Source organism: Veillonella parvula (genome assembly GCF_018366295.1).
GTDB classification, from domain to species: Bacteria; Bacillota; Negativicutes; order Veillonellales; family Veillonellaceae; genus Veillonella; species Veillonella parvula_P.
On record NZ_JAGZIJ010000001.1, the window covers coordinates 1 to 57,671 of the forward strand.

Here is a 57,671-nt window from a genome sequence, read left to right on the forward strand (position 1 = left end):
TAGTCCAGACGTAGGCAAGCCTATCAGTAACCTTCCTCCTTGGTTGTCCATTCTTAGGGATAGATTTAAGGAGGTGCTGTCGTGGAAACAATTTCAATTAGATTGACAGTTTATTTTGAAGATGGATTTTGGCATGGATTGTTTGAACAAGCGTATCAGGAAACTTATCAAGTTTGTCGTGTGACATTTGGTCAGGAACCGAAAGATGATGAAATTCTTGAGATTTTACAAACTCAGTTTGCTCGCTTATCTTTTAGTTCAGAGTCAACAGTCAAACAGTATGTGAAGATTAAGAATCCGAAACGCCTACAACGTGTTGTAAAGAAGCAGGTAAAGCAGAAAGTTTCTTCTAAGTCGAAAGAACTATTGCAGTTGCAGTATGAGGAAAGGAAAAAGATTTCAAAACATCAATCTAGTGTCCAAAAGCAATTCCTCAAACAAGAGAAATTTGAACGCAAGCAGCAAAAACGTAGAGAGAAGCACAAAGGTCACTAGTGACTTTCTCTTTCATAAAATAGAACAGCTCTTTTCGTATAAAAAGAGCTGTTTTTACTTGTACGCCGAATAGGCATAACTAAATCCCCAGTTAAACTGAGGTCAGTAAAAATTCTTAGAGAAAAGGAAAGAACCTCCTAGTGCTAGAATGGAGTTGGTCTGGCAACCACAACATTTCAACATAGGAGGTTCACTGTCAATGAATGACGTAAAAAGCTTATCACATAGTAAATGGAGATGTAAATATCATATTGTTTTTGCTCCAAAATATAGAAGATAAATAATTTATGGTCGGATAAAAGCTGATGTAGGTAAAATTCTAAGAGATTTATGTAAGAGAAAAAATGTAGAAATTATCGAGGCAGAATGCTGTCCAGATCATATCCATATGCTAGTAACGATTCCACCACATTTAAGTATATCGAGTTTTATGGGATATTTAAAAAGCAAAAGTAGCCTCATGATATTCGATAGACACGCAAATTTAAAATATAAGTATGGAAATAGACATTTCTGGTGTAGAGGATATTATGTGGATACGGTGGGACGATATGAAGGAGCGATAAAAAGTATGTTCGCAATCAACTACAAGAGGATATAGCACAAGATACATTAAACTTTAAAGAATATACCGACCCGTTTACGGGTGAGCCAGTAAAATAGGCAAAATAAAAGCCCCCGAGTAGGGGGTAGCCAGTGGTAATAGAGTGGTTGTCAGATCATTCAATGCCCTCTTTAGAGGGCCACCATTAGAGAAAGACCCTTATAGGGTCAGAGCAAACCACCCGTTCTACGGGTGGTTATGATTGTGTTGGAAATTCCTTTTGTATATGATGAATTGCAATAAGTAATGCGACAAAATTAAATCAATTTTTTAATCTCATGTTTAAACATGTCAAATGGTGTTTTAAACCTAAGGCATTTTCTAGGTCGATTATTAATCAGCACTAGTGCTTCTGTTAGTTTATCTAGTGTTACTTTAGCTAAATCGGTTTTCTTAGGAAAAAGCTCTCGAAGTAAACCATTACTATTTTCATTAGAGCCACGTTGCCATGCTGCATAGGCATCAGCAAAATACATTGGTATCCCAAACTCGTTTTCAACCTGTTCAAAGCACGCAAATTCTTTACCACGGTCCACTGTAAAGGTTTTAAGTAATTTACTTGTTAATGTGTTGTATAGGGAACTAATAGCTAAAAACATAGAATCCTTAGTTCGGTCATCCATTTTTATTGCTACATAAAATCGAGTTTTACGTTCAACAAATGTAGCTAAACAACCTTTACTTTGACCTCTAGAAGACACCATTGTATCTAGTTCCCAATGACCAAAAGTCTTACGGTTTTCAACTTCTTGAGGTCGGTCCTTAATGGTCTTTTTCACATTGAACCGTCCACGCTTTTCTTGTGTACCAGGCTTTTTGCCTTTCCGGCGAAGTACTGTTTCTGTTACAGCAAGAAAACCACGATGGATCCAAGAATAAATTGTTTTAAAGCTTAGAACTCCAACTAATTCAGCACCAACTATTTCTTCTGGAGACCAAGTTTGTTGTAACCTGGATTCAATTAAAGCCGCTAATTGAGGTGTTAACTTTGTTGGTCTGCCTTTATTAGCAGACTCACTAATTGCTAATTGTTGTGCTTTAATCGCAGAATATTCACCTTCAACGCGATTTAATTCTCTTGCTACAGTAGAATGGTGAACCCCGATTAAGCTAGCAATCCTACGAACAGAGTATCCTTCTCTTCGTAAAACTTCTATTTGACTTCGTTTTTCTATGGTAAGATGTATATAGCTCATATTAGAGACCTCCGTGTCATGTAGTTGTGGTTATTTACATTTTACACGAGATCTCCAATATGAGTCTTTTTATTTGTCGCAATATATTTTACAATTCATCAAATAAATAAAAATACACTATTTTAAGTATAGCATTGGAATATGTATCTGAATATTATCATGTTATGAATGCTACTTATATTAATATGAATTTTACTAATGGGTATGGAGTGATATGTAAGTAGGTTAAAGAGTTTAATTCATCTTTTATTGATTATGTGTTTTTCTAATATATTTGAGGTGATTACTATGGCAGTGTCTAATATGAGAGCTACATTACTATATCCAATAGAAGTAGTGTGGGATACAGTGACGAATCTAAAGGATTTTTCCTGGAGAAGTGATTTAAAAGATGTAAGAATTATAGATGAGAATAACTTTATAGAGATTACCAAGAATGGAGTTGAAACTTATTTTAGAATTACAGAATGTATTAAATACCAGTCATGGATATTTGAGATAGAAAATAAAAATATTAAGGGGGCTTGGGTCGGAAAGTTCTATGTGGAGGATGATAAAACGATTCTAGATTTTACAGAAACTGTTGTCTCTAAAAAACTAATATTTAAGCCATTTATAAGTTTGTATTTGAAACGACAACAAAAAATATATTTTAGAGATTTAAAAGCAAAACTGAATTGTGAAGAGTTTGAAGCTGTTAGATAATATTTATAAGATTAGTTTTATCAAAATAGAAGGTGGTGCGTTTTGTGGCTGAGATTAGATTTGAAAATCTTCGAAAGCTATTAAAGAGCATGATAGAAAAGTGATAAAGAGACTATCTGTCTATTTTCTAAGCGTCATGGTAAATAGACTATCTGTGGAATGCAATTTTTAAATGTGCATGGATTAAAATTTATTAATGTTCTTGTTATTTCGTTATGAAAAAGATAAATTGAGATTTTAGAATTGTATTTGGTATATGATAGCCTTTCGCTTATACGAGGGGCTTTTACTATACACTCATACTTATAAATATAATATAATGTAATTAGTGATAATCATTTAAAAAATATAGTTCATGGGAGAGATATATGATACAGTTAAAAGATTTAGGTACGTTTGAATCTGTGCCTAAAATAGTGACGGATATTATTGAGGGTAATCTACCTGCACTTGTGTCGGCGTTAGCGGCTGGTTGGGATATTCATGAAGTCATAGAAATTGATGAATATAGTGAGCATACACCTTTAGAATTAGCTCTTGTCATGTGTTGCTTGCCAAGTATTCAATGGTTAGTAGAACATGGTGCTAATCTTAATGATGAAGAAAATCCAAGTTTCTTATTAGCGGTACAGTATGGTAATAAAGAGAGTATAGACTATGTTGTGGCTCATGGTGCTAATATTCACGCTTTGAACCGTGTGAAAGTAGATGCTTTTCAAGCTGCTTTATATGGCAAGAAATATGAGAACCTACAAATTATTCATGACTTAGGTCATACGGTACAGAAGTATGGCGGTAAAGCTTTCAGAAATATCATTACAGATAGAAATTATGAGGTTCTAGATTTCTTTATTCATAATGGTGTAGATATTAATTACAATAAGCCTGATTCTGTATATCCCTTTAAGCCAACCCCATTGTGCGTTGCGGCTCGTTATGTGGATTTACAGATGTGCAAATACTTGGTAGAACATAATGCTGACGTTACCATCACAGAAAAGGATGGTATGCGTCCCTATAGCATTGCCGTTGAAAAAGGCGATATGGAAATGGCAGAGTATTTTAAATCCTTAGAGCCTACGGAGTTCCATGATATACAGAATAAAATAGATCAGTTAAAGCCATTTAAATTACCAAAAGCATTAGTGAATTTTTTAGAAGGTGAACATCTTTACTTTGAATTACCAGACTCCGATTTTATATCTATAGAGTTCTTCCCACTTATTGATACAATTCCATTTAAATTAGGTCGCCGTAATCTATTGCGTTTATCTAAAGAACTAGGCGAGTATAACGATTGGCAAATTGTATGGGACACTAAAACTAAGAAGATAAGTTGCTATGATATAGAACATCAAGAGTTACGAGAACTTTGTAAATTTGATGAATTTATGGCGGATATGTCAGGTCAATTAGAAACCTTATTTTAGTCTATATTGTAAAGGAGAGGCGATACATATGACGACAGATTCATTTGAGAAAACATATACAAATTGGTCAATTGATATAGGTACCTATAAATATGAAGGTATTACACTGAATGAAGTTGAGCAAAATCTATATGCTATTCAGGATCAAGAGCAAGATTTTGTGATTGTATCCCCATCAAATAAAATCTCAATAGATAATAAACAGTATAACTTTGTACAAGTTTGCTGTGATGAAGATACTGATTTATTACATATAGAACTTAGTGTAACTAATGATGGCGAGCAGGGCGCTATCATATATGGTAAAAATGAATTGGGCCATCAAGAGGTATTACAGATAATAGAAGATTTTATTGCACATCATAAGGTTCCAGCATTAGATAGCTGGGAAATCGTGTTAGATTTAAGACATAATACGGAAAGCTAGTAAAGGATATTGAAAATGACTAATCCAAGATTTGTATTATTTTGCCGTAGATGGCTGATATATTCTTAATGTTTTCCCCATTATGACGTATATGTGGAGCATATCATGTTATACAGACCGAATAACCTCTTATATAAGTATATTCGCTATCGATTTAGACGGATTCAGATTCAATACAATATGGTATATGATGTAACACCAGAGGAAGAAGATGCGATTTGCCGTGAGCTATTAAAAAAGAGAGCGAAGATATTGATTCCAGTTGGTATATTATATTGTCTGATCTTTGCTGTAAGTTTTGTTTGGCTATTAGGAACTAGTGAAGAATTAAACTCCTTAATGCAATGGGAGATAAAAGTCTTTGACTATGTCACACCAATTTTAAATACCATTGATTTTAAATGGTATGCATATTCCCTTGACTTATTGAGAGTAGCACTTATTTTAGCCCCTATAGCGATTATAAATGTATCTCCTTATATCATTTTTTCCTATATGGTTGATACCATTTTGATACGACGCAGGGTAAAAGCTTTAATTAAAGAATATTACAGTGATGAGAAACCATTTGGTTAAAATAATCTATTAACTAGGAGCGAGTATTATGAGTAATCTAAAAGACTTTGATTGGACCGGATTTTGGAACGATGTTGATTATGCATTTGAATCCTATATAGGTAAACCTGTTACCGATAAGGATATTAAAGATGCTGAAACTGAGCTAGGCTATACATTACCTGCAGCATATATTGAATTACTTAACAATCATAATGGCGGTGTATTGAATAAGAACTGCTTTATTAATAATGATGGTGAGTGTGTATATGTGACAGGCATATATGGCATTGATAGAGATAAAAAGAAATCTATTTTTGGAGAATTTGGCAACGAATTTTGGATGTCTAAATGGGAATATCCTCCTATTGGTGTCGTGGTGGCGGATACGATTTCTGGCGGTCACGATATGATTTTTCTCGATTATCGTGAGTGTGGTCCTACAGATGAGCCTAAGGTAGTCCGAGTAGACCAAGAAGGGGATTACTCTATCACTCTTTTAGCAGATAGTTTTGGGGATTTTATTAAGCAATTATATATAAGCATAGAAGACATTACGGATGAAGAGTTTCAAGCGTTAAGTGATGAGGATAAGGTAAAACTTATTAATGAACAAGAGGACCTAGATATTGATCGTGCTATGGAACTTTTAACTAATATAGGCATCGATAATTTATCTCCTATATTGTTAAGTACCTTAGGACGTATCTACAACAATAATGACCGTGCAGCAGAGGCTGTTGAGTTATTTGAACGTATTGATGAGTCTTACCGTGATTGGTCTTGGTATTATCGTAAGGGTTATGCGCATGCCTCTTTAGCACATGGTGAAAGTTATCATTCTGAACATGTGCAGCAAGCTTTACAGTTAATTGAAACTGCTATGAAAAAGACAAAAGAAGCACACTTAGAAAAACAATTGAGCTGGTGCTGTGAAGTGGTAGAATATATTTTATCTTTTATAAAGCCAAGTGAGTATGAAAAGGATTATCCTATGATTTTTGAAACGATTAAAACGTTCGTTAATAAGAGCCAAAATGCTGAAATTAATAAACTTGACGCAGAGCAACTTGAAATATCAGAGGATAACTATCCTTCTTACAGTGCAGTGCATTGGGTATTCAATAAAAAATCATATACTAAAGAGAATTTTTCTAAAGAGTTTAATCAAATATTAGAGGAGTATGCTGAGTATGGCGCTAAGGAAAGTGCATTAGCGCTATTAGAAGAGCCTGAAATTTTAGTGACTTATGAAGCATGGATAGAAAGTGAAAATCAGCTTCATAATAATGAACGTTTAAACGGTGAAGAGTTACTAGAAGAAGAAAAAGAAGATAACATGTGGCAAGTAGAAATCATGGCCCATATTACTGCTGATAATGGTAAATATTTTACGGGAGAAGAACTTACCTTTAAGTTACAAAATTTAATGGCCAATAAAGAATTAGGCGATCATATATTCTATGAAGGCATAGAATACGAGGGACATGAGTGCGAGGGACATGGCCTCATCGATAATGAAGATGGTATCCCTGTCTTTTATGTATGTTGTGGCAGCTAAGTAAATAACCCATCTTATAAATCAATCACCATTAAGTAAAGTTTATTGTTTTGTGTGTTGGTTAATATTACTACTTTAGAATGATTTCATATACATATTAATTGGGATGAAGGGATGCGTATTGTATGTCGTTAAGTGTTGAACGTTTTTTATCTTTTTCTGAAGAGGCGCAATTACAAACTATTAAAGATCTTAATGATATAGGACAAGAGGAGCTGATTATTGAGACATTAACTGGTGTGGGCATCGAGAATCTACCTGTACCTTTATTAGGTGAGCTTGGTAGAGCGTATAACAATAATGATAAACCGGAAGAAGCTATCAAGGTATTAAACTCTATAGATGAAGAGTATAGAGATGCTGTGTGGTATTATCGCTGTGCTTACTCCTATGGCGCTATTGTTTCTAATAATCATGAGGTTTATACATCCAATAATATGCAACATATGCTAGCACTTGTAGATAATGGTATACGCCTAGCTGTTAGTGAGAATCGAAATAATATAACAGGATATTTTTTTGAGATTATTGATATGTGTTATATGCAGATAGATTTTGAAAGGTGTGAGTCTGATTACCCAGAATTGTGTTCTGCTTATAGTAAATACGTAGCCGAAAAACAGAAGAATAGGAGAGGTGTATCTCAGCATCGGACTATAACTGTTGAAGAAATTAAAGAAACTGATGATATGTGGACTATTAATGAACCTGCATATTGGACCATAAATATTTATGGCTCTTATGATGATTATATAGAAACATCTAAAGAGTTTACATTAGAGCAACGATATCTTAATGCAATATGTTGGTATTTTGCTGAGGTCAATAATGGTGGTCATCACCAGTTTTTCTATAACTCTACAGGTATCGTATGGGAAGATACTTTAGTGGGGTTGCGTCTATTCAATATGAAAGAGTTGGCAGATAATTTCCAATCAGTACTAGATTTCTTTGGTGGTACTGTACCATTTGATAGAGCGGAACGATGGTACTTATTACAACAATCTGAGAATAATCCAGAATTCTTTGATTTTCTCGATGAAAAAGATGATGCAGTATATACATATGATGGTATCTTTGAAGATGTATTTGTACATGAGAACCCTCATTTATTTGTATTTGATGGAACCTATACGATTCCAAACTAATTTTGGAGATATATTTAGCTAGATATAATAGATACTTTCATTATGCTAGTTACTTTCACAAAGAATAACCGATGTATTAGAGGTATTACATGTTAGATAAACAAGGCGTATATGATTGTTTGCGTGACCATCATATCGATTTTGAAATTACAGATCACGCACCATTATTTAGTATGGACGATAAGCCAAATGTGCAGTTGCCATATCCTGATTGGGATGCGAAGAATTTATTTATACGAGATCATAAACGAGAGCATTACTATTTAATTACTGTTCGTGGATCAAAGCGTGTAGATTTAAAACAATTTCGTAAGGACCACAAACTTAAAAAAATTTCCTTTGGTTCTGAAGAAGAACTATGGGATATATTGAAGATTAAACCAGGTCACGTATCTCCATTTTGCTTGCTCCATGATGAGGACCGTAAGGTCCATTATTATATTGATGCGGACTACGAAAATAATGTAATCGGCATACATCCGAACCAAAATGATGCGACTGTGTGGCTTCAAGGCAAAGAACTAGTTAAACTTATTGAAGAGCATGGTACAACTATTGAATATATAACAATATAAGCTTAACATCCTATTTGTTGGAACTAATATTACTCAATATAGTTTTAATAGATAGGATGTTTTTATATGCAAAAGGACTCATAATCTTTTATAATAATGTAAAAGCATTTGTTATATAAGAGGTTTTATATGAAAGTTAAATTGATTCAACCACGTATGTTGAAGCGTCCTATGGATACAGATTTAAAAATACGTATGTCCCCACATTTAGGGTTATTAACTGTGGCTAATATTATTCGGCATGAGTGTGAGGTCACAATTGAAAATGAAAATATTAGAGAACTAGATTTTAATGATGTACCTGATTTAGTAGGTATTGCGGTGACTGTTGATGTATTGCCTAGAGCAATTGAAATTGCAGCTATATATAGAAAGAAAGGGGCTAAGGTGATTGCTGGTGGTATACATATTACGACAGCATTCGATACCGTACCTAAGGAGGCATTTGATAGTCTTTGTATAGGTTTCGCAGAAAATACATGGCCTCAAATTATAGAAGATGCTAAACATGGTCGGTTGCAATCTCAATATGTTTCTGCGCCTTTAGAATCTGGAGATGATATTGCATCACCTGCATATGACTTGATAGATAAGACCGATTACTTATGGTATAACGTTGTTTCTACTAGTAGAAGTTGTCCTCATAAGTGCGATTTTTGCTATAATAGCTCTGGAACACACCAATATATTAATCGCAATATAGAGGATGTGTTGGGAGATATCAAACGATTAGGTACAAAACATATTATGTTTATTGATGATAATTTTATTGGTAATATTTCTTGGACTAAACAGTTTTTAGAACGTATTAAACCTTTGAAGTTAAACTGGAATGCAGCGGTTACTATGAAAATAGGGCAACACCCTGAATTGATGGATTTAATGAAAGAAACTGGTTGTCAGAGTTTATTTATTGGTTTTGAAAGTATCAGCCCTCAATCTTTATCTAGCGTTCATAAAATGCAGAATAATCGTGAAGAGTTTGAACGACTTATTAACGAATTACATAAGCGTGGTATTATGGTTAATGCTAGCTTTGTATTTGGCTTAGATGGAGATACACCAGAGACTTTTAAAAATACGTTAGATTGGATTATTAGCCAGAAAATTGATACAATTACATCACATATTGTCACACCATACCCAGGTACTGAATTCTACAAGAGAATGGAAGCTCAAAATAGAATTTTTGATTATGATTTATCAAAATATAATACGTCTCACGTAGTTGTATCACCGTTAGGTATGTCTAAAGAAGAATTAGAAAAAGGCTATCTTTGGATCTATAAAGAGTTATATTCCATAAAAAATATATTTCGTCGCTTGCCTAAAACTATCAGTACAATACCAGCATATCTAACTTTTAATTTCTTTTACCGTAGATTTGGACAATTTACATCAAGAGTATGTGAGTTGTTAACTTATAAGCGTATTGGTTTGTTTGCCGAGAAGTTATCAAGATATATGTAAAGGAGTATATATGAATAAAAATTTATTAAAACGTATTGTACTAACATCTGCTATTGCCGTATTAGGTGTAAGTACATCTTTTGCAGCTCTTGTTATGGAACGGGATCAATCTGTAGATACAGCACCTAGCGTAGGTATGTATCGTTTCGAAGTACCTGTAGAGTTACAAGGCACTTATAATAGTGCAGGTGTAGCTAATCTGACAGCATCTATGGAAAAAGAACCTAATACATTGTCCATGAATGTGGCGCATGTAAAAGGTAATCCTTCGGAGTCTTATGTAGTTGAAATCTATAAAGATTTAGCTGCTATTGAAACACATCGCAAATCTGACCATTATCAAACATTTGTTAATGAAGTCGGTTCTAAATTAACAAATCGTAAGATGTACGATGTGCAGTCTGTACTTTTATTTGAAAAGAAAGAAGCATTATCCATTGTAAATGATGGTAAGGCAGTAGTGACCTTAACTGAGTTTACTGTTGATAGCAATGAAATCGATACGGTACAACGACAATATCAACTAGATATGGAACGTGCCGTTCGAGATGATGCGGGTTATAAAGCTGGTTATGTGCTTCGTGAAAGAAACGCAAAAAATCGCTGGTACGTCATTCAGATCTATAGCGATCAAGATGCTCTTACTAAACATTTGAACAGCCCAGGTTATCGTTTTATGATGAGCCAAATTCAAGGTAGTCTACAAGGGGTTACTACTAAAGTATTAGCTGGGGATATCCTTGTAAACCATGGTGGTCAATCATTTGTTAGACCTTAGTTTTTGATATAATACTAATCAGTAAAGTTACTGCTAGCATATTATGTGCTAGCAGTTTTTTACTATATAATAGGTTATAATCTAGTTAATTCTACTTAGGAGTTATATATGACACAGCAAGAACGATTACGCTATCTTTTAGAGAGATTAGTAGCAGAATATAAAGAGAAACATAAGGAACATATAGATATTCCCGTAAGTGAAGAAGAACAGTTTACTCTATTTAGAGCACTATGTAATATTCGTCCTGCAGGAGCCATGCCCGCTGAATGGATGAAGATAGAGGATGAATATTTAAATACATTAGCCCATGAAAAGGGCATCATCACAATTCATGATATGGAAGAGCGAGAGTCTCAAATCTTTTTATGGCAAGGTGATATTACTCGACTAGCTGTTGACGCCATTGTTAATGCAGCCAACAATCAATTGCTTGGATGCTTTGCGCCTAACCATAAATGTATCGATAATGCTATCCATACCTTTGCTGGTATTGAGCTTCGTATGGAATGTGCAAGAATGATTGAGTATTTAGATATGCCTGAAAAGACTGGTGTAGCTCGAATGACCTATGGGTATAATTTACCAGCAAAACATGTACTTCACACTGTTGGACCTATTATTTACGAAGAGGTAACAAATAAAGAGCGAAATGAATTAGTCTCTTGCTATCGCTCCTGCTTAGAGTTGGCTAATGCTTATAACTTACACTCTATTGCATTCTGCTGTATCTCTACCGGTGAATTCAGATTTCCGAATGAAGAGGCCGCACAAATTGCTATTGATACGGTGCGTACTTATTTAAAAGAAACTAATAGCAAAATACAAGTGGTATTTAATGTATATAAGGATATAGATTATGACATCTACAACAAACTATTGGGATAACTAACATACTCCTTTTGAAATTCATAAAAATGCTGTATCATTTAATAATGACATACAAAAGGTATTGAATGATTTGTTATCTTAAGAAGGAGTTAATGTACTATGAATTATAAATACACCTATGAAAGCCCATTAGGAACTATGGTTATGCTTGGTACATTATCATACTTAACAGATTTGTTTTTTGTTGATGAAAGTCACGCGCCTACGTATGATGATGCAGATTATATAGAACAAAAAACAGGCCCTTTTGAGGTGACTATTATGTGGTTAGATCAATATTTCTCTGGTAGAAAACCTTTTGTTACACCACCAATTGAGTTAGAGGGAACAGAGTTCCGCAAGTCTGTCTGGTCTATATTACAGACAATTCCCTATGGGGAGACTACGACTTATGGAGATATTGGTAAAAAGATTGCTACAAAACAAGGTAAAGAAAAGATGTCTGCTCAAGCCGTAGGGGGTGCCGTAGGGCACAATCCGATTTCTATCATCGTTCCTTGTCACCGTGTTATTGGCAGTAATGGACAGTTAACAGGCTATGCAGGGGGCATTGAACGCAAGAAATATATGCTAGACCTAGAGTCGGAGCATAAATAAAGTAATAGTAAATATAAAACATAGATAATAATAAAAGAGATTACTTCTATGTATAGTTAGACATATATAGAAGTAATCTTTTTTTGCGTTTAGATATATTTAGTTGTAATGTAAATAGATATCGTAATAATTAGAATACGAGCAAATACAATACTTTAACAATGTACTTATTTTAAATAAATTTGTTCTCTAAGGTACCAATACCGCTTATGGAAACTGTAACAATATCTCCTGGTTTTAACCAAGAATACTTACTTTCATTCTTACCTAATACTACACCACTAGGCGTACCTGTAAAGATAATGTCACCTTCTTGGAGTGTCATATATGTTGATAAGAAGGCAATAATGTTATAAGGCTTAAAAATCATTTGTTCTAGCTTTGCTTGTTGACGTATTTCACCATTTACTGTTGTCGTAATAGTAGCACTTTCAAAGTCAAAATCATCAGGAGATACAATATTAGGACCAATAGGAGCAAAGTGATCAAACGATTTGCCAAGGATCCATTGAGAACCTCTAAACTGTAATGTACGGGCAGATACGTCGTTACCAATGGTATAGCCTAAGATATGTTCCATTGCCTTTTCAGGAGATATGTTTTTACCAGATTTACCGATGATGATAACTAATTCTCCTTCATAATCGTAATGGAAAGTTTCGTCTTCAATAGTAATTGTATCATGATTACCTGCAAGAGCATTTGATGTTTTCATAAAGATTTCTGGAAAATCATGTGTAGCTAGACTAGTTTCAGCAATATGATCAGCGTAGTTAAGGCCAATACAAATGATACTTTTAGGATTAGGAATTAAAAAATGTTTATTTTCGTTCATAATAGGGACCTCCTAGTAAAATAGGATAATGTATATCTGAAATTATTATAATATAAATAGGGCGGCAGCTATACTGTAAAGAAACAATTTTTATATTCAACGATAGTATAGCTGGTGGCCTATTTGATAATATACATATCTATTAATATGTTACCTATGTATAGATGATATATCTTAATAGATACTATATCTGTATATATAATTTATCATCTCTATAGAATCTATTGAAAATACAAGATGATAGTGATAAGATTAAGTGTATATCAATATAAATGGAGGTTATTGTTATGAGCAAGAATATCGATTGGGATAATCTCGGTTTTGGTTATGTAGAAACCGAATACCGTTATTTGACTACATATAAAGATGGTAAATGGGACAAAGGTGGTTTAATTACTGATGCTAACGTTGTCCTTAATGAATGTGCTGGAGTATTCCAATACGCTCAAACTGTCTTTGAAGGGTTGAAAGCATACTACACAAAAGATGGTCATATCGTATGCTTCCGTCCAGATTTGAATGCAGAACGTTTGAATCAATCCTGTGAACGCCTTGTAATGCCTACATTACCTGAAGGTCGTTTCCTCGAAGCTGTAAAAGAAGTTGTAAAAGCAAATAAAGACTTTGTTCCTCCATATGGTCATGGTGCAAGCCTTTATATTCGCCCTTACATGATGGGTACAAACTCCGTTATCGGTGTAAAACCTGCTGATGAATATCAATTCCGTGTGTTTACAACACCAGTAGGCCCTTACTTCAAAGGTGGTGCTAAACCAATCAAAATTCGTATCACTGATTTTGATCGTGCAGCTCCTCATGGTACTGGGCATATTAAAGCTGGCTTGAACTATGCTATGAGTTTGTATGCTATCACTGATGCTCATAATAAAGGCTATGCAGAAAATATGTATCTTGATGCGGCTACTCGTACACATGTAGAAGAAACTGGTGGTGCTAACTTCATCTTTATTACTAAAGATGGTAAATTAGTTACACCTAAATCTGATAGTATATTGCCATCCATTACACGTCGTTCTTTGATGTATGTAGCAGAACACTACCTTGGTATGACTGTAGAACATCGTCCTGTTCGTAAAGATGAATTAAAAGATTTTGCTGAAATTGGTCTTTGTGGTACAGCGGCTGTTATTTCTCCAGTAGGCCAAATCGATACTCCAGAAGGTACCATTAATGTACCTGCTGGCATGGATGATATGGGTCCTATCACTAAAAAATTATATGACACATTACTTGGCATTCAACATGGTGAAATCGAAGCTCCTGAAGGCTGGGTAGTTAAAATTTGCTAATCCTTTAGTAGATTATATAATTTAATATGTAAATAGAAACTAATATGTAAATAAAAACGGCATCTATCATTTGATAGATGCCATTTTTTGTATTTTATTATTTTAATAAAGTAAATAAGATATTAGCAATAAACTTATTAGTAAAATAGTAGACTATTAGTTAGATTTTGCTCTACTATGCACCTTAGTCATAAATTTTTCGTTGTTAATAACAAATCGTTCATGTGTGCCACGACCAATAATACCAACACCATCAGAGGCTTCAATATCGAATGTTATTTTACGACCTTCTACAGCACTTACAGTAGCTTTTGCTGTTACTGTTGCGCCTAAAGGCGTAGGGGCCTCATGAGTAATAGATAGGGAGATACCTACTGTGCCTTCACCGTCCTCTAAATATGGCTGTACTGCAGCTTGTGCAGCTTCCTCCATAAGTGCACACATCGCTGGTGTAGCAAAGACCTCTAAAGAACCAGACTTCATTGTTTTTGCAATATTAGATTCAGTTACTATAACTGTTGCTGTAGCTGTTTGACCTGCTGATACCATATTATACCTTCTTTCACTTAGAATATTCTCATTATACTAGTATTATACATCTAAAGTTAATTATTATGCTATTAAAATATATATTTTGAAGATACTACCAGTTAAAAATAATTATTTTTAACTGGTAGTATCTTAGAAAATAGAATGTTTATAATCTAAAAACAATAGTTTTAACTGGTAGAAATTAGATAAATAGAGTATTAAAATTGCTATTCAAATTAGAATTAAAGAAATGTAACTAGTTATAACTCTTCTATAGAATACGTGATATAATGAAGCTAGTCTTTTTAATACGAGGTATATATGAGTAAAAGAAATTTAAAACCTTCTGGTGAAGGTTGGGTACAGTTAATAGCAGGCATAGGTTTTATTGTTTTATTAATTATTATAAATATTGTAGATCCTACATTTTATCCGACCATGTGGCACTTAGCAACAAGTGGCTCTATGGAAGAGGTAGCGGAGTATATTCAAAGTTTTGGCCCTATGGCCATGTTGGTGAGTATGGTCCTCGATATTTTTGTTAACGCCGTAGGCTTTTTACCGTCAATTTTCATATCTACAGCTAATGGTTTAGTATTTGGTATGTGGCCAGGGATCATTATTTCTTGGTTGGCTGAAACAATTGGTGTAGTCATTAGCTTTTATATTATGCGTTACTTCTTACGTGATACAGCGGACAAGTTGATTGCTAAGAGTACGGTATTGATGAAAGTAGATGATTTTTCCGGTAAAAATGGTTTTGTGGTCATGTTATTTGCACGATCCTTACCGTATTTTCCATCTGGGGTCATTACCGCCTTAGGGGCCATTAGTAAAATCAAACCTAGAGATTATATATTGGCAAACTTGATTGGTAAATTTCCATCTACGGCTTTAGAGGTAGCTATTGGTACAGATATTGTAAATTTCCAAGAAAATATGGGACGATTAGGAATTATTGTTCTTGTTGCAGGTGTTGTATACTTCATTCTTTGGAAAGTATATAAGAACTATATTAATAAGAAAAATGCGGAACAAGAGCATGATCCTAATGCGTAATATAAAGTCTAATTAGGTAAGGCATTACAAAATAACTAATTAACTATAGGCTGCTTACGTTTTAATAATGTAATATTCTTAATTCTTGATGTTAGTAATATTTTCTACTTAGAAGTGTTTTCTACATAGTATATATGAAAGAGGCGATAGTATGAGCTTTTCTTTTCCTGAACGTGTAACCTTGAAAGGTCCTAATTTTATTCGTGAAGTATTTGAACGTGGTATAGGTGTGGAAGGCTTTATTAGCTTTGGTATTGGTAATCCTGCGCCAGAAGCAATTCCTGTCGAGATCATCGAAAAGGCTTTTGATGAAGTTGTGCATTCTAATCCTATGAGTCTTTTACAATATGGTCCAATGCAAGGTGATGCACATTTAGCAGAACTTACATTAGAACGTTTAGTACAAACTCATAAGATGAATCCGGAAGGACAAGGTCTCATTATTTCCAATGGTGCAGGTCAATTATTAGGTCTTGTACCAATCACAGTTATAGAACCAGGCGATGAAGTGTACATGGATGAATTTACTTTCACCAGTGCTATTAACTCTGTGCGAAACATGGGCGGTAAAGCAATAGGTATTAAAACTGATGAGTATGGTATGATTCCAGGTGAGTTAGAAAAAGCGGCTCGATCTGGTAAAGGTAAATATATTTATCTAATTCCTAACTTCCAAAATCCAACAGGCATTACTATGCCTTTAGAGCGCCGTAAGGAGATTTATGCTATTGCATCTAAATATGATTTATTTATCTATGAAGATGATCCATATGGTGAAATTCGTTTTGCCGGAGAATACATTCCAACGTTCAAATCCTTCGACACAGAAGATCGTGTTCTGTATGCAGGTTCTTATTCTAAAACATTATCTGCAGGCTTGCGTGTCGGCTTCTTATTTGGTCCAGCTAAAATTATTGAAGCTATCCAAGCATTAAAAAATAATACGGCCGGTCAAATGCCATTAGTAACTCAAAAGGTGGTAGCGAAGGTTCTTGATACCATTGATTACGATGCTCATTTAGATAATGTACGAAAAGTATATAAAATGAAATGTGAAGCTTTACTTAACGCTTTTAAAAAGTATGCGAGTTCTAAAGTTCATTTGACACAACCTACAGGTGGTATGTTTGCATGGATGACGATGCCTGAGGATGTAGATTGTGATGTATTCTTTGAAACTTGTATGGACCGCAATGTTGGGATTATTAAATGTGGTGCCTTTGCAGCAGATGGAGCAGGAGCAGGTCATGCATTTCGTTTGAGCTATACGGTACCAACAGTAGAGGAAATTACAAAGGGGATGGAAATTCTCGGCGGGTTAACTAAAGAATTTTGTGGTGAGTAATATATTGATAATTTTTGATATAACGTGATACAATGTAGGCGTAGATACATTGTGTTTACCATATAAAAAAGTTTTTAATATAGATGTGAGGTATAGCCTCAAAGAAAGTAGGTGTTTACTATGGGTTGCGGTAGCAGCAGTGATTGTGGCGGATGCCCATCTCAATCTTCTGGTTGCGGTGGTGGCGCGTCTCAACAACCTCAAGATCTTACAGCTCAATTACACGAGCTTAGTTCTGTTAAACATGTAATTGGTGTAGTATCTGGCAAAGGTGGCGTAGGTAAATCCTCCGTTACCAGCTTGATGGCCATTACAATGGCGCGTAAAGGTTACAAAGTAGGTATCCTCGATGCGGATATTACAGGTCCTTCTATTCCTAAGATGTTTGGCATTAAGGAAAAGGCATATGCTGACGAAATCGGTATGTATCCTGTAAAATCTAAAGGCGGTATTGACGTTATGTCTGTTAACCTCCTTTTGGAAAACGATACAGATCCTGTTTTATGGCGTGGTCCTATTTTAGGTAATGTAGTAAAACAATTTTATACAGATGTTATTTGGAAAGACATCGATTATTTATTTGTTGATATGCCACCGGGAACAGGTGACGTAGCGATTACTGTATATCAATCCTTGAAATTGGACGGTATTATTATCGTTACATCTCCTCAAGACTTGGTATCCATGATTGTTGAAAAAGCAGTTAAAATGGCTGATTTAATGCAAGTGCCTATTATTGGTGTGGTGGAAAACTACTCTTACTTCCATTGCCCAGATAACGGTAAGGATTATCAAATTTTTGGTGAAAGCCACATCGAAGAAATCCTTCAAAAATACGGTCTATTATTGTTGAACCGTTTACCAATTGACCCAACTATTGCAAACCTTTGCGATAAAGGTGATATTGAGTCTATCGAAAAAACAAATTTAGAGGACGTATCTCTACCTGAATAGGATTCATATGATGATGAAAGCTGTGTATTTATAAATGCACAGCTTTTTATCACATCTTTTTATGGTGAATTATGTTATATTTATGGAAGGAAGATAGAATTATATCTTTAATTCTCTTACTACAGATATGCTGAACATAGTTAGTATAGATTTTTATTTTTCTTAACATGATACTATAGGGTGTATTGGCATATATTGGTTTAATTTTAATGTTTTCCTATGTAGGACGTATGTGTATGAAAAAACTATTGAACTGGATCATTCCAGCAGCCTTTGGTTTAGGTCTGTGGTTTGTTCCAACTCCAGAGGGATTAACTCCTCAGTCATGGCATTTATTTGCAATCTTTGTAGCTACTATCGTAGGCTTCATTACTCAGCCGTTACCGATTGGTGGCGTATCTATCGTTGTTATTACTGTTGCTGCATTGACAGGCACATTAAAGATTAGTGAAGGTATTTCAGGTTTTGCTAACTCTGCAATCTGGCTAATTGTAGGTGCTTTCTTATTCTCTCGTGGCTTTATTAAAACTGGTTTGGGGAAACGTATTGCTTATAATTTGATTTCTGCTTTTGGTAGTAGCTCCTTGCGTTTGGCCTATGCATTGGCTTTGTCTGATTTGATTTTAGCTCCCGCAACACCATCTAACACAGCTCGTGTAGGCGGTGTAATCATGCCAATTACAACTAGCTTAGCAAAAGCTTTCGGTTCTGAACCACAAGATGGACCTCGTAAAATTGGTTCTTTCTTGATGCAATCAATTTACCAAGTAAATACGATTACATCTGCGATGTTCCAAACATCCATGGCTGGTAATACATTGGTTGCAGCATTAGCGCTTCAATCTTTTGGTATTGGTATTACATGGGGCGACTGGGCTATGGCAGCTATCGTACCTGGTATTATTGCATTGATTATTATGCCGTATTTCATTTATAAAGTATATCCACCGGAAATCAAAGATGCTCGTGAAGCTCAACAAATGATTCGTGAAGAGTTAAAAGGTCTTGGCAAGATTTCTTTCCAAGAATGGGTAATGCTTGGCGTATTTATTTTAGCATTAGTATTGTGGGCTACGTCTCAATTTACAAAACTTGATGCTACAACTGTTGCATTCTTAGGTATTTCTATTTTACTTGCTACAGGCGTTCTAATTTGGGACGATGTTAAGAGTGAAAAGGGTGCTTGGGATACATTGGTTTGGATGGGTACATTGATGGGCTTTGCCGGATTCCTTTCCAAATTGGGCTTTATCAAATGGGCTACAGTTCAAGTGGGTGGTTATATTCCAGAAGGCTCTTGGGTAATTGCCTTTGTTGTAGCTGTTCTTGTTAATACATATGCTCACTATGTATTTGCATCCTTAACAGCACATATTTCTGCGATGTTCGTAGCATTCTCTGCAATCGCTATTTCTGCAGGTGCCCCACCTATGTTGACATTGTTGATGATTGCATTCACATCTAACTTGTGTATGTCTTTGACTCACTATGCAGCAGGTCCATCTCCAGTAATCTTTAATACTGGTTATGTTCCTCAAAATATATGGTGGAAACTTGGTTTCTTCACATCTGTAATCAACTTAATTATCTTCATGGGTCTTGGCTCTGTATGGATGAAGTTGATTGGTATGTGGTAAAATTTAGTACTGACAATTTTATAGGATTGTAATGGCATGTACTTTAAACCTATTAGACTTAGTGTACTATGCATTTACATCGTATATAAAAAGCCGTCCCGATAGGGGCGGCTTTTTGTGATAAAATATGAGTAGTTAATAGATAATTAATGTAAATATTGTAAAATAATATACATAATAAATTATTCAAGCTAATTGTACAAATTTTATATGATTTGTGCATAGGAGGGACCTATGAAGTTTGATAATGAACAATTATTAAAGTATATTGGCGCTTGTACATCTCCGTATCACACAGTAGATACAAGTTTACAAATGCTATTGGACTCAGGATTTACAGAGCTCAGTTTAGAAGATGAGTGGCAGTTAGACTCTGGTTCTTATGTAGTTAACGTGTTCGGCACCACCTTATTTGCCTTTCATATAGGGAAGAAACCAGAACATACATTACGTATTGCGTCGGCTCATACAGATTTTCCTGCTATTCGTGTTAAACCAAACCCTATAACCTCTATGAAAGGATACACAAAGTTAAATGTAGAAATGTATGGCGGTCTTATAGAAAATACATGGCTTGATCGTCCATTAGGTGCAGCAGGTACGGTTGTGTTAAAAGGAAAAAATGCCTTTGACGTAGATTCTGTTCTAGTCGATACAAAACGGCCTATCGCTATTGTTCCAAACCTAGCTATTCATATGAATCGCTCTGTTAATGATGGGGTTAAACTAAATCGTCAAAAAGAAATGCTTCCTATATTGATGATGGAACGTAATAATGAAGATAATCCTACAAAACCTTTAAATAATAGAAATAATCCAAGTTTATTTTCAGAATCAGATACTCAATACGATGAGTGGACAAAGTTTTTAGCTGATGAAGTAGATTGCGATCCTTCCGAAATATTATCTTATGAAATGACTTTATATCCTACGGAACAAGGCTGTGTACTCGGTACGGAAGGTGATTTCATTAGCTCACCTCGTTTAGATAATTTAACATCTTGCTTTAGTGTATTATCTGGTATTATTCAAGCCAAAAAAATGAATGTTAATGGTGTTCGCTGTGCTATACTCTTTGATAACGAAGAGGTGGGCAGTCGTACGAAACAAGGTGGGGCTGGCATGATATTACCAAATCTCGTTAAACGCGTGTATGACGCATTAGGATATTCTAATCAAGAGATGGACAGCTTTATCTCTAAAGGCTTTATGATTTCCTCCGATGTAGCACACGGATTACACCCAAACTATCCAGAGAAAAATGACATTACGAATATTCCTGTACTTAATAAAGGGCTATCCCTTAAGATTGCATGTAGCCAATCTTACGCTGGGGATGCTAAGGCCATTGCTATCGTTAAAGGCCTTTGTGAAGAAGCGGATGCACAGTATCAGATTTATGTAAATCGTTCGGATATTCCAGGTGGATCTACAGTAGGTTCCATTTCATCAGCTATGTTACCAATGCGTACTATTGATGTAGGCTTGCCTCTTTTAGCAATGCATTCAGCTAGAGAATTGATGGGGGCAGCTGATCAAGAGCAATTAAATCGATTAATGAATCATTTTCTAGGTGGTAAGTAATATAAAATGGAATTTATTCGATGTGCATTATTGAAAGACATATGATTTTTTGTAATGAACAGTAAAAAATATATTTTATACTTTCATAATTGGTATAATCCTTTAAATATAATGAAAATATTGTATAATAAGTATATATTATTATGAATATAAAACCTCATCATAAATTTTGATGAGGATTTCCTCAATATTGATTTATCTATAAGTATAGGAAATATTCATATATTAATAAAAATGAAAGCTGATAGTTCACATTTGTGGAAGCTAGTAGGAGGCAATACATGAGAAAAATTAAATCCGTATTGGTTGCCAACCGTGGAGAAATTGCGATCCGCGTGTTCCGTGCATGTAATGAAATGGGAATTAAAACTGTAGCCATTTACTCTAAAGAGGATACATTATCCTTGCACCGTAACCAAGCCGATGAAGCCTATCTCGTAGGGGAAGGTAAAAAACCAGTTGACGCATATCTTGATATTGAAGATATCATCCGTATTGCAAAAGAACATGACATCGATGCTATCCATCCAGGTTATGGCTTCTTATCTGAAAATGAAGGCTTTGCTCGTCGTTGTGAAGAAGAAGGAATTATCTTTATTGGGCCTAAAATCAAGCATTTGAATATGTTTGGTGATAAAGTAAATGCTCGTGAGCAAGCTAAATTAGCAAAAATTCCGATGATCCCAGGTTCTGATGGGGCTTTAAAAGATTATGCTCAACTAGAAGAATTTGCTGATACACATGGTTTTCCATTGATGATTAAAGCCGTTAATGGCGGCGGCGGTCGTGGTATGCGTGAAGTTCATCATAAAGAAGATCTTCGAGATGCATATGATCGTGCTAAATCTGAAGCGAAAGCTGCGTTTGGCGATGATGATGTATATGTAGAAAAACTTATCGTAGAGCCTAAACATATTGAAGTTCAAATCTTAGGTGATGAACATGGCAATGTAGTTCATTTGCATGAACGTGATTGCTCTGTTCAACGTCGTCACCAAAAAGTAGTTGAAATGGCGCCAGCCTTTGCGTTATCATTAGAAACTCGTAAAGCTGTATGTGATGCTGCCGTTAAAATCATGAAAAATGTTGGCTACGTGAATGCAGGTACTGTAGAATTTTTGGTAACTGCTGATGGTAGCTTCTACTTTATCGAAGTTAATCCACGTATTCAAGTAGAGCATACTGTAACAGAAATGATTACAGATATTGACATTGTTCATGCTCAAATTAGAATCGCTGAAGGCTTTAGTTTACATAGCCCTGAAGTAGGTATTCCTGAGCAGGATAAAATTCCTTGTAAAGGCACTGCTATCCAATGTCGTATTACCACAGAAGATCCTAAAAACAACTTTATGCCTGATACCGGTAAAATCTTAGCGTACCGTAGCTCTGGTGGTTTTGGTATCCGTCTTGATTCTGGTAATGCTTTTACAGGTGCCGTTGTAACACCTTACTATGACTCCTTGCTTGTGAAAGCGACAGCATTTGGTCCTAACAACGAAGAAACTATTCGTAAAATGCTTCGTTGCTTAAAAGAGTTCCGTATTCGCGGTGTAAAAACAAATATTCACTTCTTGATTAATGTATTGGAACATCCTGAATTCCAAAGTGGTTCTTACAATGTAAACTTCATTGAAGAACATCCTGAATTATTCGAATTGAAACCAGATCGTGACCGTGGTACTAAATTATTACGTTACATTGCTGATGTTACAATTAATGGCTATTCTGGTGCAGGGGCTCAAGAGGTTCCTGACTTTGAACCGATTCAAATGCCATCTACTTTGGATGTAAGTCCAGCATCTGGTACAAAACAAAAATTTGATGAACTTGGACCAGATAAATTCAGTAAATGGTTATCGGAACAAAAACAAGTATTCTTCACTGATACCACTTGGCGTGATGCCCATCAATCCTTGTTTGCTACACGTCTTCGTACAATCGATATGGCTCGCGTAGCTGGTCATGCTGCAAAAGGTGTACCTAACTTATTCTCCTTAGAATGTTGGGGGGGTGCTACTTTTGACGTATCATACCGATTCTTACATGAAGATCCGTGGGAGCGTTTGCGCATGTTCCGTCGTGAAGTGCCAAATACATTGCTTCAAATGCTTCTTCGTGGTGCAAATGCCGTAGGTTACACATCGTATCCAGACAACGTAGTTCGTCAATTCATTCAACGGGCTGCTGCTAATGGTATTGATGTATTCCGCGTATTTGATAGCTTGAATAGTCTTGATAATATGCATGTTGCTATCGATGAAGTGCGTGCACAAAATAAAATAGCTGAAGTTGCATTGTGCTATACTGGCGATATCCTTGATGGTGCTCGTACAAAATACAACTTGGACTATTATGTAAATATGGCAAAAGAGCTTGAAAAAGCTGGTGCCAATATTATTGCCATTAAAGATATGGCCGGCCTTTTAAAACCACAAGCTTCTTATAACTTGGTATCTGCCTTGAAAGATGCTGTCTCTGTTCCAATTCACTTGCATACTCATGAAGGCTCTGGCAACTCTATCTATACATATGGCCGCGCTGTAGATGCTGGTGTTGATGTAATCGACTTAGCGTACTCTGCTTTTGCTAATGGTACTTCTCAACCTAGCATGAATTCCATGTACTATGCATTGTCTGGTCATGAACGTCAACCAGAAATGAACATCGACTATATGGAAGAAATGTCTCATTATTTTGGTAGTATCAGACCATATTACAAAGGTGTAGATAAAGCAGAAGCATATCCTAATACTGAAGTATATCAACATGAAATGCCAGGTGGACAATACTCTAACTTGCAACAACAAGCTAAAATGGTAGGGCTTGGTGATCGTTGGACAGATATTAAGAAAATGTACCACCAAGTAAACATGATGTTTGGTGATATCATTAAAGTTACACCATCCTCTAAAGTGGTAGGGGATATGACATTGTACATGGTACAAAACAACTTAACTGAAAAAGATATCTACGAAAAAGGCGATGTATTGGATTTCCCTCAATCCGTAGTTGAATTCTTTGAAGGACGTCTTGGTACTCCATATCAAGGCTTCCCTGAAAAATTACAAAAAATCATCTTGAAAGGTGCTCGCCCAATCACAGTTCGCCCTGGTGCTGTATTACCTCCAACAGATTTTGAACATATTCGTCATGAATTAAGCGAAATGGGAGCCCAAACAACTGATGAAGATATTAGTGCATATTGCTTGTATCCTAAGGTTTACCAAGATTACAATAAATTTGTAAAAGACTTTGGTGATGTATCTGTATTAGATACTCCAACATTCTTCTTTGGTATGAAACGGGGCGAAGAAATTCAAGTAACCATTGAAAAAGGTAAAACACTGATTATCAAGATGAATGGTTTCTCTGAACCTGATGAAGATGGTAATCGCATCGTATTGTTCGAGTTTAATGGTCAACCTCGTAGCATTAAGGTTCATGATAAACATGCTAAGACAACTGGTGTTGTTCGTCGCAAAGCGGATGAATCTAACCCTGGTGAAATTGGTGCTACATTGTCTGGTTCCGTTGTTAAGATCCTTATTAAGAATGGTCAATCTGTAACTAAAGGTGAACCATTGATCGTTACAGAAGCAATGAAAATGGAAACAACAATTACAGCTCCTATCGACGGTATCGTAGAAGAAATCCTTGTACGTGAAGGTAGCCGTATCGAATCTGGTGACTGCTTGCTTCGTATTGAAGATGCTTTAAAACGATAAGCTAACAATCATTTAAAATTAAAAATATTATTTCTCAAGTATTTCATAAGATGAAAAATTGAAGAATAATGGAAGAATCCCTAGGAAATCCTAGGGATTCTTTGTATTTTCAAGGGTTTCATGGTACTATATAATATAGAGAAAATGGGCGTATTATGCGTTATTTTAGAATGATTAGTAGAAAAGGAGTAGTAACAGATGAGATGTCCTTATTGCCAACACACAGACACGAAGGTAACAGACTCTAGAACGACTGATGAAGGTAATAGTATTCGCCGTCGCCGTGAATGTATCAATTGTGGCCGTCGCTTTACTACCTATGAAATTATAGAAGAAGTACCACTAATGGTATTGAAGAAAAATGGACGACGTGAATTATTTGACCGCGGTAAGCTCCTGAATGGGTTATTGCGCTCGTGTGATAAGCGTACAGTTCCTATGTCCGTGATGGAGCAAGTAGTTAATGATGTAGAGCGTGACATTCGAAATGAAATTAACCAAGAGGTTACAACTGATCGCATTGGTGAGCTCGTGTTACAACAACTTAAAGACATAGATCAAGTTGCATATGTTCGTTTTGCCAGTGTATATCGTAAGTTTGATAATATTGATAGCTTTATGGAAGAGTTAAAAGCTCTGAAGAAGTTAGACGCTAAAAAGCCAAAACGCAAACCTGTCGTAGAAGAATAATTGATTCTGTATTACTGATTGGTTATACATAGTTTTGAAATTAGCGATGTGTGAGGCTTTATGATAGATTTACATTGTGATACGATGATGCAATTGCTAGATCATCCTCATAGTGGTGATTTATATTGTAATACTTGGAAAATAGATATAGAAAAATTACAAAAGGCTCATAGCAAGATACAAGACTTTGCACTCTTTATTAATATGGGTGAGACGAATGACCCTTATGGCCGCTATGAAGAGATGCGTAATTTGTGTGTATCACAAATTCATCACTATGGAGAGCACATACAACATGTGCTCTCTTATCAAGATGTAGAGTCTGTATACAAGACTGGTAAGATTGGGGCACTTATGTCTATTGAGGAAGGTGGCGTACTAGGTGGCGATTTAAATAAACTTAAACAAGCTTACCAAGATGGAGTCAGACTTATAACGCTAACATGGAACTATCCAAATGGACTTGGCGAGCCACATTGTGGTGAGCAACATAAAAAATTAACATCTAAAGGTGTTGAATTTGTAGAAGCTATGCAAGAGTTAGGGATAATTGTTGATTGCTCTCATCTTAACGATGCTGGTACAGAGCAATTAGGGGATATTCTAGAGGTTCCTTTTATAGCATCTCATTCAAATGCACGGGAAGTTCGGGCTCATATGCGAAATTTGCCAGATAATCTTATTAGACTTATCGCTAATAAGGGAGGTATTATAGGACTTAATTTTGCACAGAATTTTCTCGGCACATCGCCAATTAGTCGCATTGAAGATATTGTTAAACATGGTCTATATCTCATCGACAAGGGCGGTGAAGATGTAGTGGCATTAGGAACTGATTTCGATGGGATTCCACCCGACACAGAGATTGCAGATATGTCTCAAATGAGTCGTCTTTATGATGCTTTTAAAGAGGCAGGTTTATCTGTGGAACAATGTGAAAAGTTATTCTGGAAAAATGCAGATAGACTATTAAAGGAGATTTTATAATGACTGATTTAAATCCAATCATTGCTGATCGTTTTACAGAGCATCTTGAAGTGTTTGGTAAAACGATGGAACATATGGATACCATTCAAGAAATCGGATATCGCTGTAAAGCGGCTTTAGAAAATGGTAATAAAATTTTGTTCTGTGGTAATGGTGGCTCTGCTGCGGACTCTCAACATTTAGCAGCTGAATTGATTTGTCGCTTTAAAAAGGAACGGCGCTCTCTTGCAGGCATTGCATTAACTACTGATACATCTGCATTAACAGCTATTGCGAATGACTATGATTTTGAATCTGTTTTTGCACGTCAAGTAGAGGGCTTAGGCCGTACAGGTGATGTTCTCATCGGTATTTCTACATCTGGTAACTCCAAGAATGTTGTAAAAGCTGCAGAAATGGCCCGTTCTATCGGTATGCATACCATTGCTTTCACTGGGGAAGGCGGTGGCAAATTGGCCGAACTATGTGATATTACGCTGGCTATTCCCAGTAATGTGACAGCGCGCATTCAAGAAATGCATATCCTAGCTGGCCACATTATGTGCGAAATTATTGAAGAAGACTATTAACCGATAGGTTTTTACTCATAGATACACATTGTTTCAATTAAAAATTTATTTAAATTAGGAACATATGTAATTTTGATAAGGAATAGGTGGATTATGATAAATACTACCATTAGTCAGTTTTTAACAAAGCAACTGCCAAACTTGAAGATTGCCGTTGTAGGCGATGTAATGGTAGACCGTTATGTTTTTGGTGATGTAAGTCGTATTTCTCCAGAAGCACCGGTTCCTGTAAACCGCGTGTCCAAGATGAAAGAGGTCCTTGGTGGAGCTGGTAATGTTGCATCTAATCTGTCTAATTTAGACTGTAAAGTATATCTTGGTGCACTAGCAGGTAATGACGACCATGGCCATTTATTAAAAAATTTACTTGATACTGATAAAATCGATACGACTGGTTTAATCACTAGTGATGACCGCTCTACTATTACTAAGATGCGCATATTGGGTGATCGTCAACAGATGATGCGCCTTGATTTTGAAACAATTACAAATTTAACCAATCAAGAAGAGCAACAATTGTCTGTTTGGTTGGAAAATCTATGTAAAGCGGGGATTGATGGTATTGTCGTATCTGACTATGGTAAAGGCGTTTGTACACCTACCTTATTGAAGACAATCTTTGGTTTGGCTAAGGAATATGGTGTGCAAACTATCGTAGATCCTAAGGGGGCAGACTGGTCTAAATATAATGGTGCTACATGTATTACACCGAATGTGAAAGAACTCGGTGAATGTGTAGGCCGTAAACTAGAAAATGATGATGCTACTATCGTAGATGCTGCTAAGTCTGTACTCGCTACTGTAGATTTAGATTATATTGTAGCTACGCGATCTGCAAAAGGGATTACGGTTATTGCAAAGGATGGTCGTACATGGCATAATCCTGCTACTCAACAAGAGGTATTCGATGTGAGTGGTGCAGGAGATACCGTTGTATCCATGATGATGACCTGTCTTGCAAGTGGTTTATCGATGCGTTTAGCTTTGCATATCGCCAATGGTGCAGCGGGTATCGTAGTATCTAAGGTTGGTACGTATCCAATACATCGTTCCGAGCTATTAGACTTATGGCATTCCTATAAACATAGTATTCAATCTAAACCATTATATACAAAGGAAGAAATGAAAGAACTCGTTTCACAATGGCAAAGCAAAGGTGAGACAGTAGTGTTCACAAATGGTTGTTTTGACATTCTTCATCGTGGACATATCACGTATTTACAAGAGGCTGCACAACTGGGGGATCATTTAATCATTGGATTAAACTCTGATTCATCTGTTCAACGCTTAAAAGGGAAAACACGGCCCATCGTAAGTGAAGAGGATAGAGCGGCCTTGTTGAGTGCGCTGCGATGCATCGATGGGGTTGTGTTATTTGAAGAAAATACGCCGGCTGAATTACTAGCGTACTTACGTCCCAATACTCTTGTTAAGGGTGGAGATTACAAAATAGAAGATATTATCGGACGGGAGTCCGTTGACAATGTAGAGGTTCTTTCGTTTAAAGAAGGTTACTCTACATCAGATATTGTAGGGAAAATAGCCACTATGGCTAAGGAGGGCAAATTATGATTATCGTAACAGGTGGTGCTGGTTTTATTGGCAGTAATATTGTGAAAGCACTGAATGATCGTGGTCGTACAGATATTCTCATCGTTGATGATCTTACAGATGGTCGTAAGATTCGCAATATTCAAAATTTAGAATTTCTAGATTACATCGATTGTGATGATTTTGATTGTGCTATTGCTGATGGTACATTTGATGTAGGCCCGATTGAAGTCGTATTCCACGAAGGCGCTTGTGCAGATACGATGGAATATAATGGCAAATATATGATGAAGAACAACTATGAAGGTTCTAAAAATCTATTCCATTATTGCCAAGACCGCCGTATTCCATTCATCTATGCATCCTCTGCATCCACATATGGTAATGGTACAAATGGTTTCGTAGAAAAGCCCGAAGCTGAAGAAGCACTTAACCCATATGCGTATTCTAAATTGTTATTCGACCGTTATGTACGTAAATATGAAGGTGAATATACAGCTCAAGTTGTAGGCTTACGTTACTTTAACGTATACGGTCCTAACGAAGCTCATAAAGATAAAATGGCTTCTTTAGTACGTCAAATGTTCTACAAAAATAAAGAAACAGGTATCATTAACCTCTTTGAAGGTACAGATGGCTACGAAGATGGCGGTCAAACACGTGATTTTATTTATGTAAAAGATGTAGTCAATGTAAACTTCTATTTTTGGGAGCATCCTGAAATCTCTGGTACTTTCAACTGTGGTACAGGTAATGCTCATAGCTTTAACCAATTCATGCAAGCTGTAATCGACTACAATGGTCAAGGCAAAATTGAATATGTGCCATTCCCAGAGGTGTTAAAAGGCAAATACCAAAGCTTTACAGAGGCTGATACTACTAAATTGTTAGCAGCTGGCTATGATAAAGGGTTTTATAAAATGGAAGATGCCGTTAAAGAATATTGTGAACTATTAGATAATAACGAAGGGTATTTACGTTAATGCGCAAGGTATTATTTTTAGATCGCGATGGTGTTATTAACAAGGATGTTAGTTATCTATATAAAATCAGCGATTTAGAGTGGGTAGATGGTGCAAAAGAGGCCCTTGCTTATGCTCATAGTAAGGGCTATGATCTCATTGTAGTGACAAATCAGAGTGGTGTAGCTCGTGGTTATTATAAAGAGTCTGATGTTCAGATTTTACATGACTATATGGCTCATGAACTAGATCGCAGTGGAGCACCGATTTTACATTTCTATTACTGTCCACACCATAAAGAAGGTATTGTTCCTCTCTATGCAGTAGAATGTGAATGTAGAAAACCTAAACCTGGCATGATTAATCAAGCCATTAAGGATTATAATGTAAATCCTGCAGAGAGTTTCCTTATAGGCGACAGTCAGCGTGATGTTGATGCTGCTGAGGCCGCTGGCATTAAGGGGTACCTATTTAAAGGCTCTAATCTATTGGATTTCATTAAAACAATAATTTAATCATTTATTCCATTTAGTTTATTTCGGAAGAATATATTTGGGTTTGTTGTGTTGTATTTGGGGAGGCTTTATGAAAGATTACAAGAATATACTCATCATCAAGATGAGTTCCTTAGGTGATGTAATTCACGCATTGCCTACCTTGTACGCTATGCGCAAGAATTGGCCTAATGCGCGTATTACATGGGCTATTCATGAGCAATTCGCTAGCCTCTTACCTGGTACACCTTGGGTCGATGACGTGATTATTATCGATAAAAAACGACTCAAAAAGCCTGCTTATTTATATCAATTGCGTAAAGATTTGCATAGTCGTCATTTTGATATGACCATGGACCTTCAATGTATTGCTAAAAGCGCCATTGTATCTTTATTATCTGGTTCACCTGAAAAGTATGGCTACTGGGAGCTTCGCGAAGGAAGTAATCTAGTTAATAAAGCCTTAGTAGGTGAGCATAAATACGACCATGTTATCGAACGGTATCTTGATACTGTACGTGCACTTGGTGGCGAGGTAGAGGAGATTGAATTTCCTATGCCAGCCTACGTTGAGGCTGAGAAATCCATAAAACAAAAGTTGAAATGCCATGGTGTAGATGATGAATATATTGTAGTTGTACCAGGGGCACGATGGATTGTTAAGGAGTGGCCACTTCTTAATTTTGGAGAATTATGTATTCGTTTATGTGAATCTGGTAAGAAGGTTGTTATTGCCGGTGCCCCTGATGACGCAGAGAAGGGTATTTTTATTGAGAACTACGTAAAGAATGATAATCTCATCAATTTAGTTGGATCTACAACAATGCCTGAACTCATTGAATTGATACGTCACTGTCAAATCTTTATTAGTGCCGATACAGGACCATTGCATATTGCAAATGCCTTGAAGCGTCCTTTGATTGCCATGTTTGGCACAACATCTCCTAAGCGTACAGGTCCTTATGGTGGCAGTCATGTACATCTCATTATTTCACCTACTTCTAAGGCTACACCTGAGCAACCACTAGTAGATGATCCAGACTGTATGGCACAAATTCCTGTAGACGCAGTATGGTCAGTGTATGAACAAGTACTTGGAAAGGAACTATAATGGAACTAGATTATAAGCGCATTGTGGTAACCTTTTTAATGCATTTAGGGGATGTCATATTAACGACTCCATTTTTAGAAGTGCTTCGTAAAGCGGCTCCTCATAGTCATATTACGTATGTAATAGATGAAAAATTACAACAAGTCATGGAATATAATCCAAATATTGATGAACTTATCGTTGTAGATAAAAAAGGTCGCCATAATAGCATCTCAGGTCTCAATGAAGTTGCTCATGAAATCAATGCTAAGGGAAAACCTGACATTGTCATTAATTTACATCCTAATGAGCGTACTTCATATTTAGCATGGAAAATTCATGCACCTATCACAACTGGTATGAGCCATTTTCTATTTAGACCATTCATGACAAAGTATACGCGGTTAGATCGTAAAACTCGTCATGCTGCGGACATGTACATTAATGTCCTAGAGCAATTAGGTGTAACAGATACTTCTAACTCTGGTTTACATATTGAAACCTGTGAAGAATGGCGTCGTCAGGCTCAAGAGTTTTACGCTACACATGGATTAACTGATACTGATATACTCATTGGTTTTAATATCGGTAGCGCCGTTCCTGAGAAACGTTGGCCAGCTGAACGATTTGCTCATGTAGCAGATTACTTTGGTCATTTAGGTTATAAGACGGTTTTCTTTGGCGGACCTATGGACCTTGAAATGGTGCAGCCCGTAGTAGAACAAATGGAAACAAAGCCTATTGTGGCTACCGGAAAATTCCAGTTAGGCCCTTTGGCAGCGGCTATGAGCCGTTGTAATCTGTTAATTACTAATGATTCTGGACCAATGCATGTAGGAATCAGTCAAGGTGTGCCAATTGTGGCACTGTATGGTCCATCAAATCCATTCTTTTATGGACCTTATCAAGCTCATGCTATCGTTTTAGAAACGATGGATTCTTATGAGATTGGTAAAAGCATGAAAAAAATTATTAAAGAAGGAAATTATAAAGGATTATCTGTAATTTCTGAAGAACAGGTTATTAAAGCTGCGGAAACGTTGCTTTTAGAATCGAAATAAACATATGAACTATATTGTATTTGATTTAGAATGGAATCAACCCTATAGTAATGACATTAGCTTTATGAAACGCACAAAAATGCTGTTGACAGGGGAAATCATTCAAATCGGAGCGGTAAAACTGAATGAAAAGATGGACATTATAGATCATTTTACGATGTTCATCAAACCTCAATATCTGCCACGTATGCATAAACATGTACGCGAATTGACGGGTATAACCACTCATGAGCTCAATCATGGTGTGCCATTCAAGACGGCTATGCAATACTTTCAAAAATGGTGCGGTGATGAATATATGTTGCTTTCTTGGGGGGCAGACGATATTCTCATCCTACGAGAGAACCTTATGCTCCATAAGATGAAAGCATTATCTTATGACCAATGGGTCGATGCGCAAATGATTTATTCTTATCAACGTTATGGAACAAGTCAGCAGTATTCTGTGGCTCATGCTATGGAGGATCTCAATATATCGACGGAGCACTTATCTGCTCACAATGCTTTGCATGATGCTGTCTTTACGGCTCACATTTGTCAGGCTTTAGATATCGCACAAGGAATTTTGCATTATGATCTAATTCGCAAGGAAAGTAGTAATCCTTTCCTATATCCTCCAATTCTCACATTTTTTATGTATGAAAATTTTTCTGAGAAAAAACGTATTGTTCATGATAGAAGAGTACGTATGTCCTTCTGTCCGTACTGTCAAACCCGTTTAGAAATGACAAGACCTGAACGATTACAAGGGGATAAGCACTTAGCCATTGGAGTATGTCCTAAACATGGCGATTTTGCGGTGCAACTTAAAGTTGGAAAGTATACGATTAAGTCAGGCAGTGGTAAATTTTATGTTACTAAGGTATTAACCCATTGTACAGACGAAATTCGTTCTCTATATACTCAGAAGTCTGAAATCAATCGCGAAAAAGAGCGAAAATATTTAGAGTATCATAAGGCGGAACAAGAAAAAGTCCGCCAAAAATAGTTATGTAAATTCAAGTTCATTTTCTGAACTGTACTATATATTAGGATATGAACTTTTAGAAAGGATAGATTATGGAACGTAAATATGCATGGCATAATTATGATGATGCCACTATGGAAAAAGTATATGCTTTAAGTGATACATATCGTCAATTTTTAGATAATGGTAAAACAGAACGTGAATGCGTTGTGCGAGCTGTAGAATTTGCAGAAGCAAAGGGCTACGTAAATCTAAATGACATTATTAAAAGCAATACGTCAATCAAAGCTGGTGATAAGATTTATTACACACATATGGATAAATCTATTGCTTTATTTAATATTGGTACTGATGATATTGAATTGGGTATGAATATTTTAGGTGCTCATATTGATTCTCCACGCATCGATGTAAAGCAAAATCCACAATATGAGGATAGTAATTTAGTATTTTGGGATACTCATTACTATGGAGGTATTAAAAAATATCATTGGGTAGCTATGCCTCTTGCTATTCATGGCGTTGTGGTAAAAACAGATGGTACACATATCAACATTAATATTGGTGATAAGGAAAACGATCCTGTATTCTGCATTACTGACTTGTTACCTCATTTGGGTCAAGAACAAATGCAAAAGAATGCAGCTAAGGTAATTGAAGGGGAAGCTCTTGATTTACTAATCGGTAGTCGTCCAGTTAAAGACGAAGAAAAAGAAGGGGTTACTAAATTTATTAATAACCTGCTTGAAAAAGAGTATGGGTTTATAGAACGCGACTTACTGTCTGCAGAATTAGAAATTGTACCAGCTGGTAAAGCACGTGATATGGGCTTTGATCGTTCCATGATAATGGCGTATGGCCAAGATGACCGCGTGTGCGCTTACACATCCTTGGTAGCAATGCTTGAGGTGGATAATGTAAAGCGTACTACTTGTTGCTTACTTGTAGATAAAGAGGAAATTGGTTCTGTAGGTGCTACAGGCATGCAATCACGTTTCTTTGAAAATGCAGTGGCTGAAATTTTAACACTTATGGGTAAACCTAATTCTGTAAGTGTACGTCGTACGTTAGAGAAATCTCGTATGTTGTCCTCCGATGTAAGTGCAGGCTACGATCCACTTTATGCATCGGCGTATGAAAAGAAAAATGCTTCTTACCTTGGTATGGGTGTAGTATTTAATAAATTTACAGGCTCTCGTGGTAAAGCTGGTTCTAATGATGCTAATGCTGAGTATATGGGCTTTATTCGTCGTGTCATGGAATCTAACAATGTAACATACCAAACAGCAGAGCTCGGTAAGGTTGATTTAGGTGGTGGTGGCACCATCGCGTACATCATGGCTCTTTATGGTATGAATGTCATCGACTGTGGTGTAGCCGTACTTAGCATGCATGCTCCTTGGGAGGTTACATCTAAGGCTGATATTTACGAGGCTAAACAATGTTATGTGGCGTTCTTAAATGCAGCTGATGAATCAATCTAAGATAATGGGGCTTTCACCAATGGTGAAAGTCCATTCTATGTGAGGTATATATGAAGCAAACAGAATTAGGCGCAGCTATAGAGTCTGCCAAAGGAGAGGCTACAGAGGTCAAGACTGTAAAGGTAGATATCTTTGACATCCCTGAAACGAAGGTTGAAGAATATATTGCTAATCGTGAAGAGGTAGCAAAAGCAGCAGCGCAGGTTATGAGACCATACTGTGTTACTGTAAAACGTGAAACCTTAGATCCTGAAGAAGGGGAAGCAGTGGTTGGTTACTATGTAACGGGTGAAATTCTAATGTGCGTCATCTTGGACCCATTTGAAGTGCCTGTTATGAAGGTAGCTCTCGATAAAGGGACTCTTAAGGACTATATTTTAGCAGCTAATGATTTAACAGAAGACATGTTAGCGTCTCTTGAAAAGTAAAAGGATTTCGTATCTTAATGTGTTCTATAAATGGACAAATGTAAAATACTTTAACCTGCTACATTGATGTAGTAGATAAATTTGTTTATAATAAAAGTATTATAATCTTTGCAGATAGGAAGGAAATCCCCATGAACTTGAAAAAAGGTATTGCTTTGGCGCTCACAGCGACAGCATTGTTGGCGTTTACAGGCTGTGGCTCAAATGGAACTACATCGAATGGTGAATACAAAGTTGGTGTTGTACAACTGGTAGAACATCCTGCATTAGATGCGGCAAATAAAGGTTTTGTTGATGCGCTAAAAGAAAAAGGTCTAGCAGAAAAGATTACTTTTGATCAACAAAATGCACAAGCAGATCAATCTAATTTGAATAGTATTGCACAACGTTTCGTATCCGATCGGAAAAACTTGATTTTAGCAATTGCTACGCCAGCGGCTCAATCCATGGCGAATGCAACTCATGATATTCCAATCTTAGGTACAGCTATTACTGATTACGAGGCAGCTAAACTTGTTAAATCTAATCAAAAGCCTGGTGGTAATGTGTCTGGTACATCCGACATGAATCCAGTAGAGCAACAAGTAGATTTGATTTTACAAGTAATGCCGAATGCGAAAACAATTGGCACTATTTATAGCTCTAGCGAGGTAAACTCTCAAATTCAAGTGGAGAAGATGAAAGCTTATGCAGCTACAAAAGGCATTAAAGTTGAAGAAGTTACAGTTTCCAATGTAAACGATATTCAACAAGCGGCACAAAATCTAGTATCTCAACGTGTGGATGCAGTTTATGTGCCAACAGATAATGTGGTAGCTTCAGCGATGAGCAATCTTGTAGCTATTACCGATCCAGCAAAAATTCCTGTGTTTGGCGGTGAAGATAACCACGTAAAAGGTGGGGCAGTTATGTCCTTGTCTGTAGATTACTACAAACTCGGGTACCAAACCGGCTTAATGGCAGCTAAAATTTTAACTGGTGAAGCTAAAGTTGAAGATATGCCTATCGAAATGCAGAAAGAATTTAAATTAGTTGTGGGAAAAGATAAATTAGAAAAATTGGGCATCACCTTACCAGAGGATTTGATGAACAAGGCGACTATGATTTAATACATATCTGGTAAGGAGTTATACATGAACTGGAAAAAAAGTATTGCAGTGGCACTTAGTGCCATTGCTGTTATGGCAATGGTAGCAGGTTGTGGTTCCAATACCGCAACTAATGACCAAAAGAAAATTGGTGTTATTCAATTAGTAGAACATCCATCTCTTGATGCTGCTAATAAAGGTTTCGTAGATGGTTTAGCAGCTAAAGGATATAAGGATGGTCAAAACATTAAAATTGACCAACAAAATGCACAGGCCGATCAATCTAATCTAAATAGTATTGCACAACGTTTCGTATCTGATAAAAAAGATTTAGTATTAGCTATTGCAACGCCTGCGGCTCAGACGATGGCAAATGCTTCTCATGACATGCCAATCATGGGTACAGCTATTACAGATTACGTGACAGCTAAACTCGTTCAATCTAACGAACACCCTGGTGGTAATGTATCTGGTACATCTGATATGACACCTGTTGAAAAAGAGGTTGATCTTATCATAGCATTAGTACCGAATGTAAAGCGTATTGGTGCCATTTATACATCCTCTGAAATCAACTCCCAATTACAAGTTGAAAAAATGAAAGCCTATGCTGCTACAAAAGGTATTACTGTTGTAGAGGCAACTGTTTCCAATGTAAATGATATCCAACAAGCCGCTACAAATCTTGTGAACCAAGATGTACAAGCTATCTATACGCCAACAGATAATGTTTTGGCATCTGCTATGGCTAACTTAGCACAAATTACAGATGCTGCTAAAATTCCAGTATTTGCTGCCGATGAAGGTATGACAATGACTGGTGGTGTAGCAACTTATTCTGTTGATTACTATCAATTGGGTTATCAAACAGGTTTAATGGCTGCTAAAGTTCTTGCAGGAGAAGCAAAAATTTCAGACTTAGCTATTGAGACACAAAAAGAGATTAAGTTAACTGTTAACGAAGAACGTGCTAAAAAATTAGGTATTACGATACCTGAAGCTCTTCGTAAAGATATGAAACAATAGAGGAGAATTTAATGTTAGATTTAGTGGTAGGCACCATAACCACAGGCCTTTTATGGTCTTTGTTAGCGGTCGGTGTATTCATCACCTTCCGTGTATTAGATGTAGCTGACTTAACTGTGGAAGGTACGTTCCCAATGGGGGCGGCTATTTCCGCTATTTTAATTACAAGTGGTATGAATCCAATCCTTTCTATTTTACTTGCTGGTGTAGGTGGTATGATAGCCGGTGCCGTAACAGGCTGGATTCATACAAAATTAAAAATTCCTGCATTATTGGCTGGTATTTTAACAATGATTGCATTGTACTCTGTGAACCTTCACATCATGGGCAAGGCTAATGTATCTTTGCTTCGAATGGATACAGTTTATTCAATCCTTGGTGGGTTTTTCCATACTCCTAACATGTGGTCTGCTGCTATCGTAGGCGTTCTAGTAGCTGTAGTAGTATGCTTGCTCTTATTCTGGTTCTTCGGTACTGAAATCGGTACTGCTTTACGTGCTACAGGTGTTAACCCTCAAATGATTCGCGCTCAAGGCGTAAATACTGATAATATGATTGTTCTTGGACTTTTGATTTCCAATGGATTTGTTGGTATGTCTGGCGCTCTGATTGGTCAATTCCAAGGCTTTGCTGACGTAGGCATGGGGATTGGTACCATCGTTATTGGTTTGGCTTCTGTAATTATCGGTGAAGTAGTATTTGGTACGAAATCCTTCGTACGCAGTCTCATCGCTGTAGTACTTGGTTCTATAGTATATCGTATCGTTATTGCTGCCGTTCTCTACATGGGTATGCCACCAAATGATTTGAAATTATTCACTGCAATTCTTGTTGCCATAGCGCTTTCCCTACCTACATTGAAAGCAAAATGGTTGGCTCGTTAAGGAGGACACTATGTTAGAAGTAAAAAATATGGTAAAAACCTTCTTTAAGGGCACAATTAATGAAAAGACTGCATTACAAGGCATCAATCTTCGCCTAGAAGAAGGAGATTTCTGTACTGTAATCGGTGGCAATGGTGCTGGTAAAAGTACTTTACTAAACTCCATCGCCGGTGTATTCCCAGTAGATGAAGGCTCCATTACAATTAATGATATTGATGTAACAAAAATGCCAGAATACAAGCGTGCTAAATACATTGGCCGTGTATTCCAAGATCCTATGGTAGGTACTGCTGGTAATATGCAAATTGAAGAAAACTTGATTCTTGCTATGCGCCGTGGTAAAAGCTTAGGTCTTAAATGGGCTTTCAAAGATAGCGAACAAGCATTCTTTAAGGAACGCCTTGCATTATTAGGTTTAGGACTTGAAGAACGTTTATCTGCTCGTATGGGCCTACTATCTGGTGGTCAACGCCAATCTATTACATTATTAATGGCTACCATGCTTCGTCCAGAGCTTTTGCTATTGGATGAGCATACTGCGGCACTTGACCCTAAGACTGCAGAAAATGTATTGCAACTAACAGATAAACTCGTTGCAGAGCATAATCTAACAACTCTTATGATTACTCATAATATGCGTGATGCATTGCGCTTTGGTAATCGCCTCATCATGATGGACGCTGGTCGAATTATCTATGATGTAAAAGGAGAAGAAAAGAAACAATTAACTGTTGCGGACTTACTTCAAAAGTTTGAGGTAGCTGGTGAAAATGCACTGAGCGACCGCATGGTGCTAGGTGCTAAATAATAGAAGGAAGTTCTAATCTATCTTTTGTTCAATTACTGTATTTTTGCTTTACAAGATAGGGCAGATACTGTATACTAAATTAGGTCGTAAGACATATCGTAAGCGAAGTATTCGATTCTCCAACGGTTACTTAAGCTTATCGGGATTATTATATTTTAGGAGGTAACATTAATGTTAACTACAGAAGCTAAATTAGCAGTAATTAAAGAATACGCTACTCATGAAGGTGACACTGGTTCTCCAGAAGTACAAGTTGCGATTTTAACAAGTCGCATTCAATACTTAACTGAGCACTTGAAAGAGCACAAAAAAGACCATCATTCCCGTCGTGGTTTGTTGAAATTGGTTGGTCAACGCCGTAACATGCTTGACTACCTTCGTCGTAAAGATATCGAACGTTATCGTTCTCTTATCGAACGCCTTGGTCTTCGTAAATAATAAAAAAAGCCGTCCTAAAGGACGGCTTTTTTATTTTGAATTGGCTATTTAGCTTTAATTGATATATAATTAGAAGGTATACATATAAGAAGTTTTTTAGGAGGAATAGGAATGGAACAATTCCAAATGGACCTAGCTGGTCGTACGCTTACGATTGAGACTGGGGAACTTGCAAAACAAGCTGGCGGTGCCGTAATGGTTGGTTATGGCGATACTCGTGTACTCGTTACTGCTACAGGCTCTAAAGAGGCGAAGGATATTGACTTCTTCCCACTTACAGTAGACTATGAAGAAAAAATGTATGCTGTTGGTCGTTTACCAGGGGGGTTCATTAAACGTGAAGCACGTCCACCTGAGTCTGCGATTTTGAATAGCCGTTTGATTGACCGTCCTATTCGTCCATTATTTAATAAAGGTGTACGTAACGAAGTACACGTAGTAGCAACAGTTATGTCTGTGGACCAAGATTGTGATCCAGCCATTTGTGGTATGATTGGTGCTTCTGCGGCATTGTCTATTTCTGATGTTCCTTGGAATGGTCCTATTGCAGGCGTTCGTATGGGACGTATCAATGGTGAATTTGTTGTAAATCCAACGAAAGCACAATTAGAAGAAACAGATCTTAATATCGTTGTAGCTGGTACTAAAGATGCTATCCTCATGGTTGAAGGTGGCGCTGAAGAAGTACCGGAAGATATCATTCTTGAAGTTATCATGGCAGCTCACGAAGAAATCAAAAAAATCGTAGCATTCCAAGAAGATATGACTGCAAAAGTAGGTAAGGAAAAACGCGTATTTGAATGTAAAGATGTTCCTGCTGAAATTAGTGATGCAGTTCGTGCCTATGGTCATGATAAACTTGATGCTGCAGTTCGTTGTGCAGATAAACAACAACGTGATGCACAAGAAAATGAAGTACGTGCAGATGTATTAGCTCACTTTGAAGAGATCTACCCAGATAACTTGGCTGATGTAAATAAAGCATTTGATGCAATGACAAAAGAAATCGTGCGTCATATGATTACTGTTGAAAAAATCCGTCCAGATGGCCGTCAACTTGATGAAGTTCGTCCAATCTCTTGCCGTACAGGCGTATTACCACGTACACATGGCTCTGGCTTGTTTACACGTGGTCAAACTCAAGTGTTGAATGTCACAACAGTAGCGCCTTTATCCGAAAAACAAACCATCGATGGCCTTGGTGTTGAAACTGAAAAACGTTATATTCATCATTATAATTTCCCATCTTTCTCCGTAGGGGAGACTCGTTCTTCCCGTGGCCCTGGGCGTCGTGAAATCGGTCATGGTGCATTGGCTGAACGCGCGTTGGTGCCTGTGATTCCAAGTGAAGAGGATTTCCCATATGCTTTGCGTTTAGTATCTGAAGTATTGGAATCTAATGGTTCTAGCTCCATGGCTTCCGTATGTGGTTCTACATTATCTTTGATGGATGCTGGTGTACCTATTAAAGCGCCTGTAGCTGGTATCGCTATGGGTCTTGTAACTCAAGGGGAACACTATACAATTTTAACAGATATTCAAGGCATGGAAGATGCTCTCGGAGATATGGACTTTAAAGTTGCTGGTACAGCTAAAGGCGTAACAGCAATTCAAATGGATATCAAGATTTCCGGATTATCCCGTGAAATCCTTCAAGAAGCATTAGAACAAGCTCATAAAGGCCGCATGCATATCATGGGTATCATGCTTGATACAATTGCTGAACCACGTCAAGAAATGTCTCAATACGCTCCACGTATTATTACAATGAAAATTGATCCTGATAAGATCCGTGACGTAATCGGTTCTGGCGGTAAAGTAATCCGCAGTATCATCGAAGAAACAGGCGCTAAAATTGACATCGAAGATGATGGCACAGTATTTATCGCTTCTGTAGAACAAGAAGGGGCTGCGAAAGCTCAAGAAATCATCACTAACCTTACTAAAGAGGTTGAAGTAGGTGAAGTATACCTTGGTAAAGTAACTCGTTTAATGGCCTTTGGCGCATTTGTAGAAGTATTACCAGGTAAAGAAGGTCTTGTACATATTTCCAAACTTGCGAAAGAACGCGTTGAAAATGTAGAAGACGTAGTAAATGTAGGGGATGAAATCATGGTAAAAGTTATCGAAATCGATAAACAAGGCCGTGTAAACTTGTCCCGTAAAGATTGTTTAAAATAAGAGGTGTTACATGGATATTCGTGGCTTTGAAGTAGTTTCTGCTTTTGAAGAACAAGATATCAACTTACCAACACGTAAAACAACTGAAAGCGCAGGTTATGATATTGAATGTGCTGAAGCTGTTACTTTAGAACCTGGTCAAGTGGTTTTGGTGCCAACGGGTATTAAAGCTTTTATGGCATACGATGAATATCTTGCCATTCACATTCGTTCTAGCATGGCTATTAAACGTCATCTGGCACTTGTGAATAGCACAGGTATTATCGATAGTGATTACTACAATAATGAGGACAATGAAGGTCATATTATGATTGCCCTTCTAAACTTTGGCAAAGAAATAGTTGCCCTTGATAAAGGGGAACGCGTTGCTCAAGGTATATTCTCTAAATACCTTATTACAAACGATGATGATGCTACAGGTGTAAGAACTGGTGGCATTGGAAGCACCGGGACTATGTAAATAATATATGGTTTTGTATAAAATAGTAAAAACCGCTCAACTTTGTTGGGCGGTTTTTTGTGTGTCAAATAATCACTTTAGCTGTAATTCTTTTACATAATACTATATAATAATTATTATAGTTAGTAGAAAATTCGGGAGGCTTTATGAAACAGGAGTCTAAACAAAATAAGAACGTAGGTACATCAGTTACGGGGAATGACATTGAGACTACACAAAATACCATGCATGTATTGGATGAGAATAAGGTTCTTAAAAAGAGTTATGAAGATGTAGTATATATTTCTCAACCTTTTGGGGCGACCTCATTGAACACATTAGCAGCGCGAGCTTTGTTATTTGGATTAAATCCTGTATCTTTAAAAAAGGCGCGTGTCCTTGAGCTTGGATGTTCGTTTGGTGGAAATATTATTTCTCAAGCTTTATACTATCCTGAAGCGTCTTTTACGGGTATTGATTTATCGTCTTCCCAGATTAAGATGGGAAATGAACTGATTGCGTCGATGGGACTTACCAATATACATTTGATTGAGAAGGATATTCTGGATATTGATGAATCGTTCGGTATTTTTGACTATATTATTGTACATGGTATTTGGTCCTGGGTTCCGGATGTGGTAAAAGATAAAATTCTATCTATCTGTAATAAGAATTTATCCGATAACGGTGTAGCTTATGTATCGTATAATACCTATCCTGGATGGAAACGATTAGAGCAGTATCGAGAAATCATGCAATATGCAGAGCAAAAAGAGTTAGAGCTACCGTTGATGGAGAGGACTTTATATACGAAGAATATATTGAAACTTGTAGCTGATACGATGGGGATGGATAATCGGATAAGTCAAAAAGCGAGCTATAAAATTGATAATATCCAAAATGTGTTAAGCTCTAACGATTATTATGTGGCCCATGAATATTTAGAACCTTTTAATGATCCTGTATATGTACATGAATTTATAAAACGTGCCAATGACCAAGGTTGTGCCTATATAGGGGATGTATTTCTTTCACGATCTTTCATAAGTTGGTTACCGGAGGATATTCACGATAATATAGCTCAATTGGCAAATGATGATTATATTGCAAAAGAGCAATATTATGATTACATTTATGATACGCAGTTTAGAATGTCCCTGTTAACGAAAAATAAACATACTAAAAAAATTGTTCGTAATGAACGAGTTAGTATAGATGTATTATCAAAATTATATTATTGCAGCGTTGTCAATACTGGTATTCCTTCTAATATGACGGATAGTATCCATATTGCTATTAAAGAGGTTATGGATCGAGGGGATATATTTACTGTTCAGGATATAGTAGATCATATACATAGAAAGTTGCCTGGTTATACTATCGAAATGGACAGAGTTTATTCTCGTTTACTATATTTAATCATTGTAGATAATCTTGATATGTATGCCGAACCATATGAAAGAGTTGCTTTCGAAGATAATAAGGTGTATATACCTCAACGTTTTATAGATTTTATTTCTACTATAGTAGAAAAAGAAGGCAGCTCCTATATTGGTATAGGAGACATGTACAATAAAGTACAACAAGATATAGATAATGGATTTCTCTTTGTAATAAAGCAAATGGTGGAGCCTACAACAAGAGAAAAGATTCTTGCTATTATGGATGACAATATTACAGTTCAGCGTCATACGCGGGATAATATTGATTTTATTGTTCCTAATAAAGTGTACTTAGAGGAAATTTTACAACGTATAAGAAGGCTCGGGTTTTTACATAAAATAGAAGATTAGAGGTATATATGGCAATTAGTAAGGAAATACAGAAGTCTAGTGAAGTGAAATTTGATGGTAAATTGATTCAGGTTACCTATGATATTGCCGATGTAAATGGCAAAGATGCATGGCGTGAAGTGGTGCATCATCCTGGAGCTACCGCTATTGTGGCGTTAACAGAGGATAATAAGATCGTTATGGAACGTCAATTTAGATATGCTTTGCAGCAGCCATTACTGGAGGTACCTGCAGGAAAACTAGATCCAAATGAAGAACCCATTGTTTGTGCTAAACGGGAGCTTGCTGAGGAAACAGGCTATCGTGCAGCTCAATGGATCTCACTAGGGACTATTGCTACGAGTCCTGGTTTCTGTAATGAAGTATTACATTTATATCTTGCTAAGGAGCTTACCATGGGGGAAACTAATTGGGATCCTGATGAATATGTAGAGTTAGAATACTACACATTGCCAGAACTATTGGAGGCTATCAAGAATGAGACTATTAAGGATAGCAAATCTTTGGCGGCCCTTATGCTTGCTATGCCATATCTTAAGTAAGTTTTAGAAATTTTATCTCTCAATATATTATGTATTTTATTAATTCATATTGATGATTTTAACTGTAATATGTTACAAAGTATTTTTACATTATATGAGTAACTAATCTCATATAGATTTAGGAGTACATATGTATAATCGAATTATTCTACTAGTAATGGACAGTGTCGGCGTAGGATATGCAGCTGATGCGATTAAATTTGGCGATGAAGGTTCGAATACATTGGGACATATCGAAGCTGTAGCAGGACCTATTCGCTGCCCAAATTTAAAATCCATAGGTTTAGCTAATATTGCCGATATTTCAGCGTTTGATGAGCCTGTTATTGGTGCTTATGGTCGTATGGCGGAAATGAGTACCGGTAAAGATACGACAAGCGGACATTGGGAGATGATGGGGCATCCTGTAACGGTACCATTTCCGACATTTTATGAAGGATTTCCTAAGGAATTGATGGATACTTTCACGAAGGAAACGGGTTATGGCTTTCTTGGTAATGAGGTAGCATCTGGTACAGAAATTATTGAACGCCTCGGAGAAGAACATATAAGAACAGGTAAGCCAATCGTTTATACATCGGCGGATTCTGTTTTTCAAATCGCTGCTCATGAGGATATCATTCCTTTAGAAGAGTTGTATCGCATGTGTCAAATTACACGTGATAAGGTATGTGTCGGTGATTATTATGTGGGGCGTATCATAGCTCGACCTTTTGTTGGTACACCAGGGCATTTTGTACGTACTTCAAATCGTCATGACTATAGTCGCATGCCTGAAAAGAAAATGGTGCAACAAGAGTTACAAGACGCAAACATTCCGACAGTGGCAGTTGGCAAAATCGGCGATATTTATGCTCATGTTGGCTGGGATGCATCATATCCGACAAAGTCTAACGCGCATGGTATGAACGTAGTTCCTTATCTATTGGGCCAAAGCTTTGCACGGGGGTTCATGATGGTCAACCTTGTTGAATTTGATAGTCTGTACGGTCATCGGCGTAATGTAGAAGGGTATAAGCGTGCTATTGAAGACTTTGATTACCAATTAGGTGGTTTGTTGGACTTGCTTAAAGATGACGATTTACTTCTTATCACCGCAGATCATGGGAATGATCCGACTTGGAAAGGTACAGACCATACGAGAGAAATGGTGCCTTTGCTAGCTTATAGTCCAAGTATGAGTCATTCAGTAGCTTTGGGTGATAGACATAGTTTTGCGGATATAGGTGAAACAGTATTACAAAACTTTGGATTGAAACAATGGGGGATTGGTTCTTCATTTCTTAATTCTTTGAAAGTGTAGCTTTGTATAGAAACTATTTCTTATATATAATTGAATATAATCTTATAATACTGTTATCAAAAAATTGTATGGATAATTTGTTATAATTAAATTCATTTATTTTGTTCTTTTTCATACCTACTAAATCATATACCAATGGAATGTGTACTTTGGGCCATTTTTCCTTAAAAAAATACAGAAAAAATAGCTATTAGTTGATTATATATAATCAACTAATAGCTATTTTTAGTAGTAAGGGACTATTTGGTTATAGTCCCTTTTGCTTTTATCCTTAAAACAGGATGAGTTTATTTAACTATAACAAGCCTTGACTTTCCATCATATCTTTAATATCAAGTATGGTAGACTTACATACCACATCATAATCTAATGAACCAAGGAAGTCTGCAAATTTAGTGTCATCTTCATTTTTACAGTTTCCATATGGAATTTTACCAAATTTTTGATATGGCTCTAGAATGCGATTTCGTCTGTGCTTCCACGTATTATAATAAGGACCTTTGAATTTAGTCATAAAACCATTGCTATCGACTAATACAAAGCCTTCAGATTTATGGAATGAATTTAGCTCCTCATTTATGATGGCTTGAAGCTCATCCATGGTAGAAACTTGTTGAACTGTTTTAACAATGGAAATCAAGTCAGTGTCATATTTTTGTAAAATCGTATAAAGTTCAGCTAATTTTTCTCTAGAGAATGGGACATCTATATGCTTACCATTTACGTCTAGAGTATTTTGAATAATATCGAGTACATAGAGATGGTCTTGGTCGTATTTAATGATATGAGTATCCTCTTGGCTGATGACCTCAAATATCATAGAGCAGTTATTACGTGCTAATAAATCTTTGATTTCTACTTGTAAGCCTTCAGGTAATCTATGGAAGAGGTTTTTAAATAAATCCACATGTATACCCTCTGTTGTAGATTTAGAGGCAAATACTAATTCTTTGTTGATAACGCCAAGAATGGCAAGGTAACCATTTTCTTTAGTTCTAATTTCAACTGGGAAGGAGAGAATATTAGCTAGATTATCTAACTCTGTTTCTGGGCGCTCACCAAGATTAAAGAATTTATTATAACTACGTAATTTCACATCTCCTGTAATTCGATCCACAAATAATCCACGAGCTTGTACTGTACTTTCATTCCATAATCGTTTATGAAATACACGAGAGGTAAAGTTCAAGGAATATAGGTTAGGGAAACATTGTTTTACTTTTACTAATTTTGAATTGCCAATAATATTAATATCTTCATTTTGTGTGAAGATGACATGTTGTGTCATATTTTGGAATTCATGGCGCATATAATCTTTATCATATACATCGTTTTTAATTCCATTTTTTGTGAAAGTATTAGCTATGATATCAATGTATTTTAGTTCTCCACCAAACTCAACTTCTCCTTCCAAACAGAAGGAGTACTTTCCATCTGGAACGCCACGATGACCGTGAATTTGAATGAAGTCCTGACACATGTTTTGCTCGTAATTAGTATCGTAGATATTAGCGATATTTGTTTCGTAAGCGCCAAACCCATTAATAAAGGTTGAGGTAGCTATGAAGGTCATATTAGGCACATAGGAGATACCACCATGGGAAACTAAATATTTTTTGCTATGAAAGCTAAAAGGATAACATTGACGAAGTGATTTATAAAAGAGTCGCAGTTCTCGTTGAAGTGATTCCACTTCTTTTTTCGTCATATCCTTTACGATAGGTGCTACCACATCTTTCATAAAGCGTTTAGAACGATCTAAATTTGTATGAAATGCAAAGTTTGCAATATGTCGCTCGTGATTGCCTTCTAACATAATTGTATTAGGGAATGTGCTGAGACGCATCATTTCGTACATCATTTCTTTGTTTTCAATACCGCGTTCTAAATAGTCACCGCAGAAGATGTATAATGTTTTTTCATCCCATGGTGTAATAGCTTGTTGTAATGCGGTGTAGCAACCGTGAATATCACCGATAACACGCACTCGATCATATCTATTTGTTAGATTAACCGTGAAGTAATTGTTGATTTCATCAATAGAGTTAATTTTTTTACAAAACTTTGGTAATGTACTTGTTTTAATCATTTTGTACATACGATGAATGACTTGCTCTGGCACGCGTTTGTAATCGGCGCGAGCCGCATTACGGGCCAAGCAATCCTCTAAGGATGTATCTGGTTCATAGTAATATACAGTATATTTATATTTGTTAAGCAATTCTTTGTAAGCATTAACAGCTTTAGATGTAGTGTGGGTAGCATCTAAGACGACAAAGTCGCCATTGATCATTCGTTTTTCTAAACAATCTAGTAGGAGCTTCCATGTTGGACCATTATCCTCTTGTGAAATATACCAGCCATTCTCACCAAGGGAAGGGCTACGTAAAAGCATACGGAAATGATCGGCTTCAAGGGTGTAAGCCTCAAGATTGTTATCACGAATCCACTGAGACTTACCACTAGCAGGAGCACCACGCATTAATAATAGTGTTCTCATAGTAATAGTCCTCTAATCTGCCCATAGGGCGTAATAATATATCTGTATAACAAACGAAAAATATTTTATGATTAAATAGAAAAGGCCATAAAAAAAACAGTCTCAACGGATCCCCGAGAGACTGTCTTGCTTGCTTTTAAAATTATAAAGCGTTTACTTTAGCTGCAAGGTTAGATTTTTTGCGAGCTGCAGTGTTTTTATGAAGTACACCTTTGGAGGCTGCTTTATCAATTACGCTAGTAGCATGAACAAGTGCTTGTTTTGCTTCTTCTACTGCGCCTGCTTGAACAGCTTCAACGGTTTTACGAGCTGCTGTACGAATTTGAGATTTTACAGCGGCATTTTTCGCACGACGTTCAGCATCCGTTTTTACGCTTCTAATACTGGATTTAATGTTTGGCAATTGAGTCACCTCCTTAAAAATCGTTTCTTATACCTGAATGATTATATCATACCAAATATTGATACGCAAGGACTTTTCAGCCCAATATTTTCCTTAATGACATGATTTATAAAACATATTCTACTGTTTATTTATGAAAGCATATATGTGGTTTTTAAAATTAAATTAATCATTCATTTTATAGTGTACCAATATATTAATTTTTATTTATGAAAGTTAAAAGGGTCCTTATGTTATAATGAAGAATAGAATTAAGTGAGGTGTCTTATGAAAAAATTAATGATTATAGATGGCAGCAGTTTGTTATTTCGCGCATTTTTTGCATTACCACCGTTGAAATCCGCTTTAGGAACACCAACGAATGCAGTATATGGCTTCTTAACGATGCTCATTAAATTGTATGAAGAAATTAATCCTGACTATATTGCCGTAGCTTTTGATAAAGGTCGTCAAACATTCCGTACTGAAATGTATAGCGAATATAAAGGAAATCGTCCAGATGCACCTGAGGATTTGCGTCCACAATTTACTTTAATTCAAGATGTATTAAAAGCATTGGGCATTTGTGTCATCGAAGAAGAAGGCTTTGAAGGGGATGATATTCTTGGATCTTTAAGTAAAAAGTTTGGAGCCCCTGAAATGGCTGTTCAAATTATTACAGGTGACCGCGATAATTTACAGCTTGTAACAGAACATAGCCATGTGTTCTTAACTAAAAAAGGTATTTCTGACATGTTAGAAGTTACTCTAGATAATATGGAGGAACTTTATGGTTATGGTCCTGATAAGGTTATCGAAATGAAGGCGCTTATGGGTGACTCTTCCGATAATATTCCAGGTGTACCAGGCGTAGGTGAGAAAACAGCGCTTAAATTAATTACCGAATATGGCAATCTTGAATCTGTATACGAACATATTGAAGATATTTCTGGTAAGAAATTAAAAGAGCGCCTCGTAGAGAATAAAGAGTTAGCCTTTTTATCTCGTGAGTTGGCAACAATAAAAACAGATATGGAGTTATCTTATAAAGTAGAAGATTTTGTACAAAACTTCCATACCTCTGAAGTACAGCCTTTATTTGAAACTTTAGGCTTCACTAAATTAACACCTCGCATTGTTCAAGTAATGGGGGGCGATGAAGCAGCTTTTGGAGATCCAGGCTCATTATTTGCACCACAAGAGGAGATTTCCTTAGATGATTTAGCAGATGCTAAAGTATTAACAGCCGACTTCTATAAAGATAAGACGGTAGCAGTACATGTTATATTAGATGGAAAAACACCATTTAGAACGGTAACGAATACGTATCTATCTAATGGTGATACTATTGTAAAAACAGACGATACTAAAGCTGTTTTAGCTGTTTTACAAGGTGCTAAAGTCATCGTTACAACTCAGACCAAGGAGATTATCGAAGCCTTTGGTGCAGATGTGCCAGCTGAGATCTCTTTATTTAATGCTGATAAAACTGCTCGTGTTCACGATATGTCTCTCATTGCGTATTTATTAGATCCTACACGTACTAATTATGGATATCTTTATCTAACTGAGCGCTTCTCCGTACCTAGCATTGCTAGCGGTAGTGTAGATGTAGAATGCGTATCCATGGTGAAAGCATTACTCGCCATGAACGAAGCAGCTTGTGAATCTGCTCGTCGTGAAGAGTTATGGTCTTTATATGAAACGATTGAGTTGCCTTTGATTCATACTTTAGTAGTGATGGAAAAGAATGGTATCTATATCGATACAGAGAAGTTGGCGGAAACAACAACTCGTTTTAAAGAGGAACTAGCCGAAGTACAACAAGAGATTTATGAATTAGCTGGAGAAAATTTCAATATCAATTCACCTAAACAATTGGGTGTAATCTTGTTTGAAAAGATGAACTTGCCAATCATCAAGAAAACTAAGACCGGCTATTCTACAGATGCGGAAGTACTGGATATGCTTCGTCACGAAAGTCCGATTGTTGAAAAAATCTTGGCATACCGTTCTGTTGCTAAATTAGTATCTACCTATTGCGAAGGTTTGGCAGTTCTTATCAATGATAAGACTCGTCGTATTCATACGACTTTCAATCAAATGGTTACGGCTACAGGTCGACTTAGCTCATCTGATCCGAACTTGCAAAATATTCCTGTTCGTACCGAAAAAGGCCGTGAAATTCGCGCTTTATTTTACCCAGGTGCTGGATATGATACATTGGTGAGTGCCGATTACTCCCAAATTGAGTTGCGCATTTTAGCCCATTTATCTGGCGATGAAGCATTGATTAAAGCCTTTGTAGAAGGCAAGGATATTCACCGTTTTACTGCTGCAGAGGTGCTTGGTAAAGCTCAAGATGATGTAACTAGCGAAGAACGTTCTCATGCGAAAGCGATTAACTTCGGTATTATTTACGGTATTTCTGACTTTGGTTTATCTCGTGATCTTGGTATTACACGGGGTGAAGCTAAAAACTATATTGAACTTTATTTTAGTCGTTATCCTAAGGTTAAAGAGTATATGGATCGAATGGTTCAAGAGGCTCATGAAACAGGGAAGGTTCGCACTATGTTCGGTCGTCAACGCGAGTTACCTGATATTAATAGTCGTAACTTTAACCGTCGTTCTTTTGCTGAACGGACCGCAATGAATACGCCAATTCAAGGTACTGCCGCAGATATTATTAAGTTAGCCATGAACCAAGTGGAGAAAAAATTAGAAGAACAAAACTTTAAGTCTCGACTTTTATTACAAGTACATGACGAACTAGTGCTTGAAGTGGTGAACTCTGAATTAGAAGCTATAGAAGAATTATTACGTAGTACAATGCAATCTGTTGTAGAGCTACAAGTACCTCTTATTGTAGACGTACATCATGCAGAAAACTGGGCATTAGTAAAGTAATATATATTTATAATTAATAGAAGGTATATATGTTTAAAATTGGCTTAACTGGTGGCATTGCATCTGGCAAAAGTACAGTTCTTACATATTTTAAGGATAAAGGTATACCATATATCGATGCTGATATTGTGGCTCGTGAAGTCGTAGAGCCTGGTACAAAAGGGCTAGAAGCAATTGTAGCTGCATTTGGAACCGATGTATTGCACGGTGATAGGACATTAAACCGAGAAGTATTAGGGGCTATTATCTTTCACAATGAAAAAAAACGCCAACAACTGAATGGTTGTTTAAAAGAGCATATTCAAAATCGAATCATGGAGCTCACAGCTCATTATGAGGCACTACATACACCAGTTTTACTATATGACATTCCCTTACTTATCGAAGGAGAGTGGTATACCATGATGGACGAGGTGTGGCTCGTATATGTGAATGAGTCGACTCAAATTGAGCGCTTAATGAACCGCAATGGATTTACCAAAGAGGATGCATTGGCTCGTATTAAGAGTCAAATGCGTCTTGATGACAAACGGACTTATGCGGATGTAATCATTGATAATAATGGTACACCTCTGGATTTAAAGGAACAATTAGATACCATCTGGAATGAGCGTATCGAATCAGCTCTATAAGAAAATTGATAATTGCCATTTTATGTGTCAAATTTGGTATATAAATAATAGTAATAAATGGTATAATAAGCCCATAAAACTTAGCATAATATTAGTTTAGCATTTGTTATATGTTAGATTTTGATGACTATTTTCAGTTTGTATGTAGAAAGGGGGATATATGAAACGTGCAACGGCAACGGCACTATCCTGTGTCGTACTAGGATGGTTTTATTTTACATATCTAGATGACCATTTCGCGCGTCAAATCGCGTATCCCTTTAACTATAAAGAAGAAGTTATAGCCGCAGCTGAGAAAGAGCAGGTACCTCCGTCTTTGGTGGCCAGTGTTATCTTAGCTGAAAGCAAGTATAAAAACACAGCGGAGTCTGAAACCGGTGCGCTTGGATTGATGCAACTCATGCCAGATACAGCTCGTTGGGTGGCACAACAAGTTGGGCATGGCAATTATACAGATCGTCAATTAAAAGAACCTACTATAAATATTGAGCTAGGTACTTGGTACCTAGGTCATTTGCTGAAGGAGTTTAATGGGGATCAAGTACTAGCATTAGCTGCTTATAATGCTGGTCGTGGTCATGTGGAATCGTGGATTCACGAAAATAACTGGAATGGAATGGTTGATACGATTCCGTTTCCTGAGACTCGTAGCTATGTAAAAGCAGTCTTACAGTATCAAGAAAGATATGAGGCATTATATGGAAACGATTATTGAAGCTTGTAAAGCCTTAGACTATTCCTGGTTGCCTCAATCCATTGAAGGTTTTACACTAGTTACCTCTACTGAAAGTGACTATACAAAGTTAGCTAATCGTATTAGTGCTGGTGAAGACGTATTGAAGGTACCTATTTTCCACTATCAAAACGATTTGGGATGGCGTTGGTCTGCCTTGTATGATAAAGAGGTAGAGGACTATACAGTACATATAGAAATGCCACTATTTTCCTTTGTGGACATTTCTTTTGTGCGAGCCGATTTAGAGTCTTTTTGGACAGGGCTACAAGAACGATGTGTAAAAGGGTTAACCAATATGTTAATAGAACCTGCTAATAACTTTACTTTTACTTATCGTCGCCGAGGAATTCCTGAATGGGACTTCTCACAAGTTATGCCTGAGGAGTTAGAAGGTTTTGTACGCGATATTGATCCAGCCCATGCGATTCGCATGATTAATGGGTCTTTTATCATCGGCGAATACCGTAAGATGGACGAGTGTACAGGCTTACTATTGTATTATAATGAATTACGTGATGAATACTTTGCGGAACTTCGGTATAAAAGCTATCCAGAAATTGACCATCATTTAGATGCAAAAAATCTAGATGATTTAGCATTGTTATTGCGCGAGCATTTAGGTGCTATATTAAAAGGTTTGAATGAGCGCATTGATTAAAGTTTGGATAGATTTAACTATGCTATTTTTTGTCATTTTTTGTTTTTATAAAATGACTTATGTGGGATTGGTTTCTTTAATGCCCATTAGAAAACGTAGAATTTGTATATACGCAGTAAATGTGATATACTATATATGACTTTTATATAAATCTTTTAAAAGAGTGGGCGTATGTCCACTCTTTCATTTATGATTAGCTCAATTTTATAGTGTTTTTATCAAGAGATATATACAAGATGTAGTAAGTAAGGAGGCGATGGCTATGAAAAGAGAAGCAGTGGAGGAGTTTGTATCCTCTGTGGTTGAAGGTATTATAGCCGGCACCGATATGGAACTCGTCGATGTAGACTATGTACGTGAACGGGATTGGTATTTACGTGTCTACCTTGATAAACCAGGTGGTGTAGATTTGGATGACTGTCAGTTGGTGAGCGAAAAATTAAGTGCTGTCCTCGACGAAAAGGATCCAATTACGGAAAACTATTTATTGGAGGTATCTTCTCCCGGTCTTGATCGAGTTCTTAAGAAAGACAAGGACTTAGTTCGCTATAATGGCCGTGATGTAGATATTCAGTTGTTTAAGGCTATTAATGGTAGTAAACAATTTACTGGTGCATTACAAGGTTTTACAGACACAACTATCGAATTTACTATCAATGGTGAAAGCATGACATTTGAACGTTCTACCATTGCACAAATTCGATTACATCTTGATTTTTAATATATGGAGGCATACGAGTGAGTCAAGAATTAATTCAAGCGGTAATGGTGCTTACAAAGCAAAAAGGTTTTGCTCCTGAGGTTATTTTTGAATCCTTAGAGGCTGCATTGTTGCAAGCATATCGCAAAGAACCAACATCTAACCCAGATGCGTACGTTGTGATTGACCGCGAAACAGGCGTTTATAAAGTAATGGCTAAAAAACAAGTTGTGGAAACTGTTGAATTACCTGAAACAGAAATCAGCTTATTGGACGCTCGCAAAAAAGATAAACGTTTTGAGATTGGTGATGTAGTAGAAGTAGATGTAACTCCTGCCAACTTTGGCCGTAGTGCTGCCCATACTGCTAAACAAATGCTCATTCAACGTTTAAAAGAGGCTGAGCGGAGTGTAGTATACGAAGAGTATTACAGCCGTGAAGGAGATATCATCACTGGCGTTATTACTCGCGTTGAAGGTAAAAATGTATTTATCAATCTTGGTAAAACGGAAGCGATTTTGCCTCCAACTGAGCAAATTGTTACAGAAACATACCGTGAAGGAGATCGTATTAAATGCTATATCGTAGAGGTTAAGAAAACTACGAAAGGCCCTCAAATTATGATTTCTCGCACACATCCAGGTTTATTGAAACGTCTATTTGAGCTAGAGGTTCCAGAAATCTTTGAAGGCGTAGTAGAGCTTAAGTCTGTAGCTCGTGAGCCGGGGATGCGTTCTAAAATCGCTGTATATAGTCGTGATGAAAATATTGATCCTGTAGGTGCTTGCGTAGGTCCTAAAGGGCAACGTGTACAACATATTGTTGATGAATTACACGATGAAAAAATAGACATTGTAAAATGGGATGAAGATCCAGCAATTTACATTGCTAACTCCTTAAGCCCTGCGAAGGTTGTATCGGTAGATGTAAGCGAAGAAGAAAAATCTTCATATGTAGTAGTACCTGATTACCAATTATCTTTAGCTATTGGTAAGGCTGGTCAAAATGCTCGTTTGGCGGCTAAGTTGACTAACTGGAAAATCGATATTAAAAGTGAAACTCAAGCTGCTGAAGAACCTTTTACAGGTTTCGGCAATGCTGAGGATGGTGAATAGTCATGAAACCAAAATCCCAACCTATGCGTACTTGCGTAGGATGTGGTGAACCTAAGGCAAAACGAGAATTGATTCGCTTAGCCTTGAGTCCTGACGGCAATATCACTATTGATCGCAGCGGTAAAGCACCAGGACGTGGAGCTTATTTATGTGAATCCATGTCATGTTTTGAGCAGGCCTATAAGGCTAAACGATTAGAACGGTCCTTAAAGCATAGCGTATCTAAAGAGATATATGAAGCGTTACAACGTGATTTACAAGAGAATGAGTAATCACTGATATACATGAATGAAGATAAAATTTTAAATCTCTTAGGCTTAGCGCAACGAGCAGGAAAAGTTATTTCTGGTGATTTTATCGTAGAAAAAGCTATAAAGAGAAAGGAACCGAAATTAGTGCTTCTTGCTAGTGATTGTGCAGCCAATAATGAAAAGAAATATACTCAATTAGCAGAAACCCATCACATTCCACTTCACAGTATTGCCGATAAAGAGGCTTTAGGAACGGCCATTGGTAAGGAAGTTCGGGTAGTAGTCGCCCTACTAGATGATGGATTTGCAAAGGCATTACTTAAAGAGATTGATCGATAATAAGGGGGTATGTAGATGTCCAAAAAACGCGTTCATGAAATCGCCAAAGAGTTCGGCGTTGAAAGCAAGCAGGTCATTTCTATCTTGCAACAACATAATATTAATGTTACTAAAGCAGTTAATTCTGTAGATGATTCAGGTTATGAAATTGTAAAAAAACAATTAGGTAAAAAATCTGAAGCTCCTAAAGTAGCACAAAAAAAAGAAAAAAAGGTAGAATCGAAATCTGCTCCAACTGCAGCCCATAAACAGGAAGCTGCATCACATAAACAACAGCATTCAAATCGTTCTAACGAACAGAAAAAAGATAAACACAAACAAGCTGGTCAAAAACAAGACGATCAATCTAAACAAAAGGACCATAAAAAAGGCAATGTCCGTCATGTACAAATCTCTGAGCCTACACGCAAATCCGATGGTAAGCAACATGGTGGAGACCGTGCTAACAATCGCCCTAATAATACCCGCAATAATGATAACCGTAATAACGGTCGTTCTAATGATGTGCGTAACAATGACAGTCGAAACAACGATAATCGTAATAGCGACAACCGCAATAACGATAACCGCAATTCTAATAATGATCGCCGTAACAAGAAAAATAAAAAAGGTGGTAATAACCGCCCCCAATCCTTGTTATCTACATCTATGCAAAAAAAGAAAAATCGCGTAAAACATCGTAACGAGCAGTACCTACAACAAAAAGCAGAAGCTGAACGTAAAGCTGAAGCAGCAATTGCTACAGAAATTGAATTGAGCGGGCCTCTAACTGTTAAAGACTTAGCTGAAAAAATGGGTCGCGAAGTATCTGAAATCATCAAAAAATTGATGCTTTTAGGTGTTATGGCCAGCATTAACCAAGAGGTTGATGTAGATACAGCTACTATCGTGGCTGAAGAGTTCGGTGTAACTGTAACTGAAGTAGAACCTGAAGAAGACCCTACAGATGTTATTGAAATTGAAGATGCACCAGAAACATTAAAACCACGACCTCCTGTAGTAACTATCATGGGTCACGTTGACCATGGTAAAACATCCTTGTTGGACGTAATTCGTCAAACTAATGTAACAGCTGGCGAAGCTGGTGGTATCACTCAACATATTGGTGCGTACCAAGTTCGCTACAAGGATAATAAAATCACATTCCTTGATACACCAGGTCATGAAGCATTTACTGCTATGCGTCTACGCGGTGCGAAATCTACGGATATTGCAGTTCTTGTAGTCGCTGCCGACGACGGTGTAATG

At 36.7% G+C, this 57,671-nt stretch carries 54 protein-coding genes and 1 pseudogene (1 of these 55 running past the window's edge); 50 read left to right on the top strand and 5 right to left on the bottom strand.

The genetic code is table 11. The features are described 5' to 3' along the window. Positions 1-81 precede the first annotated feature (81 nt). Entirely contained in the window at positions 82-495 is a 414-nt protein-coding gene (locus KHY58_RS00005) for a YjdF family protein (protein WP_024062706.1), read from the top strand. A gap of 199 nt (positions 496-694) precedes the next feature. Then, positions 695-1,158, top strand: a pseudogene (tnpA, locus tag KHY58_RS00010) (IS200/IS605 family transposase). Positions 1,159-1,356: 198 nt separating this feature from the next. Here tnpA and KHY58_RS00015 read toward each other — a convergent pair. Further along, entirely contained in the window at positions 1,357-2,295 is a 939-nt protein-coding gene (locus KHY58_RS00015; protein WP_058948456.1) for an IS30 family transposase, read from the bottom strand. 288 nt (positions 2,296-2,583) lie between these two features. Here KHY58_RS00015 and KHY58_RS00020 point away from each other — a divergent pair, with 288 nt between their 5' ends. The 11 genes from KHY58_RS00020 to KHY58_RS00070 all read left to right on the top strand — a co-directional run bounded on the left by KHY58_RS00020 (position 2,584) and on the right by KHY58_RS00070 (position 12,432). Continuing rightward, on the top strand, positions 2,584-3,000 hold the full coding sequence (locus KHY58_RS00020; protein WP_044117164.1) for a hypothetical protein: 417 nt from the start codon (positions 2,584-2,586) through the stop codon (positions 2,998-3,000). A 368-nt stretch (positions 3,001-3,368) separates the two neighbouring features. Further along, positions 3,369-4,430, top strand: a complete 1,062-nt coding sequence (locus tag KHY58_RS00025; protein WP_058948457.1) for an ankyrin repeat domain-containing protein — start codon at positions 3,369-3,371, stop codon at positions 4,428-4,430. Between the two features lie 28 nt (positions 4,431-4,458). Then, positions 4,459-4,857: a hypothetical protein gene (locus KHY58_RS00030; RefSeq protein WP_024062120.1), complete on the top strand. Its 399-nt coding sequence runs from the start codon at positions 4,459-4,461 to the stop codon at positions 4,855-4,857. 105 nt (positions 4,858-4,962) lie between these two features. Next, complete coding sequence (locus KHY58_RS00035) at positions 4,963-5,433, top strand: hypothetical protein (RefSeq protein ID WP_024062119.1); 471 nt, start codon at positions 4,963-4,965, stop codon at positions 5,431-5,433. Positions 5,434-5,461: 28 nt separating this feature from the next. Continuing rightward, entirely contained in the window at positions 5,462-6,973 is a 1,512-nt protein-coding gene (locus KHY58_RS00040) for an SMI1/KNR4 family protein (protein ID WP_058948458.1), read from the top strand. Positions 6,974-7,098: 125 nt separating this feature from the next. After that, positions 7,099-8,121 carry a DMP19 family protein gene (locus KHY58_RS00045; RefSeq protein WP_024062155.1) on the top strand — a complete coding sequence of 341 codons (1,023 nt, stop codon included), beginning with the start codon at positions 7,099-7,101 and terminating at the stop codon, positions 8,119-8,121. A gap of 89 nt (positions 8,122-8,210) precedes the next feature. Further along, positions 8,211-8,696: a prolyl-tRNA synthetase associated domain-containing protein gene (locus KHY58_RS00050; protein ID WP_058948459.1), complete on the top strand. Its 486-nt coding sequence runs from the start codon at positions 8,211-8,213 to the stop codon at positions 8,694-8,696. A 129-nt stretch (positions 8,697-8,825) separates the two neighbouring features. Continuing rightward, positions 8,826-10,166, top strand: a complete 1,341-nt coding sequence (locus KHY58_RS00055; protein ID WP_058948460.1) for a B12-binding domain-containing radical SAM protein — start codon at positions 8,826-8,828, stop codon at positions 10,164-10,166. Between the two features lie 10 nt (positions 10,167-10,176). Beyond that, positions 10,177-10,944, top strand: a complete 768-nt coding sequence (locus tag KHY58_RS00060; RefSeq protein WP_278471410.1) for a putative quinol monooxygenase — start codon at positions 10,177-10,179, stop codon at positions 10,942-10,944. A gap of 108 nt (positions 10,945-11,052) precedes the next feature. Then, entirely contained in the window at positions 11,053-11,832 is a 780-nt protein-coding gene (locus KHY58_RS00065; protein WP_123138004.1) for a protein-ADP-ribose hydrolase, read from the top strand. Positions 11,833-11,934: 102 nt separating this feature from the next. Further along, on the top strand, positions 11,935-12,432 hold the full coding sequence (locus KHY58_RS00070) for a methylated-DNA--[protein]-cysteine S-methyltransferase (RefSeq protein ID WP_278471413.1): 498 nt from the start codon (positions 11,935-11,937) through the stop codon (positions 12,430-12,432). Between the two features lie 172 nt (positions 12,433-12,604). Here the strand turns inward: KHY58_RS00070 and KHY58_RS00075 are convergent, their stop codons facing one another. Continuing rightward, entirely contained in the window at positions 12,605-13,267 is a 663-nt protein-coding gene (locus KHY58_RS00075) for a fumarylacetoacetate hydrolase family protein (protein WP_278471416.1), read from the bottom strand. A gap of 287 nt (positions 13,268-13,554) precedes the next feature. On the opposite strand from KHY58_RS00075, the gene KHY58_RS00080 reads away from it, so the two are divergent. After that, on the top strand, positions 13,555-14,577 hold the full coding sequence (locus KHY58_RS00080; protein WP_278471418.1) for a branched-chain amino acid aminotransferase: 1,023 nt from the start codon (positions 13,555-13,557) through the stop codon (positions 14,575-14,577). 156 nt (positions 14,578-14,733) lie between these two features. Here the strand turns inward: KHY58_RS00080 and KHY58_RS00085 are convergent, their stop codons facing one another. Further along, on the bottom strand, positions 14,734-15,126 hold the full coding sequence (locus tag KHY58_RS00085) for a thioesterase family protein (RefSeq protein WP_278471420.1): 393 nt from the start codon (positions 15,124-15,126) through the stop codon (positions 14,734-14,736). A 303-nt stretch (positions 15,127-15,429) separates the two neighbouring features. On the opposite strand from KHY58_RS00085, the gene KHY58_RS00090 reads away from it, so the two are divergent. From KHY58_RS00090 to KHY58_RS00220, 27 genes are all read left to right on the top strand, one after another. Further along, positions 15,430-16,167 (top strand): TVP38/TMEM64 family protein, encoded by a 738-nt coding sequence (locus tag KHY58_RS00090; RefSeq protein WP_004692970.1) that lies wholly within the window; start codon positions 15,430-15,432, stop codon positions 16,165-16,167. A 151-nt stretch (positions 16,168-16,318) separates the two neighbouring features. After that, a complete protein-coding gene (locus KHY58_RS00095) occupies positions 16,319-17,512 on the top strand; it encodes a PLP-dependent aminotransferase family protein (protein WP_278471423.1) in 1,194 nt (397 codons plus the stop codon). Positions 17,513-17,632: 120 nt separating this feature from the next. Next, complete coding sequence (locus KHY58_RS00100) at positions 17,633-18,466, top strand: Mrp/NBP35 family ATP-binding protein (protein WP_004697392.1); 834 nt, start codon at positions 17,633-17,635, stop codon at positions 18,464-18,466. Between the two features lie 236 nt (positions 18,467-18,702). Then, positions 18,703-20,103 (top strand): anion permease, encoded by a 1,401-nt coding sequence (locus KHY58_RS00105; protein WP_008600725.1) that lies wholly within the window; start codon positions 18,703-18,705, stop codon positions 20,101-20,103. Positions 20,104-20,337: 234 nt separating this feature from the next. Then, complete coding sequence (locus KHY58_RS00110) at positions 20,338-21,687, top strand: M18 family aminopeptidase (RefSeq protein ID WP_008600727.1); 1,350 nt, start codon at positions 20,338-20,340, stop codon at positions 21,685-21,687. Between the two features lie 281 nt (positions 21,688-21,968). Then, a complete protein-coding gene (locus tag KHY58_RS00115) occupies positions 21,969-25,415 on the top strand; it encodes a pyruvate carboxylase (protein WP_008600728.1) in 3,447 nt (1,148 codons plus the stop codon). Between the two features lie 198 nt (positions 25,416-25,613). Beyond that, positions 25,614-26,105, top strand: a complete 492-nt coding sequence (nrdR, locus tag KHY58_RS00120; protein WP_004692976.1) for a transcriptional regulator NrdR — start codon at positions 25,614-25,616, stop codon at positions 26,103-26,105. Between the two features lie 60 nt (positions 26,106-26,165). Beyond that, entirely contained in the window at positions 26,166-27,092 is a 927-nt protein-coding gene (locus tag KHY58_RS00125) for a dipeptidase (protein WP_077708347.1), read from the top strand. Further along, the gene (gene gmhA / locus KHY58_RS00130) at positions 27,092-27,661 is read left to right on the top strand and encodes a D-sedoheptulose 7-phosphate isomerase (RefSeq protein ID WP_008600733.1); all 570 of its coding nucleotides are present in this window, start codon (positions 27,092-27,094) and stop codon (positions 27,659-27,661) included. Before KHY58_RS00125 ends, gmhA begins: the two co-directional genes overlap by 1 nt. A gap of 93 nt (positions 27,662-27,754) precedes the next feature. Then, positions 27,755-29,233, top strand: a complete 1,479-nt coding sequence (gene rfaE1 / locus KHY58_RS00135; RefSeq protein WP_278471425.1) for a D-glycero-beta-D-manno-heptose-7-phosphate kinase — start codon at positions 27,755-27,757, stop codon at positions 29,231-29,233. Further along, entirely contained in the window at positions 29,230-30,195 is a 966-nt protein-coding gene (gene rfaD, locus KHY58_RS00140) for an ADP-glyceromanno-heptose 6-epimerase (protein ID WP_004692980.1), read from the top strand. The genes rfaE1 and rfaD overlap by 4 nt, the downstream gene beginning before the upstream one ends. Beyond that, positions 30,195-30,689, top strand: coding sequence for a D-glycero-alpha-D-manno-heptose-1,7-bisphosphate 7-phosphatase (locus KHY58_RS00145; RefSeq protein ID WP_105086547.1), 495 nt, complete (start codon positions 30,195-30,197; stop codon positions 30,687-30,689). Before rfaD ends, KHY58_RS00145 begins: the two co-directional genes overlap by 1 nt. Positions 30,690-30,759: 70 nt before the next feature. Further along, positions 30,760-31,779: a glycosyltransferase family 9 protein gene (locus tag KHY58_RS00150; RefSeq protein ID WP_278471432.1), complete on the top strand. Its 1,020-nt coding sequence runs from the start codon at positions 30,760-30,762 to the stop codon at positions 31,777-31,779. After that, positions 31,779-32,819, top strand: a complete 1,041-nt coding sequence (locus KHY58_RS00155; protein WP_123137998.1) for a glycosyltransferase family 9 protein — start codon at positions 31,779-31,781, stop codon at positions 32,817-32,819. The genes KHY58_RS00150 and KHY58_RS00155 overlap by 1 nt, the downstream gene beginning before the upstream one ends. 4 nt (positions 32,820-32,823) lie before the next feature. After that, the gene (locus tag KHY58_RS00160) at positions 32,824-33,807 is read left to right on the top strand and encodes a 3'-5' exonuclease (RefSeq protein ID WP_341458533.1); all 984 of its coding nucleotides are present in this window, start codon (positions 32,824-32,826) and stop codon (positions 33,805-33,807) included. A 71-nt stretch (positions 33,808-33,878) separates the two neighbouring features. Next, on the top strand, positions 33,879-35,270 hold the full coding sequence (locus KHY58_RS00165) for an aminopeptidase (protein ID WP_278471438.1): 1,392 nt from the start codon (positions 33,879-33,881) through the stop codon (positions 35,268-35,270). Between the two features lie 50 nt (positions 35,271-35,320). Next, positions 35,321-35,698: a hypothetical protein gene (locus KHY58_RS00170; RefSeq protein WP_004692986.1), complete on the top strand. Its 378-nt coding sequence runs from the start codon at positions 35,321-35,323 to the stop codon at positions 35,696-35,698. A gap of 131 nt (positions 35,699-35,829) precedes the next feature. Next, positions 35,830-36,807 (top strand): ABC transporter substrate-binding protein, encoded by a 978-nt coding sequence (locus KHY58_RS00175; protein ID WP_004692987.1) that lies wholly within the window; start codon positions 35,830-35,832, stop codon positions 36,805-36,807. Between the two features lie 24 nt (positions 36,808-36,831). Continuing rightward, a complete protein-coding gene (locus KHY58_RS00180; RefSeq protein ID WP_004692988.1) occupies positions 36,832-37,812 on the top strand; it encodes an ABC transporter substrate-binding protein in 981 nt (326 codons plus the stop codon). Between the two features lie 11 nt (positions 37,813-37,823). Then, positions 37,824-38,696, top strand: a complete 873-nt coding sequence (locus KHY58_RS00185; RefSeq protein ID WP_004692989.1) for an ABC transporter permease — start codon at positions 37,824-37,826, stop codon at positions 38,694-38,696. Positions 38,697-38,706: 10 nt separating this feature from the next. Beyond that, on the top strand, positions 38,707-39,504 hold the full coding sequence (locus KHY58_RS00190; protein ID WP_004692990.1) for an ABC transporter ATP-binding protein: 798 nt from the start codon (positions 38,707-38,709) through the stop codon (positions 39,502-39,504). 171 nt (positions 39,505-39,675) lie between these two features. Continuing rightward, complete coding sequence (rpsO, locus tag KHY58_RS00195) at positions 39,676-39,942, top strand: 30S ribosomal protein S15 (RefSeq protein WP_004692991.1); 267 nt, start codon at positions 39,676-39,678, stop codon at positions 39,940-39,942. A 111-nt stretch (positions 39,943-40,053) separates the two neighbouring features. Next, positions 40,054-42,123, top strand: a complete 2,070-nt coding sequence (locus tag KHY58_RS00200) for a polyribonucleotide nucleotidyltransferase (RefSeq protein ID WP_278471441.1) — start codon at positions 40,054-40,056, stop codon at positions 42,121-42,123. 10 nt (positions 42,124-42,133) lie between these two features. Continuing rightward, entirely contained in the window at positions 42,134-42,583 is a 450-nt protein-coding gene (gene dut, locus KHY58_RS00205) for a dUTP diphosphatase (RefSeq protein ID WP_278471442.1), read from the top strand. 146 nt (positions 42,584-42,729) lie between these two features. Then, positions 42,730-44,355, top strand: coding sequence for a class I SAM-dependent methyltransferase (locus KHY58_RS00210; RefSeq protein WP_278471445.1), 1,626 nt, complete (start codon positions 42,730-42,732; stop codon positions 44,353-44,355). Positions 44,356-44,363: 8 nt separating this feature from the next. Further along, entirely contained in the window at positions 44,364-44,897 is a 534-nt protein-coding gene (locus tag KHY58_RS00215; protein ID WP_012864246.1) for an NUDIX hydrolase, read from the top strand. 130 nt (positions 44,898-45,027) lie between these two features. Next, on the top strand, positions 45,028-46,200 hold the full coding sequence (locus KHY58_RS00220) for a phosphopentomutase (RefSeq protein ID WP_278471447.1): 1,173 nt from the start codon (positions 45,028-45,030) through the stop codon (positions 46,198-46,200). 295 nt (positions 46,201-46,495) lie between these two features. Here KHY58_RS00220 and KHY58_RS00225 read toward each other — a convergent pair whose 3' ends face one another. Then, a complete protein-coding gene (locus tag KHY58_RS00225) occupies positions 46,496-48,700 on the bottom strand; it encodes an RNA ligase (protein ID WP_278471450.1) in 2,205 nt (734 codons plus the stop codon). Between the two features lie 142 nt (positions 48,701-48,842). Further along, the gene (rpsT, locus tag KHY58_RS00230) at positions 48,843-49,103 is read right to left on the bottom strand and encodes a 30S ribosomal protein S20 (protein ID WP_004692998.1); all 261 of its coding nucleotides are present in this window, start codon (positions 49,101-49,103) and stop codon (positions 48,843-48,845) included. A gap of 267 nt (positions 49,104-49,370) precedes the next feature. On the opposite strand from rpsT, the gene polA reads away from it, so the two are divergent. The 9 genes from polA to infB all read left to right on the top strand — a co-directional run. Beyond that, positions 49,371-51,992 carry a DNA polymerase I gene (gene polA / locus KHY58_RS00235; protein WP_278471452.1) on the top strand — a complete coding sequence of 874 codons (2,622 nt, stop codon included), beginning with the start codon at positions 49,371-49,373 and terminating at the stop codon, positions 51,990-51,992. Positions 51,993-52,021: 29 nt separating this feature from the next. After that, positions 52,022-52,624, top strand: a complete 603-nt coding sequence (gene coaE / locus KHY58_RS00240) for a dephospho-CoA kinase (protein ID WP_278471454.1) — start codon at positions 52,022-52,024, stop codon at positions 52,622-52,624. 160 nt (positions 52,625-52,784) lie between these two features. After that, on the top strand, positions 52,785-53,339 hold the full coding sequence (locus tag KHY58_RS00245) for a lytic transglycosylase domain-containing protein (protein WP_012864253.1): 555 nt from the start codon (positions 52,785-52,787) through the stop codon (positions 53,337-53,339). Continuing rightward, entirely contained in the window at positions 53,323-54,018 is a 696-nt protein-coding gene (locus KHY58_RS00250) for a hypothetical protein (protein WP_278457493.1), read from the top strand. Before KHY58_RS00245 ends, KHY58_RS00250 begins: the two co-directional genes overlap by 17 nt. Before the next feature lie 262 nt (positions 54,019-54,280). Beyond that, complete coding sequence (rimP, locus tag KHY58_RS00255; RefSeq protein WP_012864255.1) at positions 54,281-54,739, top strand: ribosome maturation factor RimP; 459 nt, start codon at positions 54,281-54,283, stop codon at positions 54,737-54,739. Between the two features lie 17 nt (positions 54,740-54,756). Next, positions 54,757-55,833, top strand: a complete 1,077-nt coding sequence (gene nusA / locus KHY58_RS00260; protein ID WP_012864256.1) for a transcription termination factor NusA — start codon at positions 54,757-54,759, stop codon at positions 55,831-55,833. Between the two features lie 2 nt (positions 55,834-55,835). Beyond that, positions 55,836-56,105: an RNase P modulator RnpM gene (gene rnpM / locus KHY58_RS00265; RefSeq protein ID WP_021148062.1), complete on the top strand. Its 270-nt coding sequence runs from the start codon at positions 55,836-55,838 to the stop codon at positions 56,103-56,105. A 12-nt stretch (positions 56,106-56,117) separates the two neighbouring features. Next, positions 56,118-56,423, top strand: a complete 306-nt coding sequence (locus KHY58_RS00270) for a L7Ae/L30e/S12e/Gadd45 family ribosomal protein (protein ID WP_278457494.1) — start codon at positions 56,118-56,120, stop codon at positions 56,421-56,423. A gap of 15 nt (positions 56,424-56,438) precedes the next feature. After that, a protein-coding gene (gene infB, locus KHY58_RS00275) for a translation initiation factor IF-2 (RefSeq protein ID WP_077708369.1) crosses the window boundary here: on the top strand, positions 56,439-57,671 show its 5' portion. It continues 1,236 nt past the right edge of the window; 1,233 of the gene's 2,469 nt are visible here — the first part of the coding sequence; it begins with the start codon at positions 56,439-56,441; its stop codon lies beyond the right edge, outside the window.

What these genes read in the sequence shown, in the direction of transcription:
- KHY58_RS00015 (WP_058948456.1), bottom strand. Translation starts at nt 2,295, where the DNA reads ATGAGCTATATACATCTTACCATAGAAAAACGAAGTCAAATAGAAGTT.
- KHY58_RS00020 (WP_044117164.1), top strand. Translation starts at nt 2,584, where the DNA reads ATGGCAGTGTCTAATATGAGAGCTACATTACTATATCCAATAGAAGTA.
- KHY58_RS00025 (WP_058948457.1), top strand. Translation starts at nt 3,369, where the DNA reads ATGATACAGTTAAAAGATTTAGGTACGTTTGAATCTGTGCCTAAAATA.
- KHY58_RS00030 (WP_024062120.1), top strand. Translation starts at nt 4,459, where the DNA reads ATGACGACAGATTCATTTGAGAAAACATATACAAATTGGTCAATTGAT.
- KHY58_RS00035 (WP_024062119.1), top strand. Translation starts at nt 4,963, where the DNA reads ATGTTATACAGACCGAATAACCTCTTATATAAGTATATTCGCTATCGA.
- KHY58_RS00040 (WP_058948458.1), top strand. Translation starts at nt 5,462, where the DNA reads ATGAGTAATCTAAAAGACTTTGATTGGACCGGATTTTGGAACGATGTT.
- KHY58_RS00045 (WP_024062155.1), top strand. Translation starts at nt 7,099, where the DNA reads ATGTCGTTAAGTGTTGAACGTTTTTTATCTTTTTCTGAAGAGGCGCAA.
- KHY58_RS00050 (WP_058948459.1), top strand. Translation starts at nt 8,211, where the DNA reads ATGTTAGATAAACAAGGCGTATATGATTGTTTGCGTGACCATCATATC.
- KHY58_RS00055 (WP_058948460.1), top strand. Translation starts at nt 8,826, where the DNA reads ATGAAAGTTAAATTGATTCAACCACGTATGTTGAAGCGTCCTATGGAT.
- KHY58_RS00060 (WP_278471410.1), top strand. Translation starts at nt 10,177, where the DNA reads ATGAATAAAAATTTATTAAAACGTATTGTACTAACATCTGCTATTGCC.
- KHY58_RS00065 (WP_123138004.1), top strand. Translation starts at nt 11,053, where the DNA reads ATGACACAGCAAGAACGATTACGCTATCTTTTAGAGAGATTAGTAGCA.
- KHY58_RS00070 (WP_278471413.1), top strand. Translation starts at nt 11,935, where the DNA reads ATGAATTATAAATACACCTATGAAAGCCCATTAGGAACTATGGTTATG.
- KHY58_RS00075 (WP_278471416.1), bottom strand. Translation starts at nt 13,267, where the DNA reads ATGAACGAAAATAAACATTTTTTAATTCCTAATCCTAAAAGTATCATT.
- KHY58_RS00080 (WP_278471418.1), top strand. Translation starts at nt 13,555, where the DNA reads ATGAGCAAGAATATCGATTGGGATAATCTCGGTTTTGGTTATGTAGAA.
- KHY58_RS00085 (WP_278471420.1), bottom strand. Translation starts at nt 15,126, where the DNA reads ATGGTATCAGCAGGTCAAACAGCTACAGCAACAGTTATAGTAACTGAA.
- KHY58_RS00090 (WP_004692970.1), top strand. Translation starts at nt 15,430, where the DNA reads ATGAGTAAAAGAAATTTAAAACCTTCTGGTGAAGGTTGGGTACAGTTA.
- KHY58_RS00095 (WP_278471423.1), top strand. Translation starts at nt 16,319, where the DNA reads ATGAGCTTTTCTTTTCCTGAACGTGTAACCTTGAAAGGTCCTAATTTT.
- KHY58_RS00100 (WP_004697392.1), top strand. Translation starts at nt 17,633, where the DNA reads ATGGGTTGCGGTAGCAGCAGTGATTGTGGCGGATGCCCATCTCAATCT.
- KHY58_RS00105 (WP_008600725.1), top strand. Translation starts at nt 18,703, where the DNA reads ATGAAAAAACTATTGAACTGGATCATTCCAGCAGCCTTTGGTTTAGGT.
- KHY58_RS00110 (WP_008600727.1), top strand. Translation starts at nt 20,338, where the DNA reads ATGAAGTTTGATAATGAACAATTATTAAAGTATATTGGCGCTTGTACA.
- KHY58_RS00115 (WP_008600728.1), top strand. Translation starts at nt 21,969, where the DNA reads ATGAGAAAAATTAAATCCGTATTGGTTGCCAACCGTGGAGAAATTGCG.
- nrdR (WP_004692976.1), top strand. Translation starts at nt 25,614, where the DNA reads ATGAGATGTCCTTATTGCCAACACACAGACACGAAGGTAACAGACTCT.
- KHY58_RS00125 (WP_077708347.1), top strand. Translation starts at nt 26,166, where the DNA reads ATGATAGATTTACATTGTGATACGATGATGCAATTGCTAGATCATCCT.
- gmhA (WP_008600733.1), top strand. Translation starts at nt 27,092, where the DNA reads ATGACTGATTTAAATCCAATCATTGCTGATCGTTTTACAGAGCATCTT.
- rfaE1 (WP_278471425.1), top strand. Translation starts at nt 27,755, where the DNA reads ATGATAAATACTACCATTAGTCAGTTTTTAACAAAGCAACTGCCAAAC.
- rfaD (WP_004692980.1), top strand. Translation starts at nt 29,230, where the DNA reads ATGATTATCGTAACAGGTGGTGCTGGTTTTATTGGCAGTAATATTGTG.
- KHY58_RS00145 (WP_105086547.1), top strand. Translation starts at nt 30,195, where the DNA reads ATGCGCAAGGTATTATTTTTAGATCGCGATGGTGTTATTAACAAGGAT.
- KHY58_RS00150 (WP_278471432.1), top strand. Translation starts at nt 30,760, where the DNA reads ATGAAAGATTACAAGAATATACTCATCATCAAGATGAGTTCCTTAGGT.
- KHY58_RS00155 (WP_123137998.1), top strand. Translation starts at nt 31,779, where the DNA reads ATGGAACTAGATTATAAGCGCATTGTGGTAACCTTTTTAATGCATTTA.
- KHY58_RS00160 (WP_341458533.1), top strand. Translation starts at nt 32,824, where the DNA reads ATGAACTATATTGTATTTGATTTAGAATGGAATCAACCCTATAGTAAT.
- KHY58_RS00165 (WP_278471438.1), top strand. Translation starts at nt 33,879, where the DNA reads ATGGAACGTAAATATGCATGGCATAATTATGATGATGCCACTATGGAA.
- KHY58_RS00170 (WP_004692986.1), top strand. Translation starts at nt 35,321, where the DNA reads ATGAAGCAAACAGAATTAGGCGCAGCTATAGAGTCTGCCAAAGGAGAG.
- KHY58_RS00175 (WP_004692987.1), top strand. Translation starts at nt 35,830, where the DNA reads ATGAACTTGAAAAAAGGTATTGCTTTGGCGCTCACAGCGACAGCATTG.
- KHY58_RS00180 (WP_004692988.1), top strand. Translation starts at nt 36,832, where the DNA reads ATGAACTGGAAAAAAAGTATTGCAGTGGCACTTAGTGCCATTGCTGTT.
- KHY58_RS00185 (WP_004692989.1), top strand. Translation starts at nt 37,824, where the DNA reads ATGTTAGATTTAGTGGTAGGCACCATAACCACAGGCCTTTTATGGTCT.
- KHY58_RS00190 (WP_004692990.1), top strand. Translation starts at nt 38,707, where the DNA reads ATGTTAGAAGTAAAAAATATGGTAAAAACCTTCTTTAAGGGCACAATT.
- rpsO (WP_004692991.1), top strand. Translation starts at nt 39,676, where the DNA reads ATGTTAACTACAGAAGCTAAATTAGCAGTAATTAAAGAATACGCTACT.
- KHY58_RS00200 (WP_278471441.1), top strand. Translation starts at nt 40,054, where the DNA reads ATGGAACAATTCCAAATGGACCTAGCTGGTCGTACGCTTACGATTGAG.
- dut (WP_278471442.1), top strand. Translation starts at nt 42,134, where the DNA reads ATGGATATTCGTGGCTTTGAAGTAGTTTCTGCTTTTGAAGAACAAGAT.
- KHY58_RS00210 (WP_278471445.1), top strand. Translation starts at nt 42,730, where the DNA reads ATGAAACAGGAGTCTAAACAAAATAAGAACGTAGGTACATCAGTTACG.
- KHY58_RS00215 (WP_012864246.1), top strand. Translation starts at nt 44,364, where the DNA reads ATGGCAATTAGTAAGGAAATACAGAAGTCTAGTGAAGTGAAATTTGAT.
- KHY58_RS00220 (WP_278471447.1), top strand. Translation starts at nt 45,028, where the DNA reads ATGTATAATCGAATTATTCTACTAGTAATGGACAGTGTCGGCGTAGGA.
- KHY58_RS00225 (WP_278471450.1), bottom strand. Translation starts at nt 48,700, where the DNA reads ATGAGAACACTATTATTAATGCGTGGTGCTCCTGCTAGTGGTAAGTCT.
- polA (WP_278471452.1), top strand. Translation starts at nt 49,371, where the DNA reads ATGAAAAAATTAATGATTATAGATGGCAGCAGTTTGTTATTTCGCGCA.
- coaE (WP_278471454.1), top strand. Translation starts at nt 52,022, where the DNA reads ATGTTTAAAATTGGCTTAACTGGTGGCATTGCATCTGGCAAAAGTACA.
- KHY58_RS00245 (WP_012864253.1), top strand. Translation starts at nt 52,785, where the DNA reads ATGAAACGTGCAACGGCAACGGCACTATCCTGTGTCGTACTAGGATGG.
- KHY58_RS00250 (WP_278457493.1), top strand. Translation starts at nt 53,323, where the DNA reads ATGGAAACGATTATTGAAGCTTGTAAAGCCTTAGACTATTCCTGGTTG.
- rimP (WP_012864255.1), top strand. Translation starts at nt 54,281, where the DNA reads ATGAAAAGAGAAGCAGTGGAGGAGTTTGTATCCTCTGTGGTTGAAGGT.
- rnpM (WP_021148062.1), top strand. Translation starts at nt 55,836, where the DNA reads ATGAAACCAAAATCCCAACCTATGCGTACTTGCGTAGGATGTGGTGAA.
- KHY58_RS00270 (WP_278457494.1), top strand. Translation starts at nt 56,118, where the DNA reads ATGAATGAAGATAAAATTTTAAATCTCTTAGGCTTAGCGCAACGAGCA.